Annotated in this window: 38 protein-coding genes (1 of these 38 only partly in view); 18 read left to right on the plus strand and 20 right to left on the minus strand. The window is 51.4% G+C overall.

The genetic code is table 11. From position 1 onward, the window contains the following. The 6 genes from ACYVIY_RS25840 to ACYVIY_RS25865 all read left to right on the plus strand — a co-directional run. Positions 1 to 765: the final stretch of a tetratricopeptide repeat protein gene (locus ACYVIY_RS25840; protein ID WP_460979443.1), read on the plus strand. The gene continues 975 nt to the left of window position 1, outside the view; 765 of the gene's 1,740 nt are visible here — the last part of the coding sequence; the start codon falls outside the window, past its left edge; the stop codon is at positions 763 to 765. 196 nt (positions 766 to 961) lie between these two features. Beyond that, positions 962 to 1,135 (plus strand): hypothetical protein, encoded by a 174-nt coding sequence (locus tag ACYVIY_RS25845; RefSeq protein WP_460979444.1) that lies wholly within the window; start codon positions 962 to 964, stop codon positions 1,133 to 1,135. A 43-nt stretch (positions 1,136 to 1,178) separates the two neighbouring features. Then, entirely contained in the window at positions 1,179 to 1,877 is a 699-nt protein-coding gene (locus tag ACYVIY_RS25850; RefSeq protein WP_460979485.1) for an FG-GAP repeat domain-containing protein, read from the plus strand. Positions 1,878 to 1,900: 23 nt separating this feature from the next. Beyond that, positions 1,901 to 5,140, plus strand: coding sequence for an FG-GAP-like repeat-containing protein (locus tag ACYVIY_RS25855; protein ID WP_460979445.1), 3,240 nt, complete (start codon positions 1,901 to 1,903; stop codon positions 5,138 to 5,140). A 308-nt stretch (positions 5,141 to 5,448) separates the two neighbouring features. After that, entirely contained in the window at positions 5,449 to 6,222 is a 774-nt protein-coding gene (locus ACYVIY_RS25860; RefSeq protein ID WP_460979446.1) for a DUF5958 family protein, read from the plus strand. A gap of 44 nt (positions 6,223 to 6,266) precedes the next feature. Next, the gene (locus tag ACYVIY_RS25865; protein WP_460979447.1) at positions 6,267 to 6,494 is read left to right on the plus strand and encodes a hypothetical protein; all 228 of its coding nucleotides are present in this window, start codon (positions 6,267 to 6,269) and stop codon (positions 6,492 to 6,494) included. A gap of 256 nt (positions 6,495 to 6,750) precedes the next feature. Here ACYVIY_RS25865 and ACYVIY_RS25870 read toward each other — a convergent pair whose 3' ends face one another. Further along, on the minus strand, positions 6,751 to 7,227 hold the full coding sequence (locus ACYVIY_RS25870; RefSeq protein WP_460979448.1) for a GNAT family N-acetyltransferase: 477 nt from the start codon (positions 7,225 to 7,227) through the stop codon (positions 6,751 to 6,753). A 300-nt stretch (positions 7,228 to 7,527) separates the two neighbouring features. After that, complete coding sequence (locus ACYVIY_RS25875; RefSeq protein ID WP_460979449.1) at positions 7,528 to 8,649, minus strand: AI-2E family transporter; 1,122 nt, start codon at positions 8,647 to 8,649, stop codon at positions 7,528 to 7,530. Positions 8,650 to 8,819: 170 nt separating this feature from the next. Between ACYVIY_RS25875 and ACYVIY_RS25880 the strand changes: the two genes are divergently transcribed. The 3 genes from ACYVIY_RS25880 to ACYVIY_RS25890 all read left to right on the plus strand — a co-directional run bounded on the left by ACYVIY_RS25880 (position 8,820) and on the right by ACYVIY_RS25890 (position 11,145). Next, on the plus strand, positions 8,820 to 9,362 hold the full coding sequence (locus tag ACYVIY_RS25880; RefSeq protein ID WP_460979450.1) for an L-threonylcarbamoyladenylate synthase: 543 nt from the start codon (positions 8,820 to 8,822) through the stop codon (positions 9,360 to 9,362). Between the two features lie 63 nt (positions 9,363 to 9,425). Continuing rightward, positions 9,426 to 10,934 (plus strand): CCA tRNA nucleotidyltransferase, encoded by a 1,509-nt coding sequence (locus ACYVIY_RS25885; protein WP_460979451.1) that lies wholly within the window; start codon positions 9,426 to 9,428, stop codon positions 10,932 to 10,934. 4 nt (positions 10,935 to 10,938) lie between these two features. Continuing rightward, positions 10,939 to 11,145 (plus strand): hypothetical protein, encoded by a 207-nt coding sequence (locus tag ACYVIY_RS25890; protein WP_381526455.1) that lies wholly within the window; start codon positions 10,939 to 10,941, stop codon positions 11,143 to 11,145. Positions 11,146 to 11,250: 105 nt separating this feature from the next. On the opposite strand, the gene ACYVIY_RS25895 is transcribed toward ACYVIY_RS25890, so the two are convergent. From ACYVIY_RS25895 to ACYVIY_RS25925, 7 genes are all read right to left on the minus strand, one after another. Next, positions 11,251 to 12,042, minus strand: coding sequence for a M23 family metallopeptidase (locus tag ACYVIY_RS25895; protein ID WP_460979452.1), 792 nt, complete (start codon positions 12,040 to 12,042; stop codon positions 11,251 to 11,253). 139 nt (positions 12,043 to 12,181) lie between these two features. Continuing rightward, positions 12,182 to 12,853, minus strand: coding sequence for a type IX secretion system protein PorG (porG, locus tag ACYVIY_RS25900; RefSeq protein WP_460979453.1), 672 nt, complete (start codon positions 12,851 to 12,853; stop codon positions 12,182 to 12,184). 71 nt (positions 12,854 to 12,924) lie between these two features. Beyond that, the gene (locus ACYVIY_RS25905) at positions 12,925 to 13,920 is read right to left on the minus strand and encodes a DUF6089 family protein (protein WP_460979455.1); all 996 of its coding nucleotides are present in this window, start codon (positions 13,918 to 13,920) and stop codon (positions 12,925 to 12,927) included. 187 nt (positions 13,921 to 14,107) lie between these two features. Further along, complete coding sequence (locus ACYVIY_RS25910) at positions 14,108 to 14,983, minus strand: NAD kinase (RefSeq protein WP_460979456.1); 876 nt, start codon at positions 14,981 to 14,983, stop codon at positions 14,108 to 14,110. 80 nt (positions 14,984 to 15,063) lie between these two features. Beyond that, positions 15,064 to 15,732, minus strand: coding sequence for a CBS domain-containing protein (locus ACYVIY_RS25915; RefSeq protein ID WP_460979457.1), 669 nt, complete (start codon positions 15,730 to 15,732; stop codon positions 15,064 to 15,066). 155 nt (positions 15,733 to 15,887) lie between these two features. Continuing rightward, a complete protein-coding gene (locus ACYVIY_RS25920; RefSeq protein ID WP_460979458.1) occupies positions 15,888 to 16,664 on the minus strand; it encodes an alpha/beta fold hydrolase in 777 nt (258 codons plus the stop codon). Next, positions 16,661 to 17,275, minus strand: a complete 615-nt coding sequence (locus ACYVIY_RS25925) for an anthranilate synthase component II (protein ID WP_460979459.1) — start codon at positions 17,273 to 17,275, stop codon at positions 16,661 to 16,663. Before ACYVIY_RS25925 ends, ACYVIY_RS25920 begins: the two co-directional genes overlap by 4 nt. A gap of 223 nt (positions 17,276 to 17,498) precedes the next feature. Here ACYVIY_RS25925 and ACYVIY_RS25930 point away from each other — a divergent pair, with 223 nt between their 5' ends. The 3 genes from ACYVIY_RS25930 (at position 17,499) to ACYVIY_RS25940 (ending at position 21,367) form a co-directional block, all read left to right on the plus strand. Beyond that, positions 17,499 to 18,794 (plus strand): NAD(P)/FAD-dependent oxidoreductase, encoded by a 1,296-nt coding sequence (locus ACYVIY_RS25930; RefSeq protein WP_460979460.1) that lies wholly within the window; start codon positions 17,499 to 17,501, stop codon positions 18,792 to 18,794. A 69-nt stretch (positions 18,795 to 18,863) separates the two neighbouring features. Beyond that, on the plus strand, positions 18,864 to 20,360 hold the full coding sequence (locus tag ACYVIY_RS25935; RefSeq protein WP_460979461.1) for a flavin-containing monooxygenase: 1,497 nt from the start codon (positions 18,864 to 18,866) through the stop codon (positions 20,358 to 20,360). Positions 20,361 to 20,545: 185 nt separating this feature from the next. After that, on the plus strand, positions 20,546 to 21,367 hold the full coding sequence (locus ACYVIY_RS25940) for a hypothetical protein (RefSeq protein ID WP_460979462.1): 822 nt from the start codon (positions 20,546 to 20,548) through the stop codon (positions 21,365 to 21,367). A 401-nt stretch (positions 21,368 to 21,768) separates the two neighbouring features. Here the strand turns inward: ACYVIY_RS25940 and ACYVIY_RS25945 are convergent, their stop codons facing one another. Together ACYVIY_RS25945 and ACYVIY_RS25950 are read right to left on the minus strand one after the other, a co-directional pair. After that, a complete protein-coding gene (locus tag ACYVIY_RS25945) occupies positions 21,769 to 25,794 on the minus strand; it encodes a hybrid sensor histidine kinase/response regulator transcription factor (RefSeq protein ID WP_460979464.1) in 4,026 nt (1,341 codons plus the stop codon). Positions 25,795 to 26,017: 223 nt separating this feature from the next. Then, positions 26,018 to 26,956 (minus strand): LysR substrate-binding domain-containing protein, encoded by a 939-nt coding sequence (locus ACYVIY_RS25950; protein WP_460979465.1) that lies wholly within the window; start codon positions 26,954 to 26,956, stop codon positions 26,018 to 26,020. A 139-nt stretch (positions 26,957 to 27,095) separates the two neighbouring features. Here ACYVIY_RS25950 and ACYVIY_RS25955 point away from each other — a divergent pair, with 139 nt between their 5' ends. Both ACYVIY_RS25955 and hemH read left to right on the plus strand, forming a co-directional pair. Continuing rightward, positions 27,096 to 27,875 carry a hypothetical protein gene (locus ACYVIY_RS25955; protein WP_460979466.1) on the plus strand — a complete coding sequence of 260 codons (780 nt, stop codon included), beginning with the start codon at positions 27,096 to 27,098 and terminating at the stop codon, positions 27,873 to 27,875. Between the two features lie 102 nt (positions 27,876 to 27,977). Beyond that, positions 27,978 to 29,039, plus strand: a complete 1,062-nt coding sequence (gene hemH, locus ACYVIY_RS25960; protein WP_460979468.1) for a ferrochelatase — start codon at positions 27,978 to 27,980, stop codon at positions 29,037 to 29,039. A gap of 90 nt (positions 29,040 to 29,129) precedes the next feature. Here hemH and ACYVIY_RS25965 read toward each other — a convergent pair whose 3' ends face one another. From ACYVIY_RS25965 to ACYVIY_RS25975, 3 genes are all read right to left on the minus strand, one after another. Next, positions 29,130 to 29,717, minus strand: coding sequence for a carboxymuconolactone decarboxylase family protein (locus ACYVIY_RS25965; RefSeq protein WP_460979469.1), 588 nt, complete (start codon positions 29,715 to 29,717; stop codon positions 29,130 to 29,132). Between the two features lie 92 nt (positions 29,718 to 29,809). Continuing rightward, positions 29,810 to 30,364: a peroxiredoxin gene (locus tag ACYVIY_RS25970; protein ID WP_460979470.1), complete on the minus strand. Its 555-nt coding sequence runs from the start codon at positions 30,362 to 30,364 to the stop codon at positions 29,810 to 29,812. Positions 30,365 to 30,655: 291 nt separating this feature from the next. Continuing rightward, positions 30,656 to 31,732, minus strand: coding sequence for a hypothetical protein (locus ACYVIY_RS25975; RefSeq protein WP_460979471.1), 1,077 nt, complete (start codon positions 31,730 to 31,732; stop codon positions 30,656 to 30,658). A 215-nt stretch (positions 31,733 to 31,947) separates the two neighbouring features. Between ACYVIY_RS25975 and ACYVIY_RS25980 the strand changes: the two genes are divergently transcribed. Together ACYVIY_RS25980 and ACYVIY_RS25985 are read left to right on the plus strand one after the other, a co-directional pair. Continuing rightward, a complete protein-coding gene (locus tag ACYVIY_RS25980; protein WP_460979472.1) occupies positions 31,948 to 32,865 on the plus strand; it encodes an OmpA family protein in 918 nt (305 codons plus the stop codon). A gap of 90 nt (positions 32,866 to 32,955) precedes the next feature. Beyond that, positions 32,956 to 33,489 carry a hypothetical protein gene (locus tag ACYVIY_RS25985; RefSeq protein WP_460979473.1) on the plus strand — a complete coding sequence of 178 codons (534 nt, stop codon included), beginning with the start codon at positions 32,956 to 32,958 and terminating at the stop codon, positions 33,487 to 33,489. Between the two features lie 44 nt (positions 33,490 to 33,533). Here ACYVIY_RS25985 and ACYVIY_RS25990 read toward each other — a convergent pair whose 3' ends face one another. Together ACYVIY_RS25990 and nadE are read right to left on the minus strand one after the other, a co-directional pair. Next, entirely contained in the window at positions 33,534 to 34,409 is an 876-nt protein-coding gene (locus ACYVIY_RS25990) for a DMT family transporter (protein WP_460979474.1), read from the minus strand. Positions 34,410 to 34,729: 320 nt separating this feature from the next. After that, complete coding sequence (gene nadE, locus ACYVIY_RS25995) at positions 34,730 to 36,817, minus strand: NAD(+) synthase (protein WP_460979476.1); 2,088 nt, start codon at positions 36,815 to 36,817, stop codon at positions 34,730 to 34,732. A gap of 356 nt (positions 36,818 to 37,173) precedes the next feature. Here nadE and ACYVIY_RS26000 point away from each other — a divergent pair, with 356 nt between their 5' ends. Then, positions 37,174 to 39,684, plus strand: coding sequence for a phosphocholine-specific phospholipase C (locus tag ACYVIY_RS26000; RefSeq protein ID WP_460979478.1), 2,511 nt, complete (start codon positions 37,174 to 37,176; stop codon positions 39,682 to 39,684). Positions 39,685 to 39,757: 73 nt separating this feature from the next. Here ACYVIY_RS26000 and ACYVIY_RS26005 read toward each other — a convergent pair whose 3' ends face one another. From ACYVIY_RS26005 to ACYVIY_RS26015, 3 genes are read right to left on the minus strand one after another with little or no spacing between them, the layout of a single operon-like run. Next, on the minus strand, positions 39,758 to 40,147 hold the full coding sequence (locus ACYVIY_RS26005; RefSeq protein ID WP_460979480.1) for a HEPN domain-containing protein: 390 nt from the start codon (positions 40,145 to 40,147) through the stop codon (positions 39,758 to 39,760). Then, the gene (locus ACYVIY_RS26010) at positions 40,144 to 40,470 is read right to left on the minus strand and encodes a nucleotidyltransferase domain-containing protein (protein ID WP_460979481.1); all 327 of its coding nucleotides are present in this window, start codon (positions 40,468 to 40,470) and stop codon (positions 40,144 to 40,146) included. Before ACYVIY_RS26010 ends, ACYVIY_RS26005 begins: the two co-directional genes overlap by 4 nt. A gap of 34 nt (positions 40,471 to 40,504) precedes the next feature. Further along, positions 40,505 to 41,782, minus strand: a complete 1,278-nt coding sequence (locus tag ACYVIY_RS26015; protein ID WP_460979482.1) for a DUF5690 family protein — start codon at positions 41,780 to 41,782, stop codon at positions 40,505 to 40,507. Between the two features lie 224 nt (positions 41,783 to 42,006). Here ACYVIY_RS26015 and ACYVIY_RS26020 point away from each other — a divergent pair, with 224 nt between their 5' ends. Beyond that, complete coding sequence (locus tag ACYVIY_RS26020) at positions 42,007 to 42,372, plus strand: DUF1304 domain-containing protein (protein WP_460979483.1); 366 nt, start codon at positions 42,007 to 42,009, stop codon at positions 42,370 to 42,372. 147 nt (positions 42,373 to 42,519) lie between these two features. Here the strand turns inward: ACYVIY_RS26020 and ACYVIY_RS26025 are convergent, their stop codons facing one another. Further along, positions 42,520 to 43,086 (minus strand): HD domain-containing protein, encoded by a 567-nt coding sequence (locus tag ACYVIY_RS26025; protein WP_460979484.1) that lies wholly within the window; start codon positions 43,084 to 43,086, stop codon positions 42,520 to 42,522. Positions 43,087 to 43,271: the final 185 nt, after the last annotated feature.

The following is a 43,271-nucleotide window of genomic DNA, read 5'->3' on the forward strand; positions in this document are numbered from 1 at the left end:
CTCCAGTACGTTCAGGCCCGGACAATGTATTACAAAAAGACCGGCAACTACCGATTGGCCAAGGCATACCTGGATTCGACCCTGCAGCTACAGGATACCTTACGGGCCCGGTTTAATACCCGGCTGCTGGCTGCTTCACACACCCAAGCTAACGCCGAACGCTACCTGAGCGATCTGCGTAATCTGGAAACTGAGAAAGCAAATGCTGTTCAGGTACGTAACCTCATTCTGCTCGCACTGGTGCTGTTAGCCCTGCTGGGGGGCTATGCGCTCTGGCAGAATCAGCAAAAGCGCATGCAGGAAAAACGGGTGCTAGAGGCCGAGCAACAGCGGGCTCAGCAACTGCTAACCCAGTATATGGCCAACCTTCAGCAGAAGAACCAGCTCATTGAAACCATATCGGCCGAGCTAAACCAGTCTCGTAACGCACCAACTCAGTCATCAGCTAACCCTATGAACCCGGCTACCGTGGAAAATTTGCTCAATCGGGTGATTCTGACTGAAGTCGACTGGCAGCAGTTTAAGCACTTGCTTGAGGACGTGTATCCCGACTTTTTCGCGTCGCTGCACAACCGCTTTCCTGATCTGACTCCGGCTGAGATCCGATTGCTGGCCCTGCTCAAACTAGGCGTCTCCACCAAACAGATGGCCTTTATGCTGGGTGTAAATATGAATACCATCCGAACTGCACGCTACCGGCTACGTCGCAAGCTCGACCAGCACCAGCTCGACATCAACCTGGAAACTCTCATCCGGCAACTCTGATTGTTCGGCCTTTTATCTGGTCATTACCAGCTATTTTCTCGTTTCCGCTTTCAACACAATATCAGCGACTTACGACGATTGTCTACGCTTGGTATACACCTGTTGTCTACACTTTGCCTACGCTCAAAAATTGACAGGGAAGCCCTTTTCGACGCTGTTTTGTACGGGCTCTTGCTAAAACGGGCTCGCTGAACTAATGCGCTACGTTACGGGCTGGACAGCTACTTCGGAACAGCGTCGCTGGCTGCTGCAGCTGCTGAGTCTACTGATAGGATTCGCCTTGTTGGTAAGCAGCACCTGGCTGTATTATGACTACAAGGTCCGCCAGTTAGATCAGCAACAGGAGCGACTCCAACTTTCTAATCCTTAAGGCAACTTACTTTAACTGCTTACTGATGACTTCTTCTCTACGGATGGTTTATGAGGCTGCGACGCTAGCCTGCTTACGTACTGGCGGCTGGCCTAGGTTGCTGTGTACTCTTTGGCTGCTTACGCTCCCTCTACAGCTGCAAGCCCAGTGTTTACAGCCCGCTCAACGATACATAACAGGAGCTTTGCCTCGCTTTTTAGCTGTGGGAGATATGAATAAGGACGGGCGGCTGGACATTGTGACAGCCAGTGATAATAGCGGCACCGTGACGGTACTGCTGGCCGAACCAAGTGGCGGCTACACCGGTCAAGACTATGCAGTAGGAAGACCTGGTAGTGTAGCTGTGGGAGATGTGAATAAAGATGGTCGGCTGGACATTGTGACAACTACCTCAAGCAACGTAACGACGCTGCTGGCCCAGTCCACAGGCTATGCTCTTCAGAATTACAATGTAGGGTATACACCTTCGGATGTGGCCTTAGGCGATGTTAACAAGGATGGGCTCTTAGATATTGTAACCACTAATGCAAATGGCAACAGCGTAACCGTGCTGCTGGCCCAGTCTACAGGTGGCTATACCAGACAAGACTATAACCTGGGAACTATTCCTCTTGCTGTGGCTCTGGGTGATGTTAACGCCGATGGTCGGCTGGACATTGTAACAGCTAACTTTCAAAATAACGTAACAATATTGACATCTGAGCCTACCGGCAGCTACGCCCCCCTCAGTACTATACTGTAGATACTCTGCCTGTAGATGTAACGTTGGGAGATTTAAATGGAGATGGACGATCTGATATTATAACGGCTAATCTTACTGGTAACAGTGTGACAGTGCTGCTAACCCAGCCTACGGGCAACTACGCTAGTCAGAGCTATAGCGTGGGAGGTGGTCCTCGCAGTGTGACTCTGGGAGATCTAAATGGAGACGGACGGCCTGATATTGTGACAACTATTGAAAGTCTCGATAATGTAAGGGTGTTACTGGCCCAGCCGACAGGTGGCTATACCAGCCAGCACTACGTCGTAGGAGATACTCCTCAAGAGGTAGCTGTGGGCGATTTAGATGGAAACGGGCGACTGGACATTGTAACAGCGAATATAGCTAGCAATGACGTGGCAGTACTGCTGAATGCTGCCCCGCTAGCGATCACCCAGCAGCCCCCTACTAGTTCCAGTGTCTGTGCGGGGACTAACGTATCGGTACCCATCAGTGTAACGGGTAGCGTCATCGGCTACCAGTGGTACAAAGACAACACCCTATTAACCGGTCAGACCTCGGCCACACTGACCTTATCCAATGTGCAGACGACCGATGCGGGTAGCTACTCCCTGGTCATCACCGGTATCTGCAACAATCTGACTACAACTGCTTTTGACCTGGCAGTCAGTACCCCGCCCACACGGCTGTATGTAAAAGCAGATGCCAACGGAGCAAACACCGGGCTGTCGTGGACGGATGCGTTTACCGACCTACAAAGTGCACTGAATTATAACTGTTCAGGGAGGCTGACCGAAATTTGGGTAGCTAGGGGCACCTATAAACCGACTACTGGCACCAATCGAGGCATTAGCTTTTCGATGCGCAACAACGTAGCCATCTATGGGGGCTTTGCCGGTAGGGAAGACAATCTCAACGATCGGCAACTAACGTATCCATCCGGGAGCATACTTAGCGGAGAGATCGGCCAGCCAGGTAACGCCGACAACAGCCTGCATGTCATTTTCAATAACTCAGGGTTGGCAAACTCAGCTATCCTCGATGGGTTTATTATTACCGGAGGTAACGCCAATGGTACTGATGCGTTTGATTACAGGGGCGGGGGTATTCTCAATATAAGCAGTAATCCCACCATCACCAACTGTAGTGTGGTGGGCAACGCCGGTGGTCTGGGTGGGGGTATTCATAATCAAAACAGTAGTCCTATTTTAACTAATTGTAACCTGGAAGCCAACTATACTATTGGAAGCTTTAGTCAGGGAGGAGCCATTTACAATATAGATAGCAGTCCCAGCTTGACCAACTGTAGCTTTCTGGGTAATTCGGCTGTTTTCCAAGGCTCAGCCCTCTATAACGCGGGCAGCACTGCTCGTCTGACCAACTGTAGCTTGCAAGGCAATTCCTCCCCTGGATGGGCGATTCTTAATGGAAATAGCAGTACCAGTTTGATTAACTGTGTGGTTTGGGGCAACGTAGGCACCCCTGGGTTGTCCAACGATGATGCTAGTGTGACGGCAAGCTACAGCCTCTTTAACGCAGGGGCCACCGGCTATGTGGGCACCAACAACCGCACAACAACAGTGTCGCCCTTTGTGTCGGCCAGCAGCGTGGCGCTTAATGCCTGTGCCCCTGCCATTAACGCGGGCAGCAATGATGCCTACATCGCGGCAAATGGCCCTACTTCCGATCTAGTGGGTGCCCCCCGCATTGTTGACAACCGCATTGACATGGGGGCCGTCGAGTTTCCGGGCACGCCCAACAACCCCATTGCTATCACGCAACAGCCCGCCAGTTCCTCGGTCGTTTGTGAAGGAGCTACTGTTACGGCCATGGTTTCCGTCAGCGGTACGAGTCCAGTTTACCAATGGTACAAAGACGGACAGGCTTTAGCCAACCAGACCAGCGCTACGCTCTCATTACCGAATGTGACTACGGCTAACACCGGTAGCTACTCGGTCGTTATCACAGGAGCCTGCAACTCGCTGACCTCTTCGGCCTTTAGCCTGACGGTAAACGCCCGGCCCGTGGTTACAGTGACCAACCCCGCAGCTGTCTGTGCACCCGCTACGGTTAACCTAAACTCGGCCGTCTCGGTCAACGTAACGGGCTCGAGGCTGGCCTTCTTCACTGATGTTACGGGCAGTACCGCACTGGCTAACCCATCCAGTGTGACCAGCAGCGGTACCTACTACGTGCAGGCTACCAGCCCCGCTGGCTGTGCGTCGGAGATCAGCCCTATCGCCGTAATGATCAATTTCCAGCCAACCGTTACTCTCGACAACGATGGTCCTCTCACCTGCGCTAAGCCCAGTGTTACCCTATTGGCTTCTCCTGCTACCAGCCTTACCTTTGTCTTTAGTGGGGGCGATACTCCACCTAATCAACCCAACACGGCCAAGGTTACTAACGATGGTCTCTACTCAGTTACAGTCACCAATGCCAATGGCTGTTCAGCTACGGCGACTACCCAGGTAACCAGCAACACGGCGGCTCCTGAGAATGTGAACCTGACAAACAATGGCCCCTTGTCCTTTACCAACACCAGCGTCACGCTCAACGCAACAGCCGGGGCTGGCTACAGCTACTCGTTCAGTCAGGGGGCTGACCAGCAGGGGAACGGCTATAGCGCTACGGTCACCACGGCGGGCGTCTACTCGGTGACGGTGACTCGGCAAGACAACGGCTGTACGGCGACAGCCTCCACGACGGTAGCAGGCGGTAACAACCCCACGGTGTGTAGAGGGGGCACGGCGGTGATTAACGTAGTAGCCGAAGGTGATCCTATCCGCTACGAGTGGTACAAGAACAGCCTGACCAGCCCCAAGCTCATGGAAACACCCCAGCTCTTTCGGGGTACGGCTACCTCCAGCCTGACGCTGATCAACGCCCAGACCAACACCCAGGGCAACTTCTTCCTCAAAGTCACTGACCGCTCAGGCACCGTCAGAATCTACGGTCCTTACCGGCTGACGGTAGACGCTAACTGTCGGGCTCGGGAAGTAGCTCAGTTGGAGACACCCTTACGGATCGAGCTAGCCCCTAACCCCATCCAGCAGGACCGCCTACTGGCCGTAGTGCGGGGTGCCGAAGGTCGCTCGTTGCAAGTCGAGCTGGTTGATCTAAGTGGTAAGCCTATCCGTCAACAACAGTGGTCACAGGCTGAGCAACGTATTGACTGGGACATGCAGGGACAGACCAGTGGTATTTATCTGCTGCAAATTCTCAGTGAGGCCAGTGCGGATCTGCCCGCTCAACGTCAACGCGTGAAAGTAATCAAGCCGTAAACTCTACGAGCCTAGTTAAAGCACCATCTAAGCTGGCGACGTACTGCCTTGTGCATAGCTTCGTCAGGTTGGATGGTGTTTTTATTGTTGAAAATAGACAGTCCATAAACAAATACAAACAGCACCGTTTGATATTGTCTGGGCTGGTTACGAGCCAATCCTGACGTATCAAAAGTAGTAAACTTGAGTGAACGCTTATCACAATAGATTTTCTTCCTAAACTCCTTTCAATAAAAGCGGGAACCTTATCAGCCTGATAAAGTATTTTCTGTCCTATTTTCACAAAGTGCTACGTATTGAACCGAATTATGAGCCTGGAAGAGGAAATACAAGCCTACCAATTCGCCCAGGGCGTCCGGTCGGAAGCAGACCTGGTAAGCCGCTTCAATAAGGAGGACGAAGAGTTGAAAGCAATGTGGCTATTCGACGTATCGTCTTTACTCTTTCGCTTGGGCCCTTTTGACGCTGATACCGAGCAGTTCATCAGTGATGCTTCCATGATGCCCACTGACCCAAGCGCTCAACTCATCCGAAGATCATCATACCAGGGAGGACGCCTTCGGTTTGTCCTGGATACGTCGGAGAATGGTCTCGTTAAGTCGCATGAAACGCTGCTGAATGTATTTAAAGCTGTTTATGAGCGAATTACTCCATCTGAATTCGATAAATCGATAAAGTGGTGGTATTGGGACTTGTCAAGCAACGAGGTTGTTCAGGCGATTCTGACGCGCCATCAGGATTTGGTGGAGGCCACCTATATAAACCCCGACTACCGAAGTGAGTTTAACAGCATAGCCAAGCTGTGGAATGAGCGCCATAAGCCTAAACAGCCCGAAGCCGACGAACCCATTCCTGACACACCCGGTAAGTTTAACTTCGTGACCTACGACGAAGTGATGACGGCGCATACTGAGTTGACGAACAACAAGCAATGGCATGGTATTCGTGTGCTTACGAAGTCACTGAATAAAGCACTAATCAAACGGCATACGTTGGATTTCGACTCCGCGGATCGAATCGTGTGGGACGTAGTGGAGAGGCATTTGCGCGAAACGTATCACACCGATCTTCGCTCGGGATAAGTCGACTTGCCAGCTCAAACTTATTTAGACCAACCTGACTATTAATGGTACGTAACACGACTACGTTTACGGCTTTTCTCTTACCACTGACGAAATACTCCTTTGAATTCTATAGGAACATTGTCTTAAATGCCATGGTAATAGCCATTGCCGTAGCTGCCATCAGCAATCACGTTATTAGTCTCATTGAACTAGGCGTGTTGCTGCTGGGATTGTTCATTCAACTAGGGCTTGCCGCCTACAAACCAAACGCAGCTAGGCAGTTTGAGTAGCACAGCATCGTGGGTCGGCTAATTGCGATAGGCAGTGCGGGCATACTCGTTCTGGCTACCACGACTCAGCGGAGTTTACCTAACTTTTGCAAGATGCTGACGATTTGCGCGATATGTTCATTGCCTTTGGACCTGTATGCCAGACATCTTTCCCGGAAACGCAAGCGGACAATCTAGTGCGGTTTTGCTACACTACCTATTACGTTACCCCATACTGCTCATATACCCTACATGCGCCTAGCTTACAGGCCGTTCACTAGCTTGTTCCTTTGGCTTTGGCGGAATGCTTCTGGAAGTAGATTAGAGTCAGCTTTTCATTTACTGTACGCCGGTTGAACTCTTCGTAGCCCAGCCGCTGATATAGGTAGACACTGTTAATGCTCTTATGGCCAGCGCATAATTCAAACCGGTGCACATCAGGATGGTGCTGTTCGGCCTGGCTGATCAACTGCCTGCCTAAACCTTGATTCTGGTAAGCCTGATCAACGATGAGCTTGCTGATAAAGCAGGTTTGATCCTGCTGAAAAGCCCGTACTGACCCAATAATCCGACCTTCTCTAACTAGCTTCAACACAATACCGGCCCGAAACTCGTCTTCTACACTTTGCATCGACTGAAGCAAAGGCGGAATATTGTAATCATTGTGCAAACGCGCTTCGGTTAAATAGACTTGCTTTTGGAGTGAAAGAATCTCGGCTGCATCACTTAAATGGGCAACTTCTATGGGCGTCATTGTAGCGGCTGTTAGAGAATCGTTGAACGGTTGAGATAGAGCTTAAATATATACGCTGGCCAGTCTACAACGACAATGTTTTGAGGGAACGGTTACTTAATGCACAAAGCAAGTAGTTTTTAGCTTACGCTTGCTGTTTACAGGTAGCTAACGTTCTGATTCATCGCACGCTACGCCATAGGTGCAAGGCATTGCCGTGTCATCATAATTAAGTAGCAGCTTAGTGTAAACAGTCGGGTTTTACATCAGCTTCCTGAAATTGGCATAAGCTGCTAATTTTTTCGGATCAGTAGTATCTGATTATTTTCCTTCTTCGGGGACTGCTTTTCGGCGCCGTCGGGGTAAGCGAAACAGGTTACTACCGGCCTGTTCGGGCGTTTCGTCACCCAGCAACACACCCCAGGGCCGCAGGCTATCGACTCGGTCGAAAATAACTTTCATGATCGCAATTGCCGGAATGGACAGGAACATACCCGACACCCCCGCCAACGCGCCCCCAACCAACACACCCACAATCGACACCAGGGCATTGATACGTACTTTAGAGGCCACAATAAGGGGCACAAGTACATTGTTATCAACGAACTGCACGAATAGAAAAACGCCTATAACGCCAATCACCAGCGACAGATCAGGCTGGTAGCTCATGGTAATGACAACGGTCAACACCGTAGCCACCAGGCCACCGATGTAAGGCACCAGGTTTAAAATAGCCCCCATAATGCCCAGTAACAAGGCGTATTGTACGCCCAACAAAAGCAGGCCAACCCAGTTGAGCACCGCTACGCAAGCCGTTTCAATCAGTAAACCTACTACGTAGCTTTGAATGACTCCTTTGATTTCAGCGAGTACCTCACGGACCCGCGCAGTATGCTTTTCGGGGAAAAGCACGACCACAAAGTGCAGTAGCATCGACCGGTAATACAGCAGCAGGAACACATAGATAGGTAGTAAAATCAACGTGCCCAGCGGTCCGGTAATGATACCTAACGTATTGACCGTCTGTAACGTATCCAGCGTTTGCGCCTGCGCCTGCTTTATGTATCTATCCTGCTGCCGGTAGCTGACATTATATTCCCGACGAACCCAGCGCCGAACTTCGTCGTACAAATCGTTCAGGTGTTGCCTGATCTTGGGTAGATCATCGGTAAAATCAGACAGCTGCATCGATAAAATAATAGTGACACCGGCAATCGCGATTATCGCCAGCAACAAGGCCAGGCTTATGGCAAAGACCTTATGCATACCGAGCCGAAGTAGCCAGCTTTCTACTGGTCGCAACAGCACGGCCAGCAGCCCCGCCATAGCCAGCGGAACCAGAATATCCTGCCCCAGGTAAATGGCAACGGTGAGAATAGCCAGCGATAATAAGCTATGCGAAAACTGATGATAATGATACGGTCGGCTCTGCTCGGAGTTCATAAGGAGGATGTTTGCCGATCGCAAAATACAGTATTCTTTAACGCCTACAACTATACGTTTTCGGCTACCGTCATCATACACGTCGGATATGCCGGCCGGAATTAACCTCATCTGAGCGCCAACTCATCCGGTTTCGCTAAACTTGGCGTACTTTTGCGGGTTAATTAATCATGACACCTACTATCCGCGATATTGCCTACCAGCTCCGGCAGGGTCAACTCATTGCCCTGGCCGATGAGACGGGCTGGTCTCTGGCTGCCGATCCGATAAACGATGCGGCTGTCGAAACCCTGTTGACGGCCCGAACCAGTATGCCCTCGGGTTTACAGCCAACGGTGCTCATTGAGCATACCGATCAGCTTGGGCTATACGTAACGAAAGTCCCCGATGTAGCCTACGATCTGGTTGAGTTTGCCGACAATCCATTGATAGTGGTGTACGATCAGGGCAAGAACCTGTCGGCTCTCGTCGCACAGATGAGCGGTACGTCAACCGGCGAAGTCGCCGTACGTCGGTCACTGAGCAGCGACGTTCAGCGACTGATTGGTAGCTTCGGTCGGGGGTTACTCACGATTCCGTTCGAATCGCTCATCTGGCCACCCGCCCTCGAAGATCTTACCAATAACCGGTTCGGAACGCTTCCGGCGATGCCTAAACGGCCGAAAATCATGCGGCTGGGCGTGGATGGAACGGTTCGTTTTATTAGAAAATAAGTTCGCCGTTTCGGTCTGTTGCCCTACCCGCCTATGATCGACGAACGGCGAATCTCAGGATGTATGAATTTTAGCGACACCTTACATAAAAATCCAGTCTTTGACCGCATCGCCCACGAAGCCGACGCCCTTGGCGTACGAGCCTACGTTATTGGTGGGTTCGTGCGCGATCTGGTACTGGGTCGCCCTTCTAAAGACATAGACATCGTCTGCATTGGAAGTGGTATTGCGCTGGCGGAGGCCGTCGGCAAGGCGTTGCGTACCAACGTAGCTCAGTTCCCAAACTTCGGCACAGCCATGCTTCGGACTGAACATAACGGCCAGGATTGGGAGGTTGAGTTTGTGGGAGCCCGTAAAGAATCGTACCGGAGCGACTCGCGCAAGCCGATCGTAGAAGATGGTACGCTGGAAGATGACCAGAACCGGCGCGATTTCACCATCAACGCCATGAGCATTAGCCTCAACGCCAGTCAGTACGGTGAATTGATTGATCCCTTCGACGGTTTGAAGGACCTCAAACGAAAAATCATTCGGACCCCGCTCGACCCCGACGTTACGTTTTCTGACGATCCGCTGCGGATGATGCGGGCGATTCGCTTTGCGTCGCAGCTTAACTTTGATATTGAGCCCGATACGTTCGACGCCATCGTGCGCATGAACGAACGCATCACCATTGTGTCGCGGGAACGTATCACCGACGAGTTAAACAAAACGATTCTTTCGCCCACGCCTTCGTACGGATTCAAGCTGCTTTACCATGCTGGCTTGCTGGAACGAATTTTCCCTGAACTAGTGGCACTTAAAGGCGTGGAAACGATCGAAGGAAAAGGGCACAAAGACAATTTTTACCACACCCTTCAGGTACTCGATAACATTGCCAACCGCAGCAGTCAGTCGCCCGTGCTGCGCGCGAATGAGCTTTGGCTACGCTGGGCCGCGTTGCTGCACGATATTGCCAAACCCGCCACGAAACGGTTCGACCAGAAAGTAGGCTGGACGTTTCATGGCCACGAAGACTTGGGGGCTCGCTGGGTACCGGGCATTTTCCGAACCATGAAGCTTCCCCTGAACGAACACATGCGGTTTGTGCAGAAGCTCGTCCGGCTGCACCTTCGTCCGATTGCCCTGACCAAGGAGCAGATTACCGACTCAGCCCTGCGTCGGCTGCTGGTCGATGCAGGCGACGATCTGGACGGCCTCATGGCACTCTGCCGCGCCGACATCACCTCGAAAAACTACGAAAAGGTGCAGAAACACCTGCGCAATTTCGATAAGGTTGAACGTAAACTTCACGATCTGGAAGAGCGCGACAAACTGCGCAGCTTCCAACCGGTTATCACCGGTGAATTGATTATGGCAGCGTTTAATCTGCCCCCCTCTAAAGAAGTAGGCGAACTTAAAACAGTAGTGCGGGAAGCTATCCTGGACGGTATAGTGCCAAATAGCCTCGAAGAAGCCTATCCGTTTTTGGTTGAAGAAGGCAAAAAACGAGGGCTGGCGGTATCAAAAAATCTAAACGAATTAAGTAGCCTTCAAGCTGCTTCCGTCGAAAACGAACATCTGTCTAACTGAATACATGGAGAATAATACCAATTTTCGGCGCTTCTTCGGCGCATCGCTCACCATCCTGGGCGTAGTTGTAGTTCTATTTGCGTTAGTAGCGTTCCTGTCGGACGGCAAGCCGGTACTAGGGATGAGCGTGTCGAAAGGCGAAGCGGCCGCTCCATTCATCGTCGGTATGATCTTCCTCATAACCGGCGTCAATCTTGTCCGCGAATCATAACCAGAGTTAAAAGGTTGTGTAGTTATGAAGTTATATAGCCAATGAAGCGTAAGCCAACTTTATAACTTTGTAACCCTACAACTTTACAACTCTAAATTCTATAACTCACTTCGACAGGCGGGCGGTGAGCAGCCATTCGTACGTATTGAGTGGCTGCGGCAACCCATCGGGCTTAATCTGGAGATACATCAGATGGAGGTGCGTCGGTGAGCGGGTTTTATAGGCGTTGTAGCCTGTACGTCCCATTTCGGCCAGCTTCTCCCCGGCCTGTACCCATTGCCCCGGCGCTACGTCGACCTGGCTGTTGTGAGCGTAATAGAACAAGCCATGAAGCGTCGGGTCATATACCCAAATCCAGTTGCCGCCCCGGTATTCTGAACCGGGTTGCCAGGCAGTTTCGATACCGATTACCAGCCCGCTGCTCATGGCCAGAATATCAACGGGTCTGCCAGTACGGTCGTCGGCAATATCCTGATTGCGGTCGGTGATGAAAATATCCTGGGCGGGGTGGCTCCCCCGAACGGCGTAGTCAAACAAATCGAAACCCGTGCCTCGATAGCCTTCACCGTGAGTTCCGCCTATAGCGCTGGGGGTATAACCTCGAATGGGAAACGCAAAATACCGCCCCGTTCGGCGGAGGCTATCCCGTTGCAGCGAATCTTGTCGGTAGCTTTCGTCACTCCGGAAGCGCTCCTGCAAACCGCGCATGATGGCACTGAATTCCATCCGGGCCGAGTCGGGCGTAACGCGCTGCTCTCTGATCTGCGTATACAACGTTTGAAATCGCTGGCAGTACGTATATAGCGTCGGCTCCGTCGAGTTACTGATGACGACCTGTGACGAAGCCATATTCAGACTTCCCACCAAAAATGCACCCACGATACCTACTACACGCATGAACGAAGTTACGTCAATCTTCACTACTTATCTTCCCAGGTTAAGCCCCAAAAATACACAAAGTAGGATGAGTAGCGTATGCCTTTAACTCAGACAGCAGCGCCTAATTTTTTTTAATACGTTCAGGAGAACTAACCCGCTACGGGCACACGATGCGATAAAACGTGTAGCTGAGCGTTATGGCGGTGTACGTATAGCTGTCGCTGAGAGCAGGATTCCCCTGAGCAAGTTTGTTTGTGGTTACGCCAAACGTACGCTCACCCAAGCCATCCAGGTAATCATTGCGGGTAAAGCGGGTGCCAAACTCCAGGCCAACACTCCAGGGGCGGTTGATTTCGTATTTTACCCCAATCCCTAACGGAAAATTCAGAATACCGCGGGCCTTAATAACCGAGTTCTTGAAGTTCGATAAGCCAACGCCAGCAAACACATAGGGAGTCCAGTTGCGGGCTTTAGGCTGTAGTTTATAGTTCAAAAAGTTGTATTCAAGATCGACAGTGGCCTCGCCTAACGTAGTCCGAAAGGCGTAGTTACGCGCCTGCCGCAGCGGATCATTACTAGCCCGGTCCTCGCCACGCAACACGCCGGTTGCCATACCCGCCCGAATGGAGAACGAACGTGACGCATTGTACCGAAAAAACAAACCGGCGGCCGGACCGTAGTAAAGCGGATTTAGCGCAGGCAGTACGTCTCCTTTGTAGAGCATTCCGCCCAGCCCACCACCGACCTCAATTTTCTGCGCCTGTGCACTGAAACTGATAAAAAGCCCGACTAGAAGCAGTCGGGCTATTACACATGATTGGTTCTGCATAAAATACCGTAGTCACCCTATGTCCCATTGCTGACGATACCAACTGTACGGCCAGCAGCGATACAAGTGATCTACTTAATAGGCGGGCACTTGATTTTACTCGGTATGATGTAATGAATCGAGAAATTCGTCAATAAATACCCATCAGGCAGAATATTGTCTCCGCCACGAACGGGTGTCTCTAATGCATTTTGTATTGACCCCTGCAGATCCGGGCGTGACTGAAAGAGATCGGCGAGCTTTTGGTACCGGCCGGGTTCGTTCTTCCGGGCCGCCACTTCTTCAAAGCGACGATTGGACATTACAGTTGCCAGTCCTTCGAGCGTGGCCGGGTCGGGGTAGCTTCCAGAACCGACATCGTCCAGGTAATCGGTGAAGGTATACCGATAGCCGATCTCAACGCCGACGTTAAAGTTTTGATTTAAGGCGTAACGTACGCCGAAGCCGACCGGTATGGCCACCGTAACCAGCGAATACGGCTTATCACGGCCAGGCTGTCCCTGACCTTCCGTGTGCAGAGGCTGAAGCTTTACCCACTGACGGTCATCACCACTAGCCGCGTCAGCGGGCGTGCGGGCCTCAGGACTGTGCGCAACCACGGCGAGGCCGCCAAACAGATATGGTGTAAATTTCGCGCGGGCATTCGAGTTTCGTCCGTCCTCAATGAAGTTATAGATACCAGTCAGAGCAAATTCTTTCAGGTCATTCCGAAAGTGTAAGTTCCGAGCGTACTGGACCAGGTTTTTCTCGATGTTGTTCTTGTTGAAAGTATAGTCGTCACCGGTGATCCGGGCCCAGGTAAACATAGCGCGGGCCGCAAAATGGGGCGTAAACTGCCGGGTGTAGCCAAGGCCGACATTCCAACGGGGCAAGGTAGTCAACGTTCTGAGCGGCTGACGATAACCGGCCAGATCACCCAGGTAAGTAGACGTACCGACACCGAAGGTAACGGATGAATAAGGCGCAAACCGTGTGTTTGGCCGTCGCTGCGCCAAACTATCGGTAATCTGGCCCCCTAGCAGACAAAGGGTTGCTGCCCCCGCTGCTAAAATCTTACATGTCTTCATATGGACGAAATACGTGAATCAACCGTGAACTGGTAAGCCAGCCAATTCCGAAACGGCAACTGCGCGGCTTTTATTGGCAATATGCATTAAAAATTATGCCATAGACCCAATTCAGGCCGAATGAACCCGAAATAATATAACTATCCGATGCTACGGAACGAGGCCAAACCGGACTGGATTGTTGGACTCAGTTGCGGATGTCCCAGCCCCAGTTCAGTTTGCTACGGAGCGTATTCAGGAAATTATCGTCCCGCAGCTTAATCAAGCGGGCTTTAAACGCTTCTTTCTGAACACTGATACGTACGGACGTATCGACGGTGAAGGAGCGGGAATCCAGCGCGGCCAGAAAATTACCGCTGCGGCTTTCAACCTCGAACGCCAGTTGACAGCTGTCCATGACAATCATGGGCCGAACATTCAGATTATGCGGACTAATAGGGGTGATAATAAAATTGTTCGTTTGGGGCAGTAGTACGGGGCCTCCGCAGCTAAGTGAATAGCCCGTCGAGCCCGAAGGCGTTGAGATAATCAGGCCGTCGGCCCAGTACGAATTCAGGAACTCCCCATCTAGGTACGTATGTACCGTAATCATCGACGACGTTTGCGTACGCGTGATGGTAAAGTCATTCAGACCAAACGGCAGCTCCCCAAAAATATCCTGGTTGGAACGCACACTGACCAGCGTTCGCTCGTCAATACTGTACTGCTCATTGAAGAGCGCATCGATCATGAGCCGCACGGAGGCAGGTGCTACCGTAGCAAGAAAGCCTAAACGCCCGATATTAATCCCAATAATAGGAATTTGGTGAGCTCCAACGTGCGTAACGGCATCGAGCAGGGTACCATCCCCCCCCAGGCTAAAAATAAAGTCGGCATTATCGACGCCTTGCTCAACTGTGTAGGTGGCGTCGCTGTAGTGAGCGACGCCAGCCGCATCCAGAAACTCCCGGTAGCCAGCTGAGATGATTACCTCAGCCTGCCGTTTCGCCAGTTCTTCAAACATAGACTGTATATACGGCCGAGCCGATTCGGGGAAGTTACGCCCGTGAATGGCAATTTTCATGCGATTTAAAGTTAGTGCAGAACCGCTTGCGCGGTTCGTGAATAGTAGTCAGCCTTCGTAGAACGAGCCAGCCCCATCCACTACGTATTGAGATAGCGAAGTAAGGAGTCGAGCCGCTCCTGATCGATGCTTTCAACGGGTGCGTTGGCAAAAGCAGCTTCGATCTGGTACCCAAATCGCTCCAACGTTGAAATGACCGGCGCAATGTCCCGCCGGTTTAGTTTAAGAGTCAGCCGTGAGCGGTCGGGCATCCCGTACGCTGCGCTGGAAAAATAACTGCTGATGACCTTTACGTTGTTCGACTCGATAAGCCGGCTGATTTCGGCCATTGAATAATCCCGCTCGTTGATATTCAGGATTAAGATTGCCCCGGCTTCCTGCACGCCAAGCTCCTGAGCGAACTGTTTGAGCAGTTCACCGGCCGAGATGGTGCCGAGAAATTCCTGCCCTTCGGTGAGCACAGCGACAACCGCCATCTGGTGCTGAATAATCAATCCAAGCACCTCAAACAGGTGCTGATCTTCGTACGCATACGTCTGCTCGAACAGGCGCATAATGTCACCCAACGGACGTTCGTCGTCCGAAACATCCATCAAGAGTTCTTCACTAACCACGCCCCGATAACCGCCCTGATCGGTCAGTACGAGTTGGCTGACGTGGTGTTCCTGCATCCAATCCAACGCCTGCCCAACAGAGTCGGTCGACTTCAGAGCCGGAAGCATTGGGTCTATGAGTTCGGCAGCCAGCATACTAATGAATATTTACGAAAACTGTACGGCAGAAAACTAGTGAAATTCTGCCATAGTTTCCAAAACTTAGCGAAAAAGCTTGATGTCTATTCGAAAAATCGGCTGTATAAGTAAAAGGTTTCGCCCGGCTCAAACTCAACTTCGCCTTACCCGAATCAGGCGACTAACTCGCCCAGCGGATGGCGCACGAGCCAATCTCCTAGTAATTCATTGAACCGGTTCGGACACTCCATCATGGGCGCATGGCAGCACTTATCGATAAAAAAGAGTTCTGAGTGTGCGATCAGCCGGTTGAACTCGTGCCCCACTTCGGCGGGCGTGATGGTATCGTTCAGCCCCCAGACAAGCAGCGTTGGCACCTGAATCTGGTGTAAGTCTTTCGCTACGTTGTTGCGCTGGGCCGATTTGGCAATACCAACGATACTCATGCATTTGGGAATGCTGCTCGTGATCTCGAAAACTTCGTCAATGAGTTCTTTAGAGGCCACCTTGGGATCGTAGAAGGTATACGCCACCCGTTCCGCGATGTAATCATAGCTTCCCCGTTTGGGAAACGAGCCGCCCATACCGTTCTCAAACAAGCCAGAGCTACCGGTCAGAACGAGCCGCCGAACCTGTTCGGGGTGCTTGAATGTATACAGAATCGCCAGGTGACCACCCAGTGAATTACCGAGTAAGGTCATGTCTGTCAGCGATTTCTGAGCGACGAATTTTTCAATAAACGCCACTAACCCTTCCAGACTCGCCTGCCGGATGGGCATCTCGTAGATTGGAAGCAGTGGAATAACGACCCGGTACCGGTTAGCGAACGTATTGATAACGCTGTCCCAGTTGCTCAGGGCACCAAACAGACCGTGCAGCAATAAAAACACTTCGCCTTCTCCTTCGTCGACGTAGCGGAAACCTGCTTCTTCGCGGATCTGGTAATTCATAGGTATTCTACAGTTAATGATGAGGTGTTAGCCTTCCTACTGCTTAACAACGTAAACGCAATCCAGTTCTTCAACATATGTAATCCGTGTTCCGTCAGGGCTGCTTCAGGGTGAAATTGAACGCCCCAGATCGGCAACGTCCGATGACGTAACGCCATCAGCTCGCCCTGATCGGTAACGGCTAAACCCACTAACGTATCGGGCAAGTCCGTCAGCAGTAACGAGTGGTAGCGCGTTACGGTAAATTCGCCCGGCAGCCCACTCCAGAGCAGATCGTCGGTGAGCGTTCTGATGCTGGACGTCTTTCCGTGCATCGGCTGACCGGCTTTCGTCAGCTTCGCTCCGAAAAACTCACCCAGCGCCTGGTGCCCCAGACAAACGCCGAGCATCGGTACACGCTGATGATAATACTGGATAACATCGGAGAGCCGTCCGGCCGCGAGTGGGGTTCCCGGTCCGGGCGAAAGCACCACCCCGTCCATCCCTCGCAGGCACAACCGATCTAAGGGTTCGTTGTTTCGAACAACCCGGCAATTCACGCCTGCTTGTCGCAGATAATCCACGAGCATATAGGTGAACGAATCGAAGTTGTCAACAACCAGTAGGTCCATGACCAGCTAACAAAAAGGAACGCGCCAAAATTAACAATTTCTAAGAAAAATAAATGGTTAATATTATATAATCTCTGACTATCAATAGCTTAACCTTTATCAATATTGGAATTATTTAATTTTTATCAAAAAAATACTATCCTAATAAATCTCTGAACTGTGTATCGGCCCACATAGCATGTAACTTTGGCGTTCGTTATCTTGGATTCATTCCTTCTGTTTTATGTCCACCGATTCACCCGTAATTATCGTTGGGGCCGGTATGGCCGGCCTGACTTGTGCTGTATATTTAAAGCAAGCCGGTATCAACGCGCTGGTTCTCGAAGCCAGCGATGGTGTAGGAGGACGGGTTCGAACGGATACTGTCGACGGCTTTCGGCTTGATCGGGGTTTTCAGATTCTGCTGACGGCGTATCCCGAAGCGCAGCGACTGTTAAACTATGCTGCGCTCGATTTGCGGGCATTTCGATCGGGCGCGCTCATCCGCGACCATCGATCAGACAGCTCGGCGCCGTGGATGACGTTGCTGAATCCGGTTCAGGAACCCAGCGCTGTCTTCCAAACACTCACCTCACCCGTTGGAACGCTGGGCGATAAACTACGTATCGTTACGTTGCTACGCCGAACGCAGCAGGTATCTCTCGACGAATTGTTTCAGCAAACGCCAACCACTACGCTCGCCTTCCTGCACGAAATCGGCTTTTCGGAACGGATGATTGAGCAGTTTTTCCGCCCTTTTTTCGGGGGTGTTTTTCTGGAAGATGCGCTCAGTACGTCGAGTAATTTCTTCGAGTTTTGCTTTCGGATGTTTTTCATCGGCGATGCGGCCGTACCGGCTTCTGGTATGTCGGCCATTCCGGCTCAACTGGCCAGCCGACTTGATCCAAACCAGATTCGCTTAAATTCAGTGGTTAAGCGAATCGATGGTAATCGGGTTGAACTCGACACGGGCGAAACATTCACCGGGCGCGCGGTGGTGTTAGCAGTCGATGCGGCACAGGCGGCTCGGCTGACCGGTGCTCCGGCCCCCGCCCTGCCCGCCTTCAACCACACCACCTGTACGTATTTTGCGGCCCCCACTGGCATTCCCCTGCCGGCTTCCCAGCAACGACTGCTCATGCTGAATCCGCAGCGGAGTTCAGCAGTGCACAACCTGGCCATTATGAACGACGTAGCGCCCGAATACGCAGCAGTGAACACGCTCGCTTCGGCCCCACAATCGCTGGTTTCGGTCAGCACACAAGGGCTGGAAACGGTAGATGAAGATGCCCTGACGGAGCGGATTCAGCGCGAGTTGACCGGTTGGTTTGGCGAGGACGTAAAACAGTGGCGGCACCTCCGAACGTATCATCTGCCGCAGGCGCTTCCCGCCTACGGCCCTAATGCCGTTCACCAGCCGCTGAAACGTTCCGAGAACCTATATCAGTGTGGCGATCAAACGGCTTACCCATCGCTCAATGCGGCTATGAAAACGGGCCGCGAAGTAGCCGAATTAATCCGGCAGCAACTAGCGGTTTAGCCACAACTCAGACACAAAAGCCCGTTGATTTTACGTTAAATTTGTTTGTTGACTAACCCACATCAACGTATGAAAGCAGCTATTGACGTAGCCATTATCGGAGCTGGCTTCGCCGGACTTGGGGCAGCCGTTCGGCTGAAACAGCAGGGCAAGGTTTCGTTTGTCGTGTTTGAGCGCGCCAGTGAAGTCGGTGGCACTTGGCGCGACAACGTGTATCCAGGCTGCGCCTGCGATGTGCCGTCGCATTTGTATTCGCTTTCGTTCGCGCAAAATCCAACCTGGTCGCGAACGTACTCGGCCCAGCCCGAGATTTTAGCTTACCTCAGAAATGTTGTCGATACGTATGCGCTGAAGCCGCATATCCGCTACAATACTGAAATCATCCGTACGGAATTTTCAGAGGTTGGTGGATACTGGACGCTTACCGATCGCACGGGCAACCAACTGACGGCCCGCGTCGTTATTGGCGCTATAGGCCCGCTCAACCGCCCGAGTATCCCTACCTTCAACGGGCTTGATTCCTTCTCGGGTCGCCAGTTTCACTCCGCCAACTGGGATCATAGCTATGACTTAGCCAACAAGCACGTCGCGGTGATCGGCACGGGGGCCAGTGCCATCCAGATCATCCCGCAGATTGCGCCGAAAGTGGCCCGACTCACGGTGTACCAACGTACCGCCCCCTACGTAACGCCCCGGCTCGACCGGGCAGTATCGCCGGTTGAACAACGCCTGTTTCAACGGATTCCGCTCGCTCAGAAATTGTATCGCTCGTTTATCTACTGGGGAAACGAACTCCGTGGTCTGTCGTTTTTGGGCAATGAAACGTTCAGTAAGGTAGGGACTAAACTGGCCCTCAAACACCTGGAGCGGTCGATCAGCGATCCCGAACTCCGTCGGAAAGCAACACCGAATTATAAGTTAGGCTGCAAACGAGTCTTAGTTTCAGATGATTACTACCCAGCCTTGACCCGCCCCAATGTCGAGCTGGTAACGGAACCCATTGCCACCGTAGGGCCTACCTCGATCACCACCAACGACGGGACCGAGCGCCCGGCCGATGTTATCATTTTTAGCACGGGTTTTGTGGCTGCGGACATCATCTGCGATCTGCACATCATCGGCCGCAACGGGCGAAATCTCTTCGATGAGTGGCAGAAAACGGGAGCACAAGCGCATTACGGCCTGACGGTTTCGGGCTATCCGAACCTGCTGTTTCTGGTTGGTCCGAATACAGGGTTAGGGCACAATTCTATCGTGCACATGATCGAATCGCAGGTTAATTATGTGCTCGATTATTTACGACTACTGAATAAGGCTGGAGAGGGCGCATTTCTAGATGTCAGACCCGAAGCCCAGGAAAGCTACAATAAAACCATCCAGCAAAAGCTGACGAGTACCGTATGGGCATCGGGCTGCCAGAGCTGGTACCTGAACGCCCAGGGTAAAAACACGACGATCTGGCCCGCCCTCACAGTTACCTACCGCAACGTCACGCGCCGGGTTAATCCAGCCGATTACGAGATTGTCCGATCCGTAAATCGAGAGCCATCTTTAGCGCATACATGAGCTATTACAAATGTGCTCTTTACGTTTCTTTCTATTAAAAATTCTAGGAGTTGAACAAGGTCATAATCAGCTTCTCACTTTATAAAGAGTTGGCGAAAAATAGACGCTATCCGATCTTTTCTGAGTTAAGACCACGAAGTACAGCGTATCCCCGTTAAACTTGCACTTCGTAAATTGTTACTCGTTTGCGTTTCTTTCTGCGTTACGTCCTACCGTTTCTGATTGCCCTGCCGATCGGTTTTCTACTGCTCTATCCGCAGGTGTTCCGGTGCATGCGTATTAGCCAGTCACCGGATTTTACGTCATTAAAGCCGCTGCATAACGTGTACGTCAACCATAACGCAACGTCCCGTCAGCGGCAACAACTGCGCAACCACATCGTAACCGCCCAAAACCGGATTCAACGCTTTTGGGGGGACCGGCGCGGGCAGGCCATCCTGATCTATTGCCCGCATCAGGACGAGTACGAACAGTATTGCATAGGTGGAGAAGGCGCGGGCTGTAGCGTGGGGACACCCTGGGGCGCGTCTTACCTCGTACTGGGGCCCGACGGGAACAATGCCGATGTAATTGCTCATGAGTTATGCCATGATGAGTTGTTTAGTCGGTTAGGCTGGTGGCGTGTCAAACGGGAAATTCCCGTCTGGTTCAACGAAGGGCTGGCCCTGATGCTGGATTATCGGTTCACCAAGCCGTTGGTCGAGCAATCAGATACTGCTTCACAGCCGGATTCGGTATTCACTGAAGAGGCAGATCTGGTTCCGTTTACAAACCAACCGATGCTAAAACTAGCGGAGTTGGAAACCACGCGCGATTTCTTCGGGGGCAATTATGACCAGGTTATGCTGGCCTATCAAACAGCCGCCGATGAGGTGTCGCGCTGGCTGGCCGTCGTCGGCTGGCCAAGTGTTTCGGTATTAACGAACGCAATTGCCAATGGCGACGACTTCGCAGATATTTACCTACGCCTGGAACGAGCCAAACGAAATCAACGACACCGCCCCTGATAAAACGGCGCAATTACATGGTCTTTTGTACCGGCAACGTAGTAAGAGACAAAGTGTCAAAAGGCACTTTTTACCTATTGGTTTCCTTGCTTATTTGAAGTGACTTTACAAATCCTCAAAACACTTCGGGCGAACCGGTTTGGTTCGCCCGAAGGAGGTCGGTTGATGGAAAATGGTGTGCAGGATAGCCGCTTAAACCATTTGTTAAAGGATAGAATTGGAAAGCCAACGTTCTCTTCCATGCTACTGCAAACCACTACAGCAGGAAGATACGATCACTCGCATTAGGCTTTCCAAATGTCACTCCTTTTCGACTAAAGCCGCTTTCGGATTTGAGTCAAATTCTATCAAATTCAGGACACCCTCTAAAAAACGGCACAAAAGGGCTTAAATCGGCAGTTTCAGCCCTTTTTCAGATATTCGGTAGGCGTTACATGATGGAATTTTTTAAAAGCGCTGGTAAAGTGAGCGTGTGTTTTAAAGCCCACGAGATCTGCTGTCTCGCCTGAATTTTTGCCGGACCGAAGCAATTCGGCAGCCTTCCGAAGTCTGTAATTTCGGATAAGGTGAGCAGGCGTGAGATCGGTCACGCTTTCCAGTTTCCGATAAAACGTCTTACGACCCATGGCAACTCCCTTCGCTAACTCATTAATACCGAATTTCGGATTGCCCAAGTTAGCCTCAATCAATTGGTAAAGTTGATGAATGAATGCAGGCTGCCCGGCATCAGCAGACATCGGCGCGTCTGGATCCTCAATCTGCTTTCTGTACTTCTCTCGTAGTTTCTGCTGGTAGCTAATCAGGTTACGGATCCGCAGCCGTAACTCTTCGGGCTGAAACGGTTTAGTCAGATACTCATCTGCCCCCTGCTGTAATCCTTCGATTCGGCTATCCTGAGCCGCTCTGGCCGTAAGCAACACTACGGCAATGTGGTTGGTAGCTAGGTCATTTTTGATAAGCTGCGTTAACTCATAGCCATCCATTTGGGGCATCATCACATCCGAAATCACGACGTCAGGCAGTTCGTCCTGCGTCCGCTTCCAGCCTTCTTTGCCGTTTGCCGCCATCAATACGCGATATGCCCCAGATAACTCATCAGCAATGAACTCGCGCAGTTCCTGATTATCCTCTACAACCAGCACAAGCGGAAGTGTCGACGTATCCGTCTCCTCCTCTTCCCCTTCCGGTACTACGTTGGCCTCGTCTTCCTGGCTAACAGCGGCATGAAGGATATAAGGAGCAATCACCGGCTGGCCCACCTCCGGTACGTCGACTTCCCCGGTAACAGGTTGCACCGGCAACCGGACTGTAAACGTAGTGCCCGATCCCAGTTGGCTGCTTACCTCGATTGTGCCTCCCATCAGTTCGGTGAGTTCTTTGACTAGCGCCAGTCCGATACCCGTTCCTTCGTAAGCACGGGTCTGCGAGGTATCGACCTGATAAAATCGGTCATAGATATGATCAAGCCGATCAGCAGGAATGCCAATGCCCGTGTCGGCAACCGTAATCTGCATCCTGGGGAGATCATCGGAACCGTCAGCCGAATCAAAGGCAACCGATACGGTTACCTGTCCACCCGACTTGGTGAACTTTACCGCGTTTGACAATAGATTGACGAATATTTTATTCCACTTATCGTCGTCGAACAAGTATTCCCGATCATCAACATTGGCGACGTAAAGCAACTGAATTTCTTTCTGTTCGGCGTTATGCCGGAACGATTCCACCAGTTGACGGATATAGTCGGCAATGTTACCCCGCTTCAGCAAAACCGGCATGCTGTCGGCTTCGAGCTTCGACATATCCAGCAGTTGATTCACTAGACCAAGTAACTGCTCTGCGTTACGTTTTACGTTGGTCAATTTGGAGCGGGTTTCCGGGCCGAGGGCAGGTGTCTGTAAAAGTGATTCAACCGGCGATATGATGAGGGTTAACGGCGTGCGGAATTCGTGGGTTATATTCGAGAAAAAACGGCCTTTCAACTCATTGACGGCCTCGAGCTGTTCAGCTTTACGCTGATTAAAAGCCAGTTCTTCTCGCTGCCTGATTCGATTGGTATATATACGCAGCCCACCCACTACAGCCCCAATAAGCGCAATACCATACAGTACGTATGCCCACCAGGTAGCCCACCAGGGAGGCATAATCGTGATTTGCAGCGAGGTCCCTTCCTCGTTCCAGATGCCATCACTGTTTGAGGCTTTTACCCGAAACGTGTAGTGACCCGGCGGCAGACTCGTGTAGTTGACAAAGCGCCGATTTCCGTTCTGCACCCACCCTTTGTCGATACCCGTTAATTGGTATTTGTACTGACTTTTTTCGGGCAGCACATAAGTCAAGGCTACAAACTCGAACGACAGGAAGTTTTCGTCGTGGTTCAGCGTAATCGGCTCCCCGGTCAGCGGCTGGCTTTTATCCAGCACTTTAAACCCGGTAATGTGCACCGGAAACGGGCGGGTATCATCGCGGATACTATCCGGATTGAAGTGAACCAAGCCGTTCAGGTTACCGAAGTAAAGCCGGTTGTTCTGTCGGATGACGGCATTTTCCAAAAAATCGTTACTCGGCAATCCATCGTTAATGGTGTAATTTCGAACGCTTTGCGTACGTGGATCGAAGCGGCAGAGTCCTTTGCTGGTGCTTAACCATAAGTTGCCAGACGGATCATTAATGATACCAACCACGCGGTTACTCGGCAAACCCGCCTGCATTGTGAAATTGGTAAACAGTCCCATTTTGGGGTCGAGCCGGTTAAGCCCCCCCTGATTGGTGCCTATCCAGATAATGCCCTGCGGGTCCTCATAAAACGCCAGCACTTCGTTGCTATTCAGCTTCCCTAGCTGGGAAGAGGGTGTATAATGGACAAACTGCCCCGTTTTAGGAGTCAACCGGCTAATGCCCTTACCGTTCACCGCCACCCAGACATCGCCGGTTCGACTGGCCAGAATCGCGTAAACAAACTTATCGGGCAGACCTTTCTCGTTGTCCGGATCGTATTTATAGTACGTGTATTGTTGGGTTCCGGGGTCGAAGGAGCCGATTCCGCCTTCTCCGCCGATCCAGATGGTTCCCGTTGGGCCACGCGAGATAAACTGAGTAGGCACTTCCGACGGGTAGCCTTTAAATTTGTTTGTCGATTTATCGTAGTAATACAGCCCATTCCAGGTCCCTAACCAAACCCCGTCCTTATCGGCCAGCATGGACGTAGTGTAGTTTTCGTGCGGACCAACTCCACCCAGCGCTGACGGAGGAACCAGGCTGACGGTACGGTTCAGATCGACCTGAAATACGTTACGTTGGTTACTGAGCCACAGCCGATTGTCAGTATCGATCAGAACAACGTCGGCCTTATTCTCGATCAGATTTGCCGTACCCGCGCTGGGCTTAATCTGGAACGTAGCGAACGGTTTGGTGGGCATTGCCAGCCGGTCGATTCCGTTGTTAGTGCCTACCCACAACCGGCCAGACCGGTCGTGATAAGCAGCCTGGGCATTGGTGCTGCTGAGGCCTTTGGGTCTGTTCGGATCGGGCCGGTAGGTTACAATCCGCTGACCGTCGGCATCGAACCGTTGAAGGCCCTCGGTAGTGGCGACCCACAAAAACCCCTGTGTATCCTGATGCAGGGCGTTGAGATACACAAACGGATTGACCTGCCCTTCGGGCCGAAACGGCACCGGGCGTATGTGCCGACTGTTGAGATTAATCTGAAAAATACCATCACCAGCCGTACCTAACCAAAGTGTATTACGCTTATCCAGGTGAAATGAGTTAAAAACGGGCTGGGCACCTGTAGGCGCTGGCGCCGATACAAGCGAAAAGTGGCCGTTCTTTTTGTCGAAGCTATACAGGCCATGATACGTACCCACCCAGAATCGCCCCTGTCGATCAATGAAAATCGATTTGATGGGTGTTTCTTCTGCTGGAGATTGATAGAGTTGGAAATGATGCCGCTCCGGATCGTAACGGGCTATGCCATCATAGGCGCTGATCCACAGGATACCGTCTCCATCTTCGCAGACCGACAACTGATTGTTCCAGCGATTCGCGTTTTCGGTCTGAATCGGGTGGGGCGTTACCTGCCCCGTTCGTTTGTCGATTTCGTGCAGCCCTCCCCCTTCAGTAACGACCCACAGGCTGGCTGGTCGCCGGCGGCCTTCGCACATGCCCGCTATACGGTTGTTGCGGAAGCTATGATTAGGCTGGGCGGGATCGGGCTGAAAGGCCGTAAATACGTATCCATCGTACTTGTTGAGCCCGTCGTTGGTGCCGAACCATAAAAATCCCTCCCGATCCTGAAGGATGCAGTTTACCGAGTTGTGCGACAGCCCATCTTTTACGGACAAGTGTTCAAACTGCGAATTGATTGACTGGCTCCACAACGGGTTGGCTCCTACTGTCAGGACCAGCAGCACGATGCCTCGAATCAACAGCTGCGGCCCCGGCTGACAACCGAAAGTCTTAGCCCTTATTGATCTGAAGACGTAATCGAATGCAGAACAAATGGTAAATGTTCGGTCAGTCATGCAAAGGAGTAGTGGCCACCTGACGTACGGCTTATAGGATTCGCTTCCAGCTGGATTGCTACGTAGCAAAACCGGCTGGGGCAACCGTGAAATTACAAGTTTTTCTTGGTACAGTAAAATAACTAACTCACAAACTCACGACCGTTTCGTTGGGTACGCCCTTCGTCAATTCGCTTGGCAGATGCGCCATGATCTCGTGCTTAAGCGCATTTATCAGCTTGCGTTTCAGGAAACTACGGTGCATGACCAGACTAACCTCCCGCACTGGCTGCGGAGCTTCGAAGGTCCGAAGCCGCGCCCGACGGGTCTCATCCATGTCCAGTGTAGCCAGGTAAGGAAGTAACGTAAAGCCATCCTGCTTGTTAATCAGCTTGATGAGGGTTTCGAGCGAACCGGTTTCGTAGCGAAGCGCCGTTCCGCCATTGGCCTGCCGGTCGGCTCCGCAGATGTTCATGACCTGATTACGGAAGCAATGGCCTTCGGTCAGCAGCCAGAGCCCATCCGTTTGTAGGTCGGCCGAGGCAATGACCTGTTTCTGGAACAACGGATGCGAATCAGCGGCATACACCACAAATGGCTCACGAAACAACGGAATCTCCGTGATTCCATTCTCGGCAAGTGGAGTGACTACGAGCCCTACGTCGATCAGCCCTTTCTTTAGCCGCTCAACGATCTGCTCGGTCACCAGTTCCTGAATCTGAACCGATACAGACGGGTATTTGCCCACGAATTCACCGATGAAGTAAGGCAACAGATACGGAGCCAGCGTCGGGATAATGCCAATGCGGAGTTCACCCCGAAAATCATCTTTCGATTCACTGACAATCTCCGGGATACGTCGGGCCGCTCTGAGTACGTCGCGGGCCTGCGCCAGAATGGCCTGCCCGGTTTCGGTGGGCACTACCGGCTGTTTCGAGCGATCGAACAACAAAACGCCTAGCTCATCTTCCAGCTTCTGAATCTGCATACTGAGCGTTGGCTGCGTAACGTGGCAGTTTTCAGCAGCAGTAGCAAAGTGGCGATACGTATCAACGGCAACAATGTAATCGAGTTGGGAGAGTGTCATAGCGAGCGTAGAGCACCGGACAGAGCAGGTTAAACTGGGCAGCGGTCCATCCGATAAACAAAAGCAATACAAATCTAAATCGTATCAAACTAAACTCCCCGATATGGGTTCTAATTTTGTCTAGCAACACCCATTTGTTATGAAAACATTGCCTCTTTTTCTGCTTCTGGTAGCCGTCAGCGTATCCATGGCGTTTTCCCAGCCGAAAAAAACCGCGCCCCCCTCGGTGCCAAGCTCCGAGCTGGCTAGTTCGGACCCGCGCGCGGTGCAGATTGCCGACGAAGTAATGAACGCTATGGGTGGCCGGAAAGCCTGGGAAAATACTCACCTGATCGCCTGGACGTTTGCCGGTATGCGAAAGTTTGTGTGGGATAAATGGACGGGCAACGTACGGATTGATAACCTGCATGATGACCAGACGGTACTGCTCAACGTCAACAACGAGCAGGGACGGGTTTTTCGCAAGGGGGAAGAGATGACCAATCCTGACTCGGTTGCCCGATATGTGAAGCAGGGCAAAACCGCCTGGCTGAACGAGTCCTATTGGCTGGTTATGCCGTTTAAGTTCAAAGACCCCGGCGTTACGCTCAAATATCTAGGCGAGGAAGCCACCAAAGACGGGAAACGGGCTGATGTGATTCAACTGACGTTCAAAGGAGTTGGTGCAGCCCCCGATAACAAATACAAAGTTTGGGTTGATAAGCACCAGCACCTGGTCAGTCAGTGGGCGCAGTTCGCGAACCATACCGATGAACAACCTGTATTTACATTACCCTGGAGTGGTTACCAGAAGCACGGCAGTATCTTACTGGCGGGCGAACGGGGCGACCGCGACTTGACCGATATTATGGTGTTCAGCGGCCTGCCCGGCGAAGTGTTCAGTGATTTTACCCGAACGGACCTTAGTCGGTATCAATAAACAATTCCGACGACCAGCTTAAGCCTTATTTACTTAATTTCGGGCACTATACGGACTCCTTTGTTCAACAAACTAACTTTTTAAAATCACTGTTTCCCCTGTATGGAAGCATCTGTTATACCGTCACCTGTATCTATCACCAAGCCGCTTGGCAAAACGGGTGTTCTGCTCGTAAATCTTGGCACCCCCGATAGTCCCGCTGTTCCGGACGTTCGCAAATACCTCCGTGAATTTCTGATGGACGGTCGGGTCATTGATATCCCGTTCATTCCGCGCTTCCTGCTTGTGAATGGTATTATTGCGCCTTTTCGAGCGCCCAAATCTGCCAAAGTATACAAACAGCTCTGGGCCGAAACGGGCTCTCCGTTAAAGTACTACGGCGAGGTTGTCGAACGTGAGTTGCAGCAGTCGCTGGGTGAGAAATATATTGTTAAAATGGCCATGCGTTATCAAAGCCCGAGCATTCAGGCTGGGTTAGCGGAGTTTCAGCAACTTGGCCTCACCGACATTGTGGTCGTTCCATTTTTTCCGCAGTATGCGTCAGCCTCAACAGGTTCGGTATACGAGAAGGTGATGGACATTGTCAAAGATTGGCAGGTGATCCCACAAATTCGGTTTGTTAATCGCTTCCTCGACCATCCAAAATTCATCGAAGGTTTTGCACAACTAGGCCGCAAATACATGGCCCAGCATAACTACGACCACTTTCTGTTTAGTTACCACGGCTTGCCCGAAAGCCAGATACGAAAAGGCGATGTAACCAAGAGCGTGTGTAAGTTTGGCGAATGCTGTGGCTCATTAAACGCTATGAATCAGCATTGCTACCGGGCGCAGTGTTTCGAAACAACGCGCCGGTTGGTGAGCGCCCTGGGCATTCCGGAAGGCAAGTACACCACCAGCTTCCAATCTCGCTTAGGTAGTGATCCCTGGATCAAACCATACACCGACAACGTCATTCCTGAACTGGTGGCCAAGGGAGCCAAGAGTGTGCTGGCATTCTCGCCCGCCTTTGTAGCCGATTGCCTCGAAACAACGATTGAAGTAGGCGAAGAATACAAAGAGCTTTTCGAGAAAGCTGGCGGTCAGCACTGGCAATTGGTGGAGAGCCTTAACGACAGCCCGATCTGGATTGAAACTCTGGTTGATCTCGTAAAAACCGCATAAACAAAAATCCCCGTACTGGTCAGTACGGGGATTTTTGTTTATACAAGTGTCGTCCAAACCGCTTGGGGTTATCTGACGATAAGCCGTCGTTTACAGCAACGTAATCAGGCCTTTAATTACCGATGCCAGCCGGATCGCATCGAAGATGCGGGGTTCGCTGGAACCATGTTTCAAGACGCTTTCTTCGTGCGACCGTACGCATAGTTCGCAGCCGTTGACGGCGGAAACGGCTAAGCTTACCAGCTCAAAAAACTCTTTGCCCAGCACCGGATTCATCATGATGCTCATGCGAATACCTGGTTGAGTCTGCTGGTAATAGTCTTTGCCTACAAAGTGGCGGAAGCGGTAAAATACGTTGTTCGTGTTCAGCAGCGACGTGCAGGCAATGATTTCAGCAACCTCGGCATCCTTAGCGCCTTCCTGCTTTGCCATGGCTGTAAGAGCGTCAATCAACGGCTGATACTTCTCGTTAACAGCCACCGACAAGGCCAGTAAAGTCGTTTCTTTTTTGGTTAGCGTCTGGCTGCTGTTGAGCACATTACCCACATTGATCTTCAGGTCGCGCAGGTAACGGCTATCCGTTTGCGCTAAAGCTTCCAGCACCGGACGTTCGGTCGACGTATCGAGTCCGACCAGGTTCAGCAGCGATACAACCGTTTCGTTTTGTGTCGTTGTCATGATAAGTTGTGAATGCGTAAATGAGCGATTGAGTGAATAAGTTGTTGCGTCAGCTTTATTCACTCAATCGCTCATTCACAAATCGCCATTGATTAAGCAGTCAGCGTAGCTTCTCCTTTTACCCAGTTGCAAGGGCAAAGTTCGTCGGTTTGTAGGGCGTCGAGTACGCGAATTACTTCGTTTACGTTCCGGCCAACATTCAGATCGTTAACGTTAACCCAACGAACGATGCCTTGTGGATCAACGATATACGTAACACGGTACGCCACCTTTTCGTTAGCTTCCAGGATGCCCAGCTCTTCGGCCAGCGACTTTGATGTATCGGCCAGCATCGGAAACTTCAGGCCACGCAGGTCATCATGATTCTTACGCCACGCCAGGTGAACGAACTCGCTGTCGGTCGAGGCACCGATCACCATCGTATCGCGATCCTGAAAGTCTTCAAACTTTTTGTTGAACTCAGCGATTTCGGTTGGGCACACAAACGTAAAATCTTTCGGCCACCAGAACATCACCAGCCACTGACCAGCGTTCCGGTGATCTTCCGACGAGATCTCGTAAAATTCGTTATCCTTATCCAGCGAAACGACCGCCAGTTTTTTGAAGTCTGGGAATTGAGAACCAACAGAGATAATTTGATTTTTCATAGTTTTAATTGGAGTTGTATTCAGGACAAATATGAATTGAGTGCAAATAAGAGACAAATTCTTTTCGTACAACATGATTTTTATCAATCATTGATAGAAAGAATTGATTTGATTTTAGCCATAAACCAACCATTCAGCTGATTAGAGCCTGTGAATCCATTACAAACGAGCAAACAACTCCACAAGAAAAAATACAATTCTTAAGCTTTTGCCTAATTATGATTTTACCAGCTTAGGCAAAAAAAAGACCAGCTGCTTAGCTGGTCAAGGTAAAATCTTTCAAAGGCCGTATTAAGCGGCCATTCGCATTCCCGGCTCGCCTTCATCCTGCCGTATCATTGGCAGAGTAACGGTGTTCATCCGATCACGAACGAAGCTCTCCTGAAGGTAAGAAGGTAGCTTAGCTACTAACTGGCGGTAGGCTTCAGTGCCCAACGCTTTGGCAATGTAGGCTTCGTGTACCGCGTTGATATGCGCCACAATGTTAACCAGACTCTGGTGAAAGAGCTTTACGTCAATCTCCGAGTCAACAAAGCGCTCAATCTCCCGATTGGTTGACGAGATACGCAGGCGGCTCAGCATATCGAAGTAGGTCGTGTAGCCAATCTGCTTAGCCAATTGCTTATACTGCTCAACGCTGAACTTCTGCAGGATCTCACCCGTCTTCGGGCTACGTAACGCCGTCTTCGGATTGTTCTGAATCGCGTTACGTAACGCCTTTACCCGCTGGTCGCGCGTCGTTTTCAGGAACTGCGCCAGTTCGGCCTGCGCTGACCCTGCTCGCGACGGCAACAACAGATCAGCCTTGCCAGCTACGCTGAAGCGCTTGGCCATCGGCAGCCGCTGAATGCGGTAGCTATTGATCGGCCCAAGGGCGTAGTAGCCAATGGAAGCCGGGTAATAGCCGCGCACAACCATGTTGCCAATCCGCTTACGAATCAGCTCTTCGTTGCTCACGTTAACGCCTTGCACGGCCAGGAACGCCCGGGCGCTAAACAAGGCGCTGTAATACGCCTGCGGGAATGTCCAGTGTAACGAACTCTGCAAATACTGCTCATCGTTGACGACGGGCGTAATGCGAAGCGCGTACTCGGCACTCCAGCTATTTAACAGTAACTTTTCCAGCGCCTTACGACTCTCGGCAGTCGCCAACCCATGAAACTGTTGGAATATGGGAAACTTGGCAACATCGAACAGGTCATTCTGATGCTGGATATGGTAATCCATCGCAAAAAAATGGTTCAGAAACACCTGCGCCGGAATTGACTTTCGCCAGTTCTCATCGACCGGCAAACTGCCTGCAGGAGCCGGTACAAACGGGGTCTGAGCGTCCGGGGAATGCATCGTCACGTTGGTTCTCTGTGTCATATATTAGTAACGAATAAACCTTGTTCATCGTTCGATTTTATGCCATTATTTTAACGAGATAACTAGCCTATTAATCAGTCAATTATAAGCAATTTTACACGCCATTTCCCTTCCCTAAAATTGCCCTTCGCTATAGGTCAGCTAATAAGAGGCAAAGCGCTGTTTTTACGCATTTAAACGTACTTTTGCGCTCCGTTTTTACGTTGCCTTTACACATGAAGTGGATAAAAGTTATAGTCACCGTTGGATACCTTTCGTTAAGCAATCACGTCCATCTGCCCGCCTGGGGCCAGGCTCAGCGCCGTACTACACCCGTTGACGGAACTGCCCTGGTAGAAGGACGGGTTTTAGACGCCCAAAGTCGTCAGCCCATCATCGGAGCCACCATCAGTGCCCGTAGTAAGGAAGGGACCATGCGCGCTCAGCAAGTGGTAACCGTCGATGGCTCCTATCAGCTCGTCCTTGATCCAAAGCAGACGTATGTCGTCACCACCAAGGCGGATGGGTATGAGTCGCTGGAAGAGCCTCTTACGTTTACCGTGTCGAAAGTAGACCGTCTGACCCGGCGGCCGACTCATTTGTATCGCGTCGGCACCAAACCGCCGGGGTCCGCGAGCGCTGCCCAGGGCACGATTGCAGCGAGCAGCACACCGTCCCCTAGCGTAGCAGCATCGGGCGGTCGTCCGGCAGCTGGCGATGCACCAGCTACGACCAGTACACGCGTAACACCGCCTAAAACCCTCGACGCTAAAGTTACCTACACGCCACCGCTGGTCGTGGCTCCTACTGGCAAAGCCACGCAACTTCGGGCGGTTCAGTTTGTGCAGAGTAAAGCCGAGCTCCTGCCTGATGCGCAACCCGCCCTGGAGCAACTGCTCGACTTCATGAACAGCCACCCAACTGCTGAGATTGAATTGGCTGGCCACACCGATAACCAGGGTAACTTTGATGAGAACGTAAAACTATCGAAGCAGCGCGTCGACCTGGTGAAAGACTATCTGGTCAAGAACGGTATTGCGGCTGGCCGCATCAGTACGCGTGGCTACGGCCCAACGCGCCCCATTGCCAGTAATAATTCCGAAGCGACCCGCCAGCTTAACCGACGGGTGGAGATGACCGTATTGAAGCAATAATGTTTATCAGTATCGCTTAACAATACAAACACGATTGGGTTTAAAGGGTAACAATCCTGACGGATTGCAACCACTCAACGTATTTGTTATATGAAGAAGAAACCTGAGCTAAACGATACTTCTCCCGGCCTAGATCATGATCAGCCCCGCTTTCTGGAAGACGATACTGACTCAGCAGGCCACATACTCGACGAGAATACCACCCTCGATGTTATAGTCAGCCCACTGGGTTACGTCACAGAGTTGTCGGACACGGTCGATTCGATGGATGGCGCAACCACCGAAGTCATTGATATTGTTAATAAAGCCGATGGTACGGATATTGAACTAACTCGTATTGAAGAACCCACCGATCAGCCCGGTGTCGATAGCGTGGATCGGTTTGTCGAAATAAAAGGTATTGGCCCTAGGGTTGCCGAATTGCTGATACAGGCGGGCATTAAGCAGTTTTCACAATTAGCCGAAACGCCCATTGAGCGTATTCGGGAAATATTATCGGCTGCCGGCGCGCACTACCGTATCTATGACCCTACGAACTGGCCTGCACAAGCCAAGGAACTGGCCGATAGCAAGTTCAATGATCTCAGTATTCTGCTGGCCACTCAACAAGCTGGCAAAGCGTAATTGTAAGCAGCAAGTGTAGCCCAAAGCAGTTCATATACTTTAGGCTACACTTGCTTTCTTCCTAGATATAGCCCACCAATCACCAGCCCAGTACCCACAACGGTGTAGATAGTAATGGGCTCACCCATCAGTAAATACGAGTACACAAACCCGAAGATGGGACACAGAAATAGCCAGAGTGACGCGCGCACTGCATCCTGTCGGACGAGATAAAACCAGAGTTGCAAAGCCGCAACCGAGACAGGAAGTATCAGCCAGAAAACCGACAACCAGAATCGTTCGTCATACTGCGACGCGTTGAAATCGGCGAAGGCAAGCGTAAACGGCAGCAGCAATATTCCACCAATCAGCACCTGCCACCCATTAATAACCAGATTCGGCAATCTCCAATTGATACGGGCGTAATAAACCGTTGCTGCCGACACCGACACCATGCCACCTAATAGTATGAGCAAACCCTCAACGGTAGCGTAGCTGTTTTGGAGCAGTGGATACGTAGCAATTGCTACGCCAGCCAGTCCCAGCAGCAGCCCACCGCTTTCGTTCCAGCGCGGAAGCCGTCGCAGCCAAACGGCCGATAACAATGCAATAAATAACGGATTCGTCGCCGTTGATAAACTACCTATACCTGCCGATACTTGCTTAAGTGCCAGCACAAACGCCCCTAGATAAATGGTTGTGTTGAGCAAAGCAAAAATGGTTAGCTGCCGCCACTCAATGCCAGTTGGCCACGTAGATTGAGCGTCAGATACGCTGTTTCGCTGAACGCCATACGCAACCAACAGCATGCCGATTCCGGCAATGAAAAACCGAACATTGGCTAAAATGAGCGGATGCACCGATTGCACCCCAAACTTAGTAGCTACTGAAGCCGATGCCCAAAGTGCAGCAAAAAGAAGACCGGGAAGAAGTTGACGCACAATTAAAACTTTCGTATCCGCACTTTTTTAGCGGTAGTTACAGTAAACGAATCAATCAGTTTATCGCCATACTCTCGTATGACTTTAGGAGTAGGCCGACCTTTCTCTTTTGCGGTTGCTTTTAGGTAGTCTATAAAAGATGTGTCCTTTCTGGAAATTTAACCTCCCGAAATCACCATCACTAGTTAACAAAACAGTAGCTGACGAAACGGACATTTCTAGTACCATTTCGTCAGCTACGCCACTTTGCGTTTTCTGAATTAAAGTTACGTCGTAGTCATAATAAATCTTGCCGCTCAACGTCAACTGCAAATATATTTTTAAAACCCGATCTTCCCCTTCCGGCTATCGCGCTTTTGGCCAGCGGCCCAGTCGCGCATTTCTGCCAGTTCTTTCTCGAATCCGCCCGACAGGATCGGGAAGCGGCACCAGGTACGCGGATCAAGGTTGTGGTCATCGAGCATAAACGAGGGCGCATACCGTTCGCGCTTCCACTGGTTGCGGCTCCAGAGCTTAAAAAAGCGTTCTACCCAGATCAACAGTTTTTCGCGCTCATGCACAGTAGCGTAGCGAACTCCTATGAGTTTTAGCACCTCAACCGGAGCCTGTTTGTCGCGGATGGCCGCTTCTTCAATCGAGTTCAGTACGTCGTACGGCATCAGATCGTCTTCGTCGGTCTGTTTTTTGTCCAGCGGACGAAGTTCGGCGGTAGGTTGCAAGTTGTTAACCGCCCGCAACCCTTTCACTTTAATCAGTTCATCGGGCGCTACCGAAGCGGTAGTGGCCAGGCTGGTACGGTCAGTGGGTTCGGGGGCGTTCTTGATGTTCAGACCAACCGTCTCTAGCCAGCGCAGCCAACCGCGCAGAAAATGCTTGTCAATCCCGGTAATAGGCGAAATACTACCGGCCGTATCGCCGTCCATGGTTGCGTAGCCAACGGCGGCTTCGGAGCGGTTCGACGTACTAAGCAGCAACGCATTGTTGATATTAGCGATCATCCAGATGCTCGGGGCCCGCACCCGCGCCTGAATGTTTTGCAGCGCCAGATCGTCGGTATCCCACGATAATTTCCGGCCTAGCTGACCTTCAATCAACCCGCGATACGTATCGACCAGGCCATTGATGTTGATATTGAGAAAGGTAGCGCCAATATCGTCGGACAGTTCTTTGGCCGAGTTGAACGTATCGTCGGACGAGTTTTCGGTTCCCTGGTACATGACCGTCAGCAGTTTGCCGACCATTTCCTCCGACGTATTACAATCCTGGAGCGCTTTGATGTAGCTGAGCTTTTTCTTGACACCATCGATTCCGATGTTTTCTACGGCCATCCGAATCATCAGGAAGACGGTAGCCGCGATGGCCGACGAGTCAGCGCCACCACTCAACGACAAGACGTATCCCTGCGAACGACTCTTGCGTAGGTAATCGAACAGGCCCAGCGCTACCGCCCGGGCAAACTCTTCCTCCTTCAGGTAACCACCCCGCTCCCAGGCTTCAAGTTCCGCCTTCTGAATAACGGGCGTTACATCGGGCCACTCGAATCGATCAACCACTCGAAGATTTGGGTAACTCAACGCCAGATTCCCCCGGTTTTGAACCTGATTCAGGCGGGTGTTATCGACGTCGATCACCGCCGGTACGATCACGAAATCCTCGTAACTAAGCCGGTTTCCCGACACAAGTAGCTCGCCGTTCATGGCAACCATTGCGTCACCGTCGAAGATCGTGCGACCGGCTTCATTACCCAGCATGTTGGTGTAGATATACGATACGCCAAATGCTCGCGATGCATCGACAACCAGCCGTTCGCGCACCTGCGACTTAAGAAATGCGAAATGACTCGCGCTGGGGTTCATGATAATATCGATGCCCCGTTCGTAGAGCGCCCGACCGGGCCGATTGGCAATCCAGGCATCTTCACAGATTTCGAAACCAATGCGGATGCCTGACAGATCGAACACCAGGTCGCCAAATGGATACGTGAACTCACCAATGTGCACCTCATCCCGCAGCCCTTGTACCCAGGGCTGGAACCACCGAAGTTCGTAATATATGCTGTTGTTAGGCAGGTACTGTTTTCCAACAAACCCCAGAATTCGTTTATTCGCAATCAGGCAAACCGTGTTGATCGTCCGGTTATTATGCCGCATAGGCAAGCCTACTGATACCGCAATATCGTTGGTGTACGAAACGATATCCAGCAATGAGGCAATGGACTGATCAATTGTGTTCTGCGCGTAAAACGCATCTTCGCAGCCATAGCCCGAGATGCACAGTTCGGGCAGACACAGCAGACTGACCTGCTGATTTTTGGCGGCTTCAATCGCGTTGATAATATTTTGCTTGTTGCTTTCCCAGGCAAGCGGGGTTTGATTCAGGACACCAGCGGCTACTTTGATGAGTTTCATCTACAATGGGTGAATGAGCGAATGAGTGAATACCAGTCGGTTCGGCATCACCCAACATAGTATCACTCTCCTGACCTCAGGTTGTTTTATGGAATAACAAAGATGGGGAGGAAATAGATTTGTCGCTTATTTCCTCCTTCGATTGAGAAAGGCCTATATGGCGAATTGTTCTTTCTCAATTCCACTAATTACGAATCCCTCTCTCATCTATTACGCATGATTAGCAGTACATTGTTGTTCTACCCTACTTTGTTACCTAACCAAATGTTAAACGGACTTTCTAGCAATTACTACATCTGAAAATTTATTGCCTGCCGTTTACTTTTGTATGTACTTAACCCGTGAACGCTAAACGAATGGATACACGACGCGAGTTTTTGAAGAAAGCGGCCTTACTGGCCGGTAGTGCGGGACTCCTTGAAGGGCTACCGGCTTCCATTCAGAAAGCGATGGCGATTGCTCCGGCACCGGGCAGTACGTATCTCGACGCGGAACATGTCGTGATTCTGATGCAGGAAAACCGCTCGTTTGATCACTGCTACGGTACGTTGCGGGGTGTTCGCGGGTTCAACGATCCACGGGCCATTACGTTACCCAATAAGAATCCGGTTTGGCTGCAAACAAATGCGAAAGGGGAAACCTACGCGCCATTCCGGCTGAATCTGCGTGATACGAAAGCTACCTGGATGAGTTCGCTGCCCCACTCGTGGACTAATCAGGTCGACGCCCGCAATGAGGGAAAATACGACCGCTGGCTGGATGTGAAACCCTCGGGGCACGAAGAGTACGCGCACATGCCACTCACGCTGGGCTACTACGACCGGGCCGATATTCCATTCTATTACGCGCTGGCCGATGCCTTTACGATATGCGACCAGAACTTTTGCTCGTCGTTGACGGGTACTACACCTAACCGGCTTTATCTTTGGAGCGGCACTATTCGGGAGGATGCGAATGCACACGCCCGCGTTCGTAACGAAGAACTGGACTACGATAGACCCGCCAGCTGGACCACCTTTCCGGAGCGCCTGGAAGACAATGGCATCTCGTGGCGCGTCTACCAGAACGAAATCAACCTCTCAAGTGGCCTTTCGGGTTCAGAAGAGGCCTGGCTGGCTAACTTCAGCGACAATCCCCTGGAATGGTTTTCGCAGTATAATGTAAGGTTTTCGGCCAGTCATCAGCGTTATCGGGCGGAGCGTCTGCCCGCTTTACCCGGCGAAATCAGCGCGTTGGAACAGCAAATCACGACCGTATCGGACATGACCAAACACGGAAATGCCTTGCGCAAAACGCTTCAACAGAAGAAAGCGCTTTTGGCTTTTCTTACGGACGAGGGTGACCAATGGCACGCGGAGAATTTCGAGAAATTATCTGCCCGCGAGCAAGCCCTCCACCGCAAAGCGTTTACCACCAATGTCAACGATCCCCACCACCGTCAGCTAACCAGTTTGACGTATCAGGATGGAGACGTAAGCCGCCAGCTCTCTGTTCCGAAAGGCGATGTATTGCACCAGTTCCGGACCGATGTACAAACGGGCCATTTGCCTACTGTGTCGTGGATTGTAGCTCCGGAAAATTTTTCGGACCATCCGGGTGCTCCCTGGTACGGTGCCTGGTACTTGTCGGAGATACTGGACATCCTGACGCAAAACCCGGAGGTCTGGAAGAAAACAATCTTTATTCTGGCCTACGACGAAAACGACGGCTATTTTGACCACGTACCGCCTTTTGTTCCGCCCCATCCTACCCAACCCGAAACAGGCAAAACTTCTGCGGGCGTTGACACCAGCGCTGAGCACGTAAGCCTGGAGCAGGAACTCAGCCGGTCGGCCAAGCAGCCAGCTAAAGAGGCCCGGGCCAGTGCTATTGGGTTGGGGTATCGCGTTCCGCTGGTGATTGCGTCTCCCTGGAGCCGGGGTGGCTACGTTTGTTCGGAGGTGTTCGACCATACGTCCATTTTACAGTTTCTAGAGGGCTTCCTGAGCAAGAAAACAGGTAAACCGATTCGCGAAACAAACATTAGCTCATGGCGTCGGACCGTCTGCGGAGACCTGACATCGGTGTTCAGACCGTACACGGGTGAGTCGATTGAGCTGCCCACCTTCGTTGCCCGAGACCCATTTATCGAAAGCGTTCACAAGGCTAAGTTCAAAGACGTACCCAGTAATTTCAAGCCGCTTAGCCAGACAGAAATCGCACAGATTAACAAACAGACTAGCGCGTCTTCGTTGCTGGTTCAGCAGGAAAAGGGCATTCGACCGGCTTGTGCTCTCCCCTATCAGTTAGCCGTCGACGGTCAATTACGCGGGGATCAGTTTAGCATCACCTTTGCAGCTAAGGCTGATCGGTTTGGTAAGACTGCGGCTGGTGCCCCGTTTATGGTGTACGACATGAGCGATCACTCGGTTCGGAACTATGCCGTATCACCTGGCGATCAATTGACTGACACCTGGAAGGTTGCCTCCGGAGCTGACTACCACTTTCGGGTCTATGGGCCAAACGGATTCTTCAGAGAATTTATAGGGCGAGGAGCCGGTGCCCCTGTTACGGTTCTTTGCGATGATCAGGTTGCCCGGAATGGCTCATCACCCGAGTTAGTCATCCGCTTAGCCAATTTGCACAAACAGAACGTAACGGTTGAGGTCGTTACTAATGCGTACAAGTATCAGGTGCAACGTCAGGTACTTCGTGCAAGTGGCCTAAAATCAGATCAAGTTATATTCACGCTTCCTCTTACTGACAGTCATGGTTGGTATGACCTCAGCGTTCGCATAGCCGATAATCCCTCATTCGAGCAACGGTATGCGGGACGTATCGAAACAGGTGCAAGCTCGTTTAGCGATCCGCTCATGGGTAAGGTCTGACAATTAAGATTAGAAAATCTCACCTGGTTTATTTAGTTACAGACCTTGTTTTTGCTTGAAAGAGATAGTTGTGTTAACTGATTGGATTCTTCTGAAAGTACGTCACCGTGATGGAGTAGAAATAACGGGCGTCCTCCAGTAGTTTACGCGCTTGCTCCTCAGTGATGTACGTATCCATGTCGTAGTCAGCGGATTGGCGTGCTTCAAGACTTCGTTCCAGAATAGCACCAGCTTCCCTTTCAAATTTACCTGTTTTGACAAATAATTCGTGAAACTTTACCCTTGCCCCTTCGTGCTTTTTTGTCGTGATGCCTTCGGTCAGTAGTAAGGCGCAAATGCAATAAAAAACGGCGTAGTAAGCCCGGTTCGCCAATGCAAGAACATGCTCATTTGCTAACAATACGTTGGCAGCATCCAACGCGTCATGAGCGTGGTTAAGGTAACTGTTAACGGCTTCTTTCATACGAAAACGCCCTCCTGGCGAGCGTTTTGATAAACCGGCATGAACGATGAAAAGAATCTCGTTGCAGCAACCGGCAGAACCGACACAGCTTTACCATAAGTGTGAATAAACTCCATTGTCAGATCACTCAACGCAAATACCTCGGCAATTGTATCGACCTTTTCGTCGTTCAGCACCATCATCAGGTCGATATCAGATTCGTCATCGTGGTCTCCCCTGGCGTACGACCCGTAGAGCACTACGTCGCGTAACCGCTTTCCATAGCGGGCTTGTAACGCCGATTTGAACTCGCGCACAATGGGTTCAATAGCAGGGTTAATCATAGCTTCGTTTTTCGTAAAACTACAAATTTACCTGCTAGGTTGTGGGTGCCATTTCCGGAACCGGGTTCGCTGCCCGAAACCTTCTCCTGAAGTACACAAACGAGCCAATTACCAGTAGTCCGTAGACAACCGACAGAATGTAAGCCCCGTAGATAAAGAACTGGTGAAAGCTGATACCGCCTTGGCCAAAGTTCTTGTAGAGCAACACGCCCACACTACCCAGATATCCGTACCAGTCAGCCAGCGTCACCATGAAACCAACGGTGCTGACGTACCGGAACGATGCTACCAGCCGCTCGAAATACAGGCCATTACAGGGTACATACCCCATGTACAGGCCCAAGCCGGTCAGCAGAAACCAGGTACCGGGCGAAAGCATACCGGCAGTATACGCCCAGGTACTCATGCCCACTACGGCCCCACCAACCAGCATGATGGCATTCAGGAGCGCGAACGCACGAAAATTATCGGTCACGCGCTGGAGCAAAGCCATCATAATCAGGACACCCACCGCAACCAGTGTTTCGGTCTGAGCAAAAATGCCTGCGTTTTCAACACCTGCATCACGTAGGATTTCGGGGCCGAAATTGTCGCGAAAATCGCGGAAGGCGGTCAGCAGAACGTAGGATATAATTAATAATACCAACCCTGGTCTGAAGCTGTTTACGAATGCCCGGCGCTCCGACTGGTTCATGGGTTTCCGTTCGGTACGTAGTTCGCGGTCGGCGGCAGTGGGCGGAGGTAGTAAGGTAAGCGCGTAAATTGAGGCTAACATCGGCACAACAAACAGTGTTCCCGTCACAAAAGGCAACCAGAATTCCGACACGCCCCAACTGCTTTTGATGGTTAGCGCCACCGTTTTGACAAAGCCCGATGCAAAAATGAACGAGGCCGTTAAGCCCGCGACCAGCGCATCCGTTTGTCGGCGCCCTTCCAGAAAGCCCAGCATAATGCCGTAGACCATTCCCAGTGGTAAGCCATTCAGAAACAAGAATATGATGTTGTAAGGAGCGGGCACAAGTGCAAAGCCCAGGAGAGCCAGCATGGCAAAACCGACAAACAGCAGAATATTCAACGCTCGGCGACCGGGTGACATCTCCGATACGAACTTGATTCCGAGTCCTTTTGAAGCCGCGTAGCCAAGCACCTGTGCAGTCACGAGCCAGGTCTTATAGCCAATTCCGGCAAAGGCCATACCCTCAAAGGTAACGGCAGTGATGCCTTTACGAAAAGCATACATGCAGGCATACGTACAAAAGGCAGCCGTTGCACCAAAGAGCATGAAGGCTGTAGGGTTTCGGAGAAAACGCATATACCGCAATATACTGTAAAATCATGCTTCCCTGCTTATCCCTGCCCTTGTTCAGCTAAAGAACTTTCTGGTATTACCCTCAGTCCAGTGTCTGTTTTACGTACTATCCGATACTGGTGACTTTATCCGAGCAAAACGTTGGCATAGTATGATTCAGGGACGGTCAGATCAAAAAATCGCTTTTTGTAACTACCTTCCGCTGTCAACCCGAAAACCCTTGTACTATGAACTTGATCGCTACGATTCTAATCGGCGTAGTTGCCCTCGAGCACCTTTATATCCTCTGGTTCGAAATGTTCGCCTGGGAAACAAAGGGAAAAGAGATTTTCAAAGACGCTCTGCCAGCCGAACTGTTCAAACCGACCAAAGGCTTAGCGGCCAATCAGGGACTTTATAATGGTTTCCTCGCGGCCGGCCTCATCTGGACGTTCTTCATCTCTGATCCCGCCTGGAAAGCCTACATCGCCATTTTCTTTCTTACGTGCGTAATGGTTGCGGGGATATACGGCGCTCTGACCGCTAGTCGACGTATCTTTTTCGTTCAGGCGCTACCCGCTATTCTTGCACTTATTGCCGTACACATCCGATAAGGGGTTTACCTTACTTATACATCAACAATGCTTGCGGCTTGTAAGGGTAAAACGTACCACCAGCGTTTTGCTGACGCTAGGCCCCGGCACGCGTCAGCCTTTTATTCAGGATGCGCATAAGTTGGGATTACGACGGTCATCCGTCGGCTACGACAACCGGCTTTGCAGATGGCTATAGCACTTTTCCAGATAGTGACTTGGATCAGGCAGGACCATACCCGTTTCTTTCGCTTGCTCATCCCAGCCACGAACCTGCAAAATCTGCCGGAAATAGGGATTTTTCTCAAAGGCTACGATCTCATCCGGTGCCATCGGCCCTCCCTGAAACTCCAATGTTTTCACACTAGCCTCCGACAACCGAGCGAAGTACTCCGGGTTTTTCGCCACCAGATACCGCTTCGCGTTAACATGATGCTCAATCAACTGGGCTACTTTTTCCGAAAAGCCTCGTTCGCGTAGGTAGTCTGCCCCTAATCGTTCATGATCAACGGTACCGTAGCCATCCATATATCCGCCCGCGAGTTCGGGCGGCAGCAAGTGGCCAATATCATGCAGGAACGCAGCAATGATTGTTTCTTCGTCAGCACCAGCACGTTCAGCCAGGCCACCACATTGTAAGGCGTGTTCGAGCTGCGTTACTGGCTCACCGTAGTAAGCATCGTTACCACCCGCTTCGAAGAGCATAGCTATACCAGAAATCGTTTGTTCAATCATAATTAAAGAGTGAATGAGCGAAAGCGTAATGAGTGAAATTGGGGCGCAACAGAGTATCGTCGCCGAAGTGAGCTAGCACTCATTCGCTCCGCTTCGGCCTTTAGATTTAGGCCGTTGTACGATTCTAAGATGCGTCGTGTAACTTAGAGATACTCACAGAATGTGAGCGACCAACCCCGGCAGGA

Source organism: Spirosoma knui, assembly GCF_054780635.1.

Coding starts and splice junctions, on each gene's coding strand:
- ACYVIY_RS26010 (WP_460979481.1), bottom strand. CDS start 40,470: ATGATTAACCCTGCTATTGAACCCATTGTGCGCGAGTTCAAATCGGCG.
- ACYVIY_RS26015 (WP_460979482.1), bottom strand. CDS start 41,782: ATGCGTTTTCTCCGAAACCCTACAGCCTTCATGCTCTTTGGTGCAACG.
- ACYVIY_RS25985 (WP_460979473.1), top strand. CDS start 32,956: ATGAAGAAGAAACCTGAGCTAAACGATACTTCTCCCGGCCTAGATCAT.
- ACYVIY_RS25890 (WP_381526455.1), top strand. CDS start 10,939: ATGGAGAATAATACCAATTTTCGGCGCTTCTTCGGCGCATCGCTCACC.
- ACYVIY_RS25980 (WP_460979472.1), top strand. CDS start 31,948: ATGAAGTGGATAAAAGTTATAGTCACCGTTGGATACCTTTCGTTAAGC.
- ACYVIY_RS25885 (WP_460979451.1), top strand. CDS start 9,426: ATGAATTTTAGCGACACCTTACATAAAAATCCAGTCTTTGACCGCATC.
- ACYVIY_RS25865 (WP_460979447.1), top strand. CDS start 6,267: ATGGTACGTAACACGACTACGTTTACGGCTTTTCTCTTACCACTGACG.
- ACYVIY_RS25860 (WP_460979446.1), top strand. CDS start 5,449: ATGAGCCTGGAAGAGGAAATACAAGCCTACCAATTCGCCCAGGGCGTC.
- ACYVIY_RS25915 (WP_460979457.1), bottom strand. CDS start 15,732: ATGCTGGCTGCCGAACTCATAGACCCAATGCTTCCGGCTCTGAAGTCG.
- ACYVIY_RS25955 (WP_460979466.1), top strand. CDS start 27,096: ATGAAAACATTGCCTCTTTTTCTGCTTCTGGTAGCCGTCAGCGTATCC.
- ACYVIY_RS25910 (WP_460979456.1), bottom strand. CDS start 14,983: ATGAAAATTGCCATTCACGGGCGTAACTTCCCCGAATCGGCTCGGCCG.
- ACYVIY_RS25925 (WP_460979459.1), bottom strand. CDS start 17,275: ATGGACCTACTGGTTGTTGACAACTTCGATTCGTTCACCTATATGCTC.
- ACYVIY_RS25880 (WP_460979450.1), top strand. CDS start 8,820: ATGACACCTACTATCCGCGATATTGCCTACCAGCTCCGGCAGGGTCAA.
- ACYVIY_RS25950 (WP_460979465.1), bottom strand. CDS start 26,956: ATGACACTCTCCCAACTCGATTACATTGTTGCCGTTGATACGTATCGC.
- hemH (WP_460979468.1), top strand. CDS start 27,978: ATGGAAGCATCTGTTATACCGTCACCTGTATCTATCACCAAGCCGCTT.
- ACYVIY_RS25935 (WP_460979461.1), top strand. CDS start 18,864: ATGAAAGCAGCTATTGACGTAGCCATTATCGGAGCTGGCTTCGCCGGA.
- ACYVIY_RS25920 (WP_460979458.1), bottom strand. CDS start 16,664: ATGAATTACCAGATCCGCGAAGAAGCAGGTTTCCGCTACGTCGACGAA.
- ACYVIY_RS25875 (WP_460979449.1), bottom strand. CDS start 8,649: ATGAACTCCGAGCAGAGCCGACCGTATCATTATCATCAGTTTTCGCAT.
- ACYVIY_RS26025 (WP_460979484.1), bottom strand. CDS start 43,086: ATGATTGAACAAACGATTTCTGGTATAGCTATGCTCTTCGAAGCGGGT.
- ACYVIY_RS25975 (WP_460979471.1), bottom strand. CDS start 31,732: ATGACACAGAGAACCAACGTGACGATGCATTCCCCGGACGCTCAGACC.
- ACYVIY_RS25970 (WP_460979470.1), bottom strand. CDS start 30,364: ATGAAAAATCAAATTATCTCTGTTGGTTCTCAATTCCCAGACTTCAAA.
- ACYVIY_RS25905 (WP_460979455.1), bottom strand. CDS start 13,920: ATGAAGACATGTAAGATTTTAGCAGCGGGGGCAGCAACCCTTTGTCTG.
- ACYVIY_RS25870 (WP_460979448.1), bottom strand. CDS start 7,227: ATGACGCCCATAGAAGTTGCCCATTTAAGTGATGCAGCCGAGATTCTT.
- ACYVIY_RS25965 (WP_460979469.1), bottom strand. CDS start 29,717: ATGACAACGACACAAAACGAAACGGTTGTATCGCTGCTGAACCTGGTC.
- ACYVIY_RS26000 (WP_460979478.1), top strand. CDS start 37,174: ATGGATACACGACGCGAGTTTTTGAAGAAAGCGGCCTTACTGGCCGGT.
- ACYVIY_RS25845 (WP_460979444.1), top strand. CDS start 962: ATGCGCTACGTTACGGGCTGGACAGCTACTTCGGAACAGCGTCGCTGG.
- ACYVIY_RS25850 (WP_460979485.1), top strand. CDS start 1,179: ATGGTTTATGAGGCTGCGACGCTAGCCTGCTTACGTACTGGCGGCTGG.
- ACYVIY_RS25930 (WP_460979460.1), top strand. CDS start 17,499: ATGTCCACCGATTCACCCGTAATTATCGTTGGGGCCGGTATGGCCGGC.
- ACYVIY_RS26005 (WP_460979480.1), bottom strand. CDS start 40,147: ATGAAAGAAGCCGTTAACAGTTACCTTAACCACGCTCATGACGCGTTG.
- ACYVIY_RS25895 (WP_460979452.1), bottom strand. CDS start 12,042: ATGCGTGTAGTAGGTATCGTGGGTGCATTTTTGGTGGGAAGTCTGAAT.
- ACYVIY_RS26020 (WP_460979483.1), top strand. CDS start 42,007: ATGAACTTGATCGCTACGATTCTAATCGGCGTAGTTGCCCTCGAGCAC.
- nadE (WP_460979476.1), bottom strand. CDS start 36,817: ATGAAACTCATCAAAGTAGCCGCTGGTGTCCTGAATCAAACCCCGCTT.
- porG (WP_460979453.1), bottom strand. CDS start 12,853: ATGCAGAACCAATCATGTGTAATAGCCCGACTGCTTCTAGTCGGGCTT.